Here is a 56,749-nt window from a genome sequence, read left to right on the forward strand (position 1 = left end):
ACATACGCTTATATTTTTTATCTTTTTAAATATAATACATACACAACTGATATGCACGAAAAAAAAGTGACTTCTTCGGTTCTATGAAGTCACTTTTCTCACATTATCGATTATGTTGCCTTACTTTTTTATTCAACAATTTTAAAATCGCTCGACGTGTTAAAATCCCCTCAAAATACCCATCTTCATTGACAGCGCAAATAAATGGATGATCAATAGTCATTTCTAATGCTTTTGCAAACGAATCTTCTAACTTAAGAACCGGAATATCTTTCTTCATTACTTGCTCTACTTTCATCTCTTCAAGTCTTTCAAACTCAATGCGTTCTAGCCCTAACATACCGTCTAAAATCATAGCAGTACTAATTAACCCGTGCAATTTGTACATCGGGTCCAAAACAGGTATCGCCGAATATCCAGATTTCACAAGTACGAGTAAAGCATGCTCTAAACCATTCCCTATTTGAACGTGTGCTACTTTTTCTGATGAAATCATTAAATCTTTTACAAAAATTTGTTGAAACTCGTCTTTTGGAATACTAATCATATTACATCCCCCATTTTCCCTTTTTCCTGCTTATAATCACCGGCTCTATTCACATTTTATGACAGCGTTTTCATATTATTATTTTGTCCTTACATTCTTTCAGTAAAAAACAAAATTACACAGCTATTTTAGCATATAACACAAAAAAAAGACTACCATTCCGGTAGCGCTTAATACCCTTTATTTTTTAATCTGTAAAATAACCTTGTGATTTTTTTATATTGCATCACGTCTGTCTTTTTTAAACCATTCTCGATATCTGTAAGTTCCACAGCTAAAATTTCACTCGCATAATTTTGCTGAAATAAAATATCTAGTAACAAACTTTCCTCTTCTTCCGTTAAAACAAAATCCCTTTTCATATACCCCTCTCCTTATACTCACATCGTTACCATTATTATATAAAATTTTCAGCCTATTTAATAGATGTAATATTCAGTTTTTAGTGGAAGAAATATATAAATTGTTTTTATTTCGTATATCGATTCGCATAACTAAACGCCGCATAAGCATCTGGCTTAATTTTTGCAGTTAATCCCATCGCTTGAATTTTCGCTGTCATATCTAGAATAAATTCTTTTGTTAAACCATCATTTCCGATATCTAAGTGAATCTCCATTATAAAACCAGCCCCATCTTGAGCATATGGATGCAATAAATCCCATATTGTTTGTATATGATTTGGAGTAAATAGGCATGCGATTTCTTGACTAAACTGCGTCTCTAAATATATTTTCTCACGTAAAGTTGCTGGCTTATCTTTTACTGATTGATGGTGTAAACACCCCCAGGCTCCTTTTCCAACGCGATGAATATGAATTGCTGTAATAAACCTCGTATCCTTTTGATGTGCTTGTGAGTCTGTCCCAATGGATAAACGATATAAATTTCGCGGATCCTTTTCAATGAAGTTACAAATACGGGTAAAGACCATATCAAAATTTAAATGCCTCTCTGAAACATTATAAAATTTATGTTCACCGGCCACATAGTCACGTCCTTTCAATTAGACAGACTTTTCGTATTCTCATTGTATGGGACAAAAACAAAAATTATAACTCCCTACCCTTTATTCGTTTCAATATTCCGAATTACATAATGGCAAACTTGGCACGTATAAATTACGTTTTGATTCGATTGAGCCGTTAGTACATGAATAATCTCAGCAGAATTGTGACAATTAGGACAAATCACAACTGGTAAACGTTCCATATAACACACCTCCTCACTATTTTCATCCCGCTATTTACTATCCGTCCTCAATTGGTGATGGATAATAAGCTGTATAGGACGAAGAAACCCTACTAATTACACTTTCACTTTATTACCATTGTAGGAAAAATGAAAAATCCTTATACATATATACTAAAAGTAATAGAACTAAAAAAGGTGTTGCCCTATGGCAACACCTTTTTTATATGTATCAAGAAATGATATCGTAAATCTCAATTGCAACCATGTCGATATTATCGAATTGATACACTTGAGGTTTTTCACCTTGTTGATACACTTCTAACTCATACATTTCACTTTTATCGAAAAATTTCACGCTACATTTGCGCTCACCGTTCACTTCAAAATAGCGTTGTGCTACTTCACCGCTTTCAGCTTGTTCTTGTAGACTAACAAGTCGAGTTAAAATTCCTTGGAGTAGAGACATGAAATCTCTCCTTTCTCTGATCTTCCTACCAATAGGTTTTACAGCTATACTCATTCTATCCGTCATAACAGAAAAAATGTTCCACACTCTAGGATAAAGGTTATTGGCCAGAAACTCAACTAAAAATTTGTCGAAATACGAAGGAAAAAACAGAAAGAACATCTTTTCCCTTCTTTATTGCGATTTTTATACTGGAAGAATATAATAAAAAACAGTAAAAAGGAGGAATTGCAATGAAAAAAATTGAGGTTTACACACAACCTGATTGTCCGCCATGTGTTATTGTGAAAGAATTTTTAAAGCATAATAACGTTGTATACGAAGAGTTTGACGTAAAAAAAGACGCCGCTGCTCGCAATCGTCTTTTATATGACTATGATTCTTATTCAACTCCGACGGTTGTAATTGATGGAGAAGTTGTTGCTGGTTTTCAAATTGAAAAATTACAACAACTTCTTAATATAGAATAGGAATAGGTAAAGACCTATTCCTATTTTTATCCCGATATATTTTGGAAGTATGCATCTGATTGTGGCAAGTTCATATTAAACGGGATATGCCCCTGATTAAAGTTTCACTTTATAATTGTTGTAACCTTTTTATTTCAGTTAAAAGTTCTTGACTTTCATGATATCCAGCCAATTTCCACTTCCCTTGATCTCTTTGCAATGTTACAATTTGATATTGTCCACTTTTCGCCCGCTCATAAACATATAAAATTTTATGCTCTTCATCATATGACATTTTCGTTTCTGAATTAAAAGAAAATGGCGCTTCTTTTGCTGGAAGTAAATATTCACCACTTTGTTTATCACTTCTACTATTTTCATCTGTAAATACTTGAAGGAAATTCTCTGTAAAATATGGTGATAACGTTTCTATCATCTTATTCATCGGCAAACGCTTCCCACGAATTGAAAATTGGCTTTCATAGCCTTTTTGTATCGTTACAAACACTTCTTTCCGATCGACTTTCACTTCCTCTTTTCCTAAAACAGTTGTAACACTATAACCAACTAGAAAGGCAACGCATACAAATAGAACTAACCATATTCCATATTTTCTCATTTTTTCACCTTCCTTTTAAGAAAACTTGTCTTTGTAGTATTCATTGTAACAATGATTATGCAAAGAAAGGGCTGGTTTCGTTCGTAAAATCTTTACAACGATAGACAGCATTTTCGGCACCATTTTCACTATTACCAATTTATGATAAAAACAAACAAAAAATGCACGAATCTCTTCGTGCATTAAAATAAAACATCTTCTTCATATAAATATTCATACGATAAATCTATAAATAAAAAGTTTTCATCATCAATCGGGAAAGAAAATGTTCGTACCATCTCACCGGTTTCAATATCAGCATATAAATCTGAAAGTCTTGCCTTATTCTCAAAACGCATTTTCATAATATTCTCTAGAAAATACGGGCGCCAACTCCAGTTCTTCATATAATACTCAGGCATCACAATCCATTCCCCATCTTTTTTCATAACGTTTCCTGATTGTTGGAAACCATCTTCGTTACAAATAAATATACGAAAACTACATTGTGATACACTTTGGCTAAATTGTAATAACCAATCATTTATATCTTCATTCTTTTTCTGTTTGGCTAAAACATCGCCAATTCGATCACGTAACATTTCTGTTAAATTATAAATCTTTTGTAGTTTTTTCTTCTCATGTTGAATAAATTGATGACACTCATTACCAAGTCGTTCTTTCAAAACGTTCGTTTCAATAAAATCAGGTAAGCATTCTTTCAAATAATTCCCTTGATAGTACCTACCACCGTTTTTCCATGCATATTGTAATTGATAAAAAGCATCTATTTCTTCATATAACAATGTCGCACCAATTCTTCTAGCAAGTAATGATAAAGAATATAAAATATCTTGATAAGATTGTAAAAGTGCAGTTTGCCTTAAATTTGTTAAATCTACTTTTAAAATATCAGGTGCTAACACGCTAATACGTTCTAAATTACTTGTACCTGTTCCGACTTTATTAATCGAAATTTGAATACCATATGTACGATAATACATAAGCAAATGATTAAATTGCTCTATATCTTCTTTACATTCATGTTCTGTAATCTCTAAAACAATGTTTTTCAAATTTAAACCTTGTTTTTCATACATCAATAAAAGTTGAAGCAAACTTTCATCATCATCGTTCATTAATACGTTAGCATTCCGATGTATAAATAATAATAGTTTTTGATCACTTTCTAAATAACGATTTAAAGCTTTTTCTACTATAATGTTATCCGCTTCTAGTTGAAACTCACTTGGAATAGAGTCATCATGAAAGAAAGAAGCTAAACTTTGTATGCCCTCTTCTGTTTGAATACGCCCTACTACTTCATATCCAATTACAGTATGTTCATCAGCACTAAAAATTGCTTGATAATAAGGAAGGACTTTATCCAAGTTACTCATTACATCTAATGCATCTATCAACGTGCTTCCCTCCCTTTACTTTTCAAAAATTATAACATGATATTTACGGAAAAATAATAAAAAATCCCTTCAGTTTTCCTGAAGGGATTAGAGGGGTAAAATGCTAAGGGGAATTAGCAATTCTACTATGAAGAAAAAAGAGGTCTTAAATATAACGTATATATGACCTCTTGTAAACACTTTTCTTTCATATGTCACAATTCCGTCACATTTAACCGTAAAAAAATGAATGAAACATTCATTTTTTATCCCTTTTAAAATGGATATTGATGCAAATGTTGTCCTCCATCCATTGTCATGCACGTTCCATTTATGTACGCAGCTTCATCTGAACATAAATAATAAGCTAGACCTGCAATTTCTTCTGGCGTACCCAGTCTTCCAAGCGGAACACTTTGTATCGTACGCTTAGCCATTTCTTCTGAAATCCATAATTTATCAGCACCGCCCGTACGTTCAATTGGTCCTGGCGCAATAGCGTTAACTCGGATTCCATATTTACGTCCCCACTCAACAGCGAGTGTTTTCGTCATTGCTAATACTCCAGCCTTCGCTGCAGCCGAATGAATAACTCCCGGACCTGCATCCCACGCATATGTTGCTACCATGTTAATGATATTTCCTTTTATACCTTTTTCAATCCAATATTTTCCGACAGCCTGGCTACAGTAAAATGTACCGTTTAACACAATATTAATAACCGAATTCCAGCCGTTCACGGATAAATCTTCTGCTGGACAAATAAAGTTTCCAGCTGCATTATTTATTAAAATATCAATTCGTCCAAACTTCTCATCAATCTGTTCAATCATTTTCTGAATATCATCCGTATTTCTTACATCCATTTGTACCGGTAATATTTGTCCTGGAAATTGTTCAATTTCCAATTTTGTTTCCTCTAGTTTTTCCTTTGTACGTCCTGTAATAACAACTCGTGCCCCTTCTTTTGCAAAACGAGTCGCCATTCCTTTTCCCATTCCGCTCGATCCACCTGTTACAATAACTACTTTTTCTTTCATATTATATCCCCTCCAAAAAATGAATACACATTCATTTTATCATTTTATTTAATAGAAATCTTTATATTTTTAAACTTTTCTGATATTTTAACGTAAAGAGATTTCTTTTCATTCGTTTTTTCGTAATCAATACTACTTTTTTATTATTTAAAATATATTTCAAATAAACTGAAAAGGAGGTTTGAGTAACCTGTAAATAGAACGAACATATATGATATAAGTCAAATAGGTATACTCATATTTTTATGAAGAAAATTACAAGAAGAGATTTTTTAAAAACTGGAATGCGAACTTGTCTATATTCATTTATAACGACTAGCATCGGATACTATTACGCTAAATATATTGAGCCTCATCTACTCTCTTTTACAGAACATACACTGAAATCACAACTCATACCAAAAAGTTTTCATGGTATGAAGATTCTTCAATTCAGCGATTTACATCTCGGATACTATTTCTCTCTCCACCATTTATCTAAAATCGTTTCTAAAATTAATGCTGTAAAACCCGACATTGTTCTTTTTACTGGCGATCTCATTGATAATTATCAAACATATACTGACACTCCTTTCGTTGCATCCATTTTAAAAAATATACAAGCTCCCTTCGGTAAATTTTCTATTTATGGTAACCATGATCACGGCGGATATGGAACGGAGTACTACGAACACATCATGCGTGAATCTGGATTTGAACTATTACTAAATAGCGAAAAGAAAATCCGTCTGCTGGATAATAGTGAGATTTCCATTTTCGGTCTTGATGATATACTATTAGGCAAACCAAAAATAAAGGAGACACTACAGCGCGCTCGGAAAAACACTTATAACATTGTTCTTGTTCACGAACCAGATATTGCACCGCAAATCGCTAACTATCCAGTTAACTTACAGCTTTCTGGTCATAGTCATGGCGGACAAGTACAAATTCCTTTTTTGGGCGCTATTATTACCCCAGCACTTGCTAAAAACTATGTAGAAGGTTTCTATACGATCCAAGATTTAGCTCTCTATGTCAACCGAGGCCTCGGAAGAACTCGTGTCCCCTTCCGATTTATGTCAAAACCTGAAATTACGATTTTCACGCTCCAACATTCGTAATCATTCGCCTATTTTCTTACATATCCTTTCTTGTACGCGCTCATCCACGTTTCATTTACCATATGATAAAAGTGAGTCCAATAAAGGAGGTTTGTTCATGTATCCATATTATCAACCAATCCCAGTCCGTTCAGCACCTATTGGTCCAGTAGGCGACTCACGCTTCTTTCCATTTTTTGGAGTTCCATTTCTAGCTGGCATTGCTGGTGGACTGCTTGGCGGGGCATTAGCTTTCGGTCCTAGACCATATTACCCACCATATCCACCACCTTTTCCACCGCCAGCACCTTACCCTTGTTATGGTGGACCTTGTCAACAGCCATACTATTATTAATGTACCGCAACAATTCTACCAATGTTATTCCCTCTCTTAACCGATTCATAATCCATTAACATGCTTACAATAAAAACTATTCTCTCTACGCATGCTTCTATTTTGAGAACATACAATAAGTAGAGAACAAAGTAAAAACCTCTTTTTAAAAAGAGGTTTTTACTTTGTTCTCATTATTCGGCATCTGTGTTTTGATACGCCATCTTAAATAACTTCACTTGGCTATCAATCTCTTCTGCCCCATTATTAATAACATAATAATAGTCACCGTCTTTATTTTGTTCACGTGTTTTCACATTATCAGCTAAAGTAAGCTGTAAAATCGCCTTAATTCGTGCCTTCATTTCAATATCTAATATCGGGAAAGATATTTCTACACGTTTCTCCATATTTCTTGTCATCCAGTCAGCTGAAGATAAATATATTTTCTCTTCTCCATTATGATGGAAATAATAAATACGGCTATGTTCTAAATATCTCCCGACAACACTAACTACCCGAATATTTTCACTTACATTTGGAATACCAGGTCGTAGGCAGCATGTTCCTCGAACGATGAGCTCTACCTTTACTCCAGCTTGTGATGCTTCATACATTTTTTTAATAAGTGGTTTATCAGTTAATGAATTCATTTTAGCAATGATATATCCATTTCCATATTGCCTATGATAACGAATTTCTTCATCTATTAAATCGATAAATTGCTCTCTTATATCAAATGGCGCAACCGATAAATGATGAAAATGCGGCTTTGTTGTATAACCACTCAAATAATTAAAGAAATTTGTTGCATCGACCCCAAAGTCTTTTCGTGATGTAATATAACCAAAATCAGTATATAGCTTTGCGGTTGCATCATTATAATTTCCGGTCCCAAGATGTACGAACCTTTCGATTTTTCCGTTTTTTCTTCTTACAACTAGCGTAATTTTACTATGTGTTTTCAAATGACTTACACCGTAAATAACATGACAACCCGCCTGTTCTAATTCTTTAGCCCAATGCACATTATTTTCTTCATCAAACCTTGCCTTTAACTCAACTAATACCGTCACTTGTTTCCCTTTTTCAGCTGCTACCTTTAGCGCCTGAATAATTGGAGAATCCCCACTTACTCGATATAATGTTTGTTTAATTGCAAGTACATTCGGATCGTCTGCCGCATCACGAACAAAATCAACTACTGGCTGAAACGATTCAAAGGGATGATGTAATAAAATATCATGCTCAATCGCTTTTTCAAATACATCTTCTGCATCCCCTAAGTCTTGAGGCCGTTGCGGAATAAGAGCCGGATATACTAGATGCTCATATAAAGGAGCTAGTTTTTTATATAAAGAAAATAGACATGTTAAATCTAACGGTCCATCCATTATATACACATCTTCATCCTTTACTTCCAACACCTCATATAATAATGCTAATACTCTTTCATCAATATGCTCTTTGCCAACTTCTAAACGTACAGCAGCTCCCCACTTACGCTTTTTTAATTCTTTTTCAATTACCTTTAATAAATCTCTCGCACCTTCTTCGTGAATTGTTAAATCCGCATTGCGTGTAATACGGAAACGAGTAACAGATGATACTTTATATCCTGTAAATAATTTATGCGTAAAACTACTAATTACGTCTTCTAATAAAATAAATTTATGCTTTTGTCCTTCACTCGGTAAAAATATGAAACGTTCCAGTAGTGAAGGAACTTGTACAATTCCTAACTTCGTGCGGTTTTCTTCTTCCACTTGTTTCTCATCATATAAAAGAGTAGCTAAATTTAAACTTTTATTTAATAACATCGGAAATGGACGATATGCATCGATAGCAACAGGTGTTAAGACTGGGAAAATTTGTTCATCAAAATACTCTTCTATAAATTCTCTCTGTTCTTTCGTCAAATCATGGAATGTTAAACGCTCAATCCCCTCTAACTCCAGCGCTGGCAACACATAATTTTTAAACGTACCATACTGTACGGTCATTAATTCATGTGCTTTTATCGCAATTTTATTTAGTTGCTTTTTTGGTGTTAAGCCGGCCTTATTTTCTGGTTGGTTAAAACCAGCACTCACTTGATCCTTCAATCCTGCCACGCGTACCATAAAGAATTCATCTAAATTTGAGCTAAAAATGCTAATAAACTTTAATCTTTCTAAGAGTGGATTCGTTTCATCTTGTGCTTCTTGTAGTACACGTTCATTAAATGCTAACCAACTTAACTCTCGATTGTTGTAATAAGCTGTATCATTTAAATTTACTATATTCCCCTTCGATAATTCCATTCTCTTCACACTTCCCCTTGAAACTTTTTTACTATAATTTAGTTACTTTCATTTTAGCAAATTACAATATTATAAAGTGTAAATTTTTTGTAAAGACATCCGTACAACTCAATGCTTTAATTTAAATAATAAGGTAATATTTGTTTTCAATACTCTTTCTAGCTGTTTCTTCTGCTTTTCAGCTTGCACTTTTTCCGCTAACGCCGATTGTTCACATACAATTTCAAATGTTAATCCTTCTTTACTTTCTGTTATAGATATTGATTCAACAAGCGATCTTTGTCTTATATTTAAAGCTGCTGAAAATTGTAAAACAGCCCCTAAAAGGCGAATTTTCTTTTGTTCATTTTTATCAAACCATCCTTCAAATGGTGACAAATGTTGTTTGAATAACATTTTTGATTTATAAGACGCAATAAGCGCTAATCTTACTCGCTCTTTGTGCATCATACCATCAATTGTTTTATTCGCTAATAAATAAAACGTATGTAAGCGGCTCGCTTCTTCGTCTATATATTTGCCTATATTAAATACTTTCGCTGCTTGATGGAATACTTCCCAGTCTTTTACTGACATAGAAATCAGCCCTGTTTGTTCAAGTTGTTGACAAATCAATCTTCCATGTTTAATAAGCTGCATTACAAATTCCATATCCATTTCATATTCATGTGATAATAAATACAAACTTTCTTCGACCACGTTCGGATAATATGAAATCCCCAAATCTTTTGTCAACTCTTCATAGAAAACACCTTCTCGTAATCCTTTTCTACTTAATACAAATGATGGCGCATCTATAACATTAACAAGCGTATGAAATACTTCGACTGCTGGAACAATTGTATCTGCTCGATCTTTTGCCAATCCTTCCAATTTTTGAAGTTCTATGAACGACAATGCTTCTAATTCTTCTTTCACATTTTTAATATCTTCTTCTTTCATCTTATATAAATGTACCCCTGCTATAGGATAACAAATTAAATTTTGATGAATTTTCACTAAGTTCCTCGCACTACCACCAATTGCAATAAGAGGCAACTTCTTATCAATTAACCATGGTAATGTTCGAAATTGATATTCTAAGTACGTTCGAATCTTTTCCAACTCTTCTTCAGTAGGTATGTCCTCTTTAATAAACTGCTTTAAAGAAAGTGCCCCAAAAGGAAAGCTATGATACTCTAAAATCTCTCTATTTCGAAAGTATGTAACTTCCGTACTTCCTCCACCAATATCTACTGTAATTCCTTCAGAGAACGAAGTTGAATTCATAACTGCTAAATAGCCGTAACGTGCTTCTTCATATTCTGATAATACTCTAAGAGTAAAGTCTGTTTGTCCTTCAACAAGTTTTTTAATTTCCTCTTGATTCTCAGCCTGCCTAATTGTTGCTGTTGCAACACAAAGTACATGGCGCAACTGATGGAATCGTGTACTTTCTTGAAATTGAAATAATGTTTGTAACAATACCTCTATTCCTTCTTCAATCAACACACCATCGACTAAGTAATTCCTTAACCTTGCAACCACTTTCGTATTTTCAATCTCTTTATAAAAACCTCCGTTTTGCTTTTCATAAATCACTAAACGCATTGTATTAGATCCAATATCTATAATGGCATATTGCTGTTTTAATATTTCTTTCAAACTTCTCACTCTTTCATTATCAAATTTCTAAAACACATTCTATTACTATTATACAAAATAGTTGTTTTTTGTAACAATATTGCTTTAATATTGAAAATATATACAATCACTTTTTGCATATAATAAAAATCGCTTTTACTTATGGTATAATAATGAAAAATTGAAAGGAGATTTAATATGAAACCTTCACAACCACAATCTCAATTACAAAACCAACATTCTATTAATCGACTAGCTCAATCTATTTTCGTTGTGAATCGTCATGCTAAAGCTGCAACTAATCCGAAGTATTTATACTGGTTAAAAAAAACAGCTTTAGAACGCTTAATTACTGAAAAAAAAGCTATTAAAGAAGGATTACATTTCTCTAGAAATCCACGTTTTAGCCAACAACAATCTGATGTTCTTATACGTTTAGGTGATTACTTTTTCCATATTCCTCCTACAAAAGAAGATTTTCGAATCCTACCACATCTCGGTCATCTTGAATCCTCCTATCGAAATCCGAAAACAACCTTATCTTTAACAGTAGCAAAAAAAACACTTCAAGATTATATTGGTCCTGAAGCGCTAAAACAAGAAAAGAAATTAAGTGAACCTGTCCCATGGTATAGTCGTACCTATACAAAAAAATAAAACAGTTTGGCCAATTGTAGGCCAAACTGTTTTATTTTTTCTCTTCTTTAATTTTAATATTTGCTTGTTTATAAAAAGCAATTTTTTCTGTATTATAAGACTTCGTAAATTCATTAAACTTGTCTTTTTCTGATTCAATATCTTTATAAGACTGATTTACTACTTTTACTTTTTCACTAATATCTTTTAATTTCGTACCTTTATCTTGTAACATTGTATATAATTCTTTTTCTTGTTTTAACGATTTATTATAGCTATCATACATTTTGTTAAATGAATCATGTCGTTTCTCATATGTGCTTTTCACTTTATCCGCTTGATCTTTCAATTTCTTATCTTCAATTTTCTTCACATATGTATCTGCCGATTTCACTTCTTCTTGTGCCTTATTTAAAGATTCTTTTTCTTTTTTAAGCACTTTTTCTCGTTCATCTGTATTTTTCACTGCTTGGTTTAGTTTTTCCTTAACAGTTTGATTATTATCTTTTCCTTCTTGAACAATCTGGTTATATAATTCTTGTCCCTCTTTCTCTAAAGTTTCAAGTTTTTTTGCATCTTCAAACATTGTTTTTTCTTGCTTTGCAGCATTTTCAAATGCAACATATAATTCCTCTTCTGGTTTCGGCCCGAAACAACCCGCTAGTAAAGTCATTGATAATGCAGTTACAATTGCTAATTTACTATATTTCAACATCTTTTTCCTCCTACTTATATACGATCATCGTGTAAAAAGCTATGAAATTATATAACCTTCTATAAACTCCACACTCGCACCTTTTTCACGAAAATCATTCATATTGTTTATAATGCTTGTACAAATTGTATTACTTGAAATTACATTTTCCGTTTTTGAACTAAATAGCAGTTCCATATCCATCTTTTACTTGGCACTTTTTAAAACCTATTGATATTATGTATTACACAAAAGTACAACGGAATTCATCACAACCATAATAATTTGAAGAACAACAGTAATCATTCACCTGATAAAAGATGTTCGTTGTTCTCACACGTCTATCATTCTATCATTCCCTTTCCCGCTTTCTATCAAATAATCTCTTCGTTCATTTTACACAGTATAAATGCTATCTTGCAACAACTTACAATTATTCTTGCCATTCCCTAAAAAGGAAAAGTGTAGAGTATACTTTCCTCTACACTTTTAAAATGAAACACATTGTGCAAAATGCATTGACACATCCATCATAATTATATGCCTATTTCATATATTTTTAAAGACTTTTATTACAAAAAAAGTTCTTTTTGTAATAAAAGTCAAAAAAATGTTACAATAAAAACTTCTTCATATCATATTTCTTCAAATCAAAATTTCACTTATTTTTTTACAAATTTCTATGCTGGTACAATTGATTTTGTGCCTTTCTTAACAATTCTTCAAACGTTTTTCCTTCTATAGGATAGCTAGCAGCCCCAAATAATAGAGTCATACTTAACAAACCATTTTCTATTTCACTTTCAATATTTTTCATTAATCGGTTTGTTATTGTCGACTTTTCATGTCCGTTATCAATCGCCACAATCACATAATTATTTTCATCCCACTTCGTAACGACATCGCCTTTACGAATTGTCTTTACAATCGTGCTCTCCAATTTTTGTACTAACACCTCCAATTTTTTTTCTTGCACTGTTTCTTTTAGCCCTTTCCATTCTTTCACAGAAAGAATGTACACTGTAATATTATGAGAATCTCGTTCTGATAAAGCAGCTACTTTCTCAAAAAAATCAACTACAAAATCATTACTTGCCATTCCTCCTACTTCCGTATCCATACGCCCACTCGCTTTTTTATCATACCAATGTCCAAAATAATAGCTGAGTATCATTTGCAATATATAAATAATAAAGACGGTATAAAATGATCGCGAATCCAGTTTTGTAATTACATCCTGAAGCGCAATCCATTCTGTAACTGCCACTGTATTCCCAAGTAATAATCCACTAATTTTCCCTTTATGTTTCATACTTCACCTCCCTTCTATACCAATATATGTTTCTATAACAATTATGTTTTTCTACAAAATAAAAAATGTACATATTGAGTGTACATTTCCGCTTAAGCTTGTCTACCATTTCTATTCTATTCTATTTCATATATATGCCATGCATCATTTTAGAAATATGGTGACCTACATGCTACAAAAGAAAAATCTATCAGATATTATACGTTTACTATCGGGGTTTCTGTAGTCGCTAAAATTACTATTTAATTCTTTCGGAGTAAACTTCATTACATACAATCAAATCGACGCTATTGTAAATATGGATCGAACAAAAAAGGGAATCAAAAAGGAACCTTTCATACAGGTTCCTTTTTATCATTGCCGTACAACAACTTCATTTGTTTGCAACGGACCATATGATACTCCGTTATATTGAAATGTATATGTAGCCTGAAATAGTGTGTTTTTGAGTTCTTTATCTTTATTTGCTTTTATTTTACAAATTAATTCTACCTTCTCATTTGGTAATAAATTATCGATTCTCCACCTTACAAGCTGGAACAGAAACTCGCTCATCCCCTTATCAACCTTTAATGAATTTGGAATATAGGCAAAATAATCTCGAATCATATGACTTACTACAACTCGTGAAATCATTTCCATTCCTTTATTTTCAACTTCAATTCGAATAATAAGTATGTCGTTTACATCATAGGTCAGTTCATATGAAAATTTTTCTTTATACATACTACGGATTTGTAATGTAACTGCTACGTTAGGACATTCATTTTCCTTTTTTGAGCCATCAATCCATAATACCGGTTGTAGCGGTATTGAACGCCTTCCTTGATCCGGAATTCGTTTCCATATTTTCATAATAATATTCACCCCATTTCAGATGCATCATATCCATACGACCTTATTCTGCCTCTCTACACAATATTAATAAAGCTCGTTACAAACGATATATAGTTATTACTCTTCCTTTTATCCTATTCGACAAAGTAAAGAAAAAACCATTTTTCATCTGTTAACAGCAGGTATTCTTACTGAAATATTTTTTTACAATTTCCTTCATTGACTTTTTACCAATACTAAGTATTACTCACTCTTTCGCTGTCCATACAACAGAATATTTTGACGGAAGAAAAAGTTTGCCTTTTAGTCAAACTTGACTATAATATTCTTTATGGCTTTGTCAGTGCACTTGTGTAAATTGATTTTTAAAAATATATTTATAATTTTTATGCGCTGCACTCAAAACTTAATATAGTTTACTTATTATTAAAGGAGGGTTATCTTTGGAATCTCAATTATCAAAAAAAGACTCCAGCAAGACAAAATTTGTTGTTGCGGGTTTACTACTTGGTATTTTAATGGCGGCAATGGATAATACAATCGTTGCAACAGCAATGGCAACAATCGTTGGAGACCTAGGAGGATTTGACAAGTTCGTTTGGGTCACGTCTGCATATATGGTAGCAACAATGGCAGGAATGCCTATCTTCGGAAAACTTTCTGATATGTACGGACGGAAACGCTTTTATATTGGTGGCCTTATTCTTTTCTTGTTCGGTTCTGCACTTTGTGGAACAGCATCTAGTATTGAGCAATTAAGTATTTATAGAGCAATTCAAGGAATTGGTGGCGGAGCTCTTATGCCTATCGCCTTCACTATTATGTACGACATATTCCCACCAGAAAAGCGCGGAAAAATGACAGGGCTATTCGGTGCTGTTTTCGGAACATCTAGTGTATTCGGCCCTTTATTAGGTGCTTATATTACAGACTATATAAGTTGGCACTGGGTCTTCTATATTAATATTCCATTAGGACTTATCTCCTTCTTCTTCATTACGAAATATTATAGTGAATCTCTAGAATTTAGAAAACAAAAAATTGATTGGGCTGGCGCTATTACACTTGTTATTAGTATCGTTTGCTTAATGTTCGCATTAGAACTTGGTGGTAAAGAATACGCATGGGATTCTACTGTGATTATCGGCTTATTTACAACAGTTGTTATTATGCTTATTATTTTCTTCTTCGTAGAACGAAAAGCAACCGAGCCTATCATTTCTTTCCATCTATTTAAAAAACCTTTATTCGCAGCTAGCCAAGGTGTTGCCTTTTTCTATGGTGCCGCTTTTATCATCTGTACAGTTTATATCCCAATCTTCGTTCAAGGTGTTCTCGGTGGTTCAGCCTCAAATGCTGGATTAATTTTAACACCTATGATGATTGGCTCTGTAATTGGAAGTCAAACGGGTGGACAGTTAGCTTCTCGAACAAGTTATCGTAACATTATGATGGCATCTGGCGTTTTCTTCGTTCTTGGCATTTATTTACTAAGCACTTTAACAATGGACACACCTCGCCTACTCGTAACACTATTTATGGTTCTCGCTGGACTTGGTGTTGGTTTCTCATTCTCAGTTTTAAGTATGTCTTCGATTCACAAATTAGAAATGAGAGACCGTGGTTCTGCTACATCAACAAACTCATTTTTCCGTTCACTCGGTATGACTCTTGGTGTAACAATTTTCGGTACAATTCAAAATCATATTTTTACAGATAAACTAAACACTCTCTTCCCACCTGAACTAGCAAAATTAGCTCCAAAGGGTGGAGACACAAGTTTCTTATTATCACCAGGTGCTACCGATAAAATACCAACTGAAATATTAACTGGTATTAAAGAAGCTCTAGCTACATCTATTGCCAGTACATTCTTCTGGGCACTGATCCCGGCTGTACTAAGTATTATTTGCATTTTACTTATGGGAAATGAGCGTCTTTTTACAGGACCAAAAACGAAACAAAAACAAAAGCAGGTAAGTTAGTATAGAAAAAAGAAACGGCATACCCTTTATGAAAAAGGGTATGCCGTTTATAATATATAAAGTAAATCTTTGATCAGTAAGGAACCATTCCTACTGGTTATTATCCCTCACCAATCGGGATCAAGTTTCTATATACAGGAGAAAGAAACAGTAAACAAAAACATAGACAAAAGTGTGCATATATAGCAAAAAAGTAATTATGAAACAATATAAACCAAAAGAATTTTCAGAAATGCTTAATGTCTCTGTTAAGACATTGCAAAGGTGGGACAATCAAGGTGTTTTAACTGCTTACCGAAACCCAAAAGGAAGATATTTTGTATCTGTACTTTGCGAATTGGAAGAAATGGCAACAAAGTTAGCACTCAATAAAATAGGTCTAGGGATTGATTTAGGAGTGAAGGATTTTGCTACACGTAGCGATGGTATCGTTCATGAAAACATCAACAAAACAATAAAAGTAAAAAAGATAGAAAAACGGTTAAAACGTGAACAACGCTCTTTAGCACGTAAATTTGAAAATCTAAAAAAAAGAGGTGAAAAATCTGTTACTAATAAAAGAGTGAATATAGATAAAAATGTTCTTAGAGTGCAAAAGTTGTATGCTCGATTAGCGAATATTCGAATAGAATATGTAAAGTCTATTGTAACGAATGTGGTGAAAACCAAACCAACGTTTATTACAGTGGAAGATTTGAATGTGAAAGGTATGATGAAGAATAAACATTTATCTAAAACAATTGCCAAGCAGTCTTTTTTTACTTTTAAAACGTGGCTTTTGACGAAATGTGAGGAATATGGAATTGAATTACGTCAAGTAGACCGGTTTTATCCATCGTCAAAGTTATGCTCATGTTGCAGTCAAAAGAAAGCGGATTTAAAGCTATCTGACCGAGTATATACATGTGAATGTGGCAATGTAATGGATAGAGATTTGAACGCAGCGATCAACCTTTTACAAGCAAAAGAATATACAATACTAACGTAAATAGTTTGTATATATGTACGGTGGGCTACATCGGAATTTACGCCTGTGGAGTGTCACAGCAAACTGTAGTAGCAAGTGATTAGCGAGGCAGGGCACGTAGAAGCAGGAATACTCTAAGAATATACATTTGTCTATATTTTTAGTAGCAGTTGAGACAGCATGAGCATGAAATTAGTCATTCTCGGCTTACTACTCGAAGGAGATAAACATCCATATGAAGTGCAGCACATCATGAAAGAAAGACAAATGGACTGTTACATTAAATATGCAAAAGGATCACTTTACTATGCCTTTGAGCAATTAGAAAAACAAGGGGCAATTCGTGTTACAACTATTGTTCGAGATACAAATAGACCAGATAAAACAATTTTTCATATAACAGACGAAGGTAAGCGGTTATTTCACACATTACTATTAAAACAATTCGAGGCAAAAAATCAAATATATAAACCAATTTATTCGGCACTCTCTTTCACTCATTTTGGTAATGATGAAGAGTTAGTTCCTATTTTAGAAAAAAAGAAAAATGACACCATTCAATATTTACATAATATGCAAACTATATATGATAGTAGCAAAGGACACATCCCACGTGCACAGCGATATATTTTGCAAAGCGTTATTGAACATATTACAGTCGAATTGCAATGGTTAAACACCCTTCTTGCAGATGCTGTTGCCGGGCGACTTTCAGAAATTGATATAGATACGGATTAAACTTTTAAAATAGAAACTGTAAAATGACAATATAGTTATTTTATTTCAAAGTCTAAAACAAGTATAACCCCATTCTAATTTAGGTTGGGGTTATGCTTGTTTAATTTTCTATATAAGATAAACCAATTATTTAATAACATAACTGGCATCTTATGTATGTATAGGTACCCATTTCTTTATAAATTTAATTGCACTTTATTTCAATTCTCCTCATGTTTCTTCACTCTAAAAAATCAGAAAAATACAAATAATTAAAATAAAAAACTTTAGAATTTTCTTATTTCAAAACAGTAGACAAAATTCCAAAAATTGTGTTAGAATTTGTTTCAATATCATATCGCTTGTTAAATTCCTTTCAAAAGGAAAATGGGTACACGAACAGTTTGTTTCGTGTTTAAAAGGGAAGCTTGGTGAAACTCCAACACGGTCCCGCCACTGTAAATGCTGAGATTTCTTTTTAATGCCACTGTGAAAACGGGAAGGTGAAAGAAATCATATGAAGCATAAGTCAGGAGACCTGCCTGTTTTAACAACACTGATAGATTCACGGATGATGATGAGGTGTTAAAACAAAAAGGAAGGCTTATTTTCTATGCCTATATGCTTTTTGTTATAGGTATTTCCTAGTAAACGGAAATGCTTACTTTCAATTAGGGAGGAATTTGAAATGGCAATTCAAACAAGTAACTTAGGTTATCCACGTATCGGACTACAACGAGAGTGGAAAAAAACATTGGAAGCTTTTTGGTCTAATAAAATTGATGAAGAACAATTTTTAACAACAATGAAAGAAATTCGTCTTCAACACGTTAAAGCACAGCAAGAAAAAGGGATTGAACTTATTCCAATTGGCGACTTTACATATTACGATCACGTTTTGGATACTGCTTATATGCTAGGATTTATCCCATCACGTTTTTCTCAGTTTACATCTTACCTTGATGTATATTTCGCAATGGCGCGTGGCTCTAAAGATCACGTAGCTTCCGAAATGACAAAATGGTTTAACACAAACTATCATTATATCGTTCCAGAATATGAAGAGGGATTACAAATCTCTTTAAAAGATAATCGTCCACTTCGCTTATACGAAGAGGCAAAACAAGAATTAGGAGTAGATGGAAAACCTGTTATTTTAGGACCATATACTTTCTTGAAATTAGCTAAAGGCTATACACAAGAGCAATTTGCTACTATTTTAAAACAGTTAGTTGCACCTTACGTACAACTGCTTTCAGAACTACATGCAGCTGGTGCACAAATCATTCAAGTTGATGAACCGATTTTCGCTTCTTTAACGAAAGAAGAAGTTCAACAAGCAAAAGAAATTTATGAAGCTATTCGTAAAGAAGTTCCAAATGCGAATCTTCTTTTACAAACATATTTTGATAGTGTAGAAGAAAACTATGAAGAAATCATTACATTCCCAGTATCAAATATTGGATTAGATTTCATTCATGGTAAAGAAGGTAATCTACATGCTATTTCAAAATATGGATTCCCAGCTGATAAAACTTTAGCTGTTGGTTGTATAGATGGCCGTAACATTTGGAGAGCCGATCTTGATGAAGTTCTTACGTTATTTACAACGTTACAAAAACAAGTCCAAACGAAAAACTTCATCGTTCAGCCTTCTTGTAGCTTATTGCATACGCCAATCGATAAAACAGAAGAAACTCACTTATCGACTGAGCTATTTGACGCGTTGGCATTTGCAAATCAAAAATTAGAAGAGTTAGTTCTTATTCATTCCGCTCTAACTCAAGGTACAGAAAGCATTCGTAATGAGCTGGAAACATATCGAAATGTACATCATACAATTCGTTCATCTGCTGCACGTAACCGAGAAGATGTCAAAGCAGCACGAACAGCACTAAAAGAAGAAGATTTTTCACGACCTCTTCCATTTGAAAAACGATATGAATTGCAACAAGTTGCTTTGAAGTTACCGTTGTTACCAACAACAACTATCGGTAGCTTCCCGCAAACAACTGAAGTTCGCCAAACGCGAAAAGAATGGCGTAACGGTGTTATTTCAAATGAACAATATGAACAATTTATTGAAAAAGAGACAGAAAAATGGATTCGTTACCAAGAAGAAATTGGTCTTGATGTTCTTGTACATGGTGAGTTTGAAAGAACTGACATGGTCGAATATTTTGGTGAACGCCTTGCTGGTTTCTCATTCACTAAAAACGGTTGGGTGCAATCATACGGTTCCCGCTGCGTAAAACCACCTGTTATTTATGGTGATGTAGCCTTTATTAACGGAATGACTATTAAGGAAACTGTTCATGCACAAAGCTTAACAGAGAAAGTTGTAAAAGGCATGTTAACTGGACCTGTTACGATTTTAAATTGGTCCTTCGTTCGAAATGACATTCCAAGAAAAGAAGTTTCATATCAAATTGCATTAGCTCTTCGTCATGAAATTGAACTACTTGAATCTTCCGGAATTCGAGTAATTCAAGTCGATGAGCCAGCACTTCGTGAAGGAATGCCACTAAAAGAAAAAGATTGGGACGCTTATATTACATGGGCAGTACAATCCTTCCTTTTAGCCACTTCATCTGTAGCAAATGAAACACAAATTCATACTCATATGTGTTACAGTAACTTCGAAGATATCGTTGATGTGATTCGCGCATTAGATGCAGATGTGATTTCTATCGAAACATCAAGAAGTCACGGTGAATTTATTGATACATTAAAACATACAACATATGAAAAAGGCATCGGTCTAGGTGTATATGATATTCATAGCCCACGTGTACCAAGTAAAGATGAAATGTATAAAATCGTAGAACAATCTTTAAAAGTATGCGATCCTAAATATTTCTGGATTAATCCTGATTGTGGTTTAAAAACGAGAAGAACAGAAGAAGTTATTCCAGCTTTAGAGCACATGGTGCAAGCGGCAAAAGACGCTCGTTCCTTGCTAAAAACAAACGCATAATAAAAATGGGGTATCCTTTTTGAGGATACCCCATTCTTTATTCTTTACTTTCAAAAAAGAATTCATATTGTATTTTATATAATTCATCATCCGTTGGTTCTTCAAGGGGTGTTGCCTGTAATACAACCGTATACTCTCCATTTGGAATAGGAATTTGAAATTTATTTGAAAGAATACTTGTTACAACGATACATTCATTTTCAACTGTAAAAGGAACTGTAACCGTTCTAATTACTTCTTCTTTCTCAATATGTTTCCCTGGGGTCACTTTTACTTCACAAGTATAATCAGAAAGTGCTTCAAAAATAACAGTTCCATCCGTCTTCGCATAACCTCTCTCAAAATCTTCATCCGTCCAGTCAACGTAAGGCTGATCACCGTCATAGTTCATCAACATTAATTGCGAATACGAAATTGTTAACTCCATCGTTTCCCTCCTCCTTCATTATGAAATATACAACTACTACTTTACGTCAAATTTTACACGCGTACCATCTGGGTATTTATCTAACTTATTTCCTACCCAAGAGCCTGCTCCGCGATTATCTGCTGGACTTATATATTCGATGTGCGCTCCTTTTCCGCCTTCTTTACACATCGCCATTGGCCATTCATCACGATCATACCCTTTTTTTGATGGGTATGGAGCTAACGATAATTTTCTTCTATCCGCAGCGCCACCACGGTCGATTGTACACACTTCTGAATGCCCTTCTTTTATAGCATCCGTAATATGTTTCCCTGTCTCTGGGTATCGATCTTTCGGAAATTCTAGAACTTGATCATACGCATTTGTTTTTTTAATACTTGTTTCCTCTGGAACAAGCACTTCATACACCGCTACTACAATAGAAAGAATTGCAATAATTGAAATGATAATACCTTTTAATTGCTTCATGTATACCTCCATGATTCTACCAGTTTCTTTTCCTCAGTTATTATAACAAACTTCTCCTGTATATGTTTTCAGACATTATTTTAGCTCTTCTTCGCCATTCCGCTAAAAACTCTCATTTTTCTTCATCTTTTCACTAATGCTGTAGAAAACTAATAACCTTCCGACATTCTTTTTCAAAGGAAGTCCTCATAAAAGATTGAAATGATATATACGATACTTTTTGGGGAGGAAATATTATGGAAGCTACCTATAAAACGAAAGATGTGACGAATAAAACAGGCATCCCAAAACATATAGTCCGCAAATATAGTCAACTGTTAGAAGAACATGGTTATATAATTTCCAAAACAGCTGATGCTCGTATTTATAAACTTGATGATTTAAAACTATTGAAATCTATACATGAAAGAGCTGCTACATTGCAGGAAGATATTTCAGAAACGATACCAATTATTTTAAAAGAAAAAGAGGCCCCACCTGTACCAGTTATACAAAATACGCAAGAAATACAACCGAAAGAAAAAGAAGATGGGCGCAACTTCGAGGAATTCATGTTAAAACTTGAAATGCTCGCTCAACTAAATGAAGCCATTATTCATCAAAATTCTACCCTTATTACCCAAAATCGTTTAAAAGATGAAAAGCTAGATGAGTTGATGCAACAAGTTTATGTAAAAGAAGGATCTCAGGAAAAAATGCTACAAGAGTTAGTGGATCATGCCGCTCAAACAGATGCTCTGCAAAAAGAAAAGATGGACTTATTAATGAATCATATGTATAAACGAGAATCTAAACAAGAAGAAAAAATGAATAAACTCGTAAATCAAATTTATAATAAAGATAGCAACCGTGATGCACAACTTATGCAAGTAATTCGCGAAATTCAAGAAACAAAAAGATTAGTCGCCGCTTCAAAAGAACAAAGCTTTTTCCAATCATTTAGAAGTTTATTTAGCCGAACAAAACAAGAAAAAACAACTGAATAGCATAATATATTTTTTCTAATATAAAATAAAAAGTTACCTTCTATCGGTAACTTTTATTCCTTATTTCTTACAGCTGGCAATATAATAATCGCTTCAGTTCCTTTCCCACTTTCACTTTTATATTCCAGCGTACCATTATGCGCTTGTAAAATACTAAATGTTACCATTAGTCCTAATCCTGTCCCTTTTTCTTTTAAAGAATAATACGGTTGTCCGAGCCTTGCTAATTGTTCTTTCGTCATTCCAACACCACTATCTTTAACTCTTATTACAATCGTTTCATCTTTTTGTATAGCCGTTACTTTTAAATATCCTTTATTTCCTTGAATTGCTTCAATACCATTTTTAACAACATTCATAATGGCTTGCTTCAATTTCGTTTTATCACCGATCGTATAAAGACTTTCAGAAATCTCAACTTGCAAATATACACCTTGCATCGCTGCAAATGATGACATAAGAGTCGTCATTTCTATTAATTGAGCTGATAAGCAAATATGTTCTTTTTTCTCAATTTGTGGCCTTGCTAAATTTAAATAATCTGAAATAATTTGTTCTGCCCGGTCCAATTCAGCTAATACGAGACGCATATAATCCTTGTTCTTCACATCTTCCGTACTTTCTAGCAATTGAATAAAACCACGAACAACAGTGAGCGGATTTCGAACCTCATGTGCAACACTTGCTGCTAACTCACTTACAATATTAAGTTTCTCTGACTTTTGCATCTCTGTACGTAGTATTGCATTTTCATTTAAATATTCTGTTAAGTACACCTGAAATACCATTGTCATAACCATAATAAGCGAAGCAAATATATATCCGCTATATAAGTGTGAAACATATGGTGTAAACCCCGTTTCTAACAGAACGTTAATCATACCAATCACTAAAGAAACAAGTACGTACAATGATGAAATCATAAATGCTAAAATTAGCTTCTTATCCCTTGAAAATAGAGACCATTTCTTTGATAAAAATAATGGAACTATCAATAGAAATATTACTTCTATGACTGGAAGAAGGTTTATGCCCTTTAGCGCCCATTCATAGATAACAAAAATAACGGCCGGGATTAAACCAACAATCCCACCATATAAAAAACCACTAACAATTGGGATTGGGTGAAAGTTATACCCGCAAACGTCCCCAAAACAAATAGAATATGTCATAGAGAGAACGAGTGTAATGCTAGATAAAAACATAATAAAGTAGCGGTTCGGCTTCGGAGGCATTTCTTGATAACGATTTAAACGAATCGCTTCGTATAAAAATAGTGGCAAAATAATGATTGCAATTTGGATCATTAAATCACGGATAAGCTCCATAGCCTCTCATCCCCTATATGTATTTTGATATGATTATATCATTTTACAGGTTTGTTTGTTTTAAAATTTTGATTTTTCTTAACATATTTGTTAATTCTTTGTTAACAACACATAATAATTGTTACAGATTTTCGAAATGAATGTAAACCCTGTACCAAATTTCTGCCCGACAGTATACAATGAATACGGATTACAAAGAAAATAAAAAATACTTCATAAGACGGACAACTATAGCAAAATACAGCATATAATCCATACTATCTATGTTTACAAATAAGTGATCATTATTTTAGTAGGAGGAAGATAAATATGGCGGGTACTACGCTTGTTTTAAAAGAAGAAAATTTGGTCGTTCTAGAAAACGTTGAAAAATCAGTGTATGAAGAGTTACAGCATAAAACAGGAGAAGAAAATTGCACATGCGCTGTGAATGAATCAGTTGTTCACCTTGGCAAAGTATCCTCTGTACTTTGGAATGAAGATGAAATAGATTGGGAATACGGATATTAAAAAGTCGCTTACAGCGGCTTTTTTTCTATTATTCCTCTCTTTCTACATACCATATACGCAAGCGAAATGATAGAAAATATGTTAAAATGAACTTAATTTTCAAACGGAAGAAAGGGAGATACAATGGAACAATTCATTAACCCTAGAGTAAAGGACATCCAAATTTCTGGAATCCGTCAATTCTCTAACATGATTCAAAACTATGATAATCTTATCTCTTTAACAATTGGACAACCTGATTTTCCTACACCTTCTCTCGTAAAAGAAGCGGCAAAACGGGCTATTACAGAAAATTATACAAGCTATACACATAACGCTGGTTTACTAGAGTTACGCAAGGCAGCTTGTAACTTTGTAAAAGATAACTATGATTTACATTATTCACCTGAAAACGAAACCATCGTTACAATCGGTGCTAGTGAAGCAATTGATGTTGCATTTCGAACGATTTTAGAGCCAGGAACAGAAGTCATTTTACCTGCCCCTATTTATCCAGGGTACGAACCGATTATTCGATTATGCGGCGCAACACCTATTTTTATCGATGTTCGTGAAACTGGCTTCCGTTTAACAGCCGAAGCACTGGAAAAGGCCATTACAGAAAAAACAAGATGCGTCGTACTGCCGTATCCTTCTAATCCAACTGGTGTAACTTTATCAAAAGAAGAACTACAGGATATTGTAGATGTTTTAAAAGATAAAAATATTTTCGTTCTTTCTGATGAAATTTATAGCGAACTTGTATATGAACAAACACATACATCGATCGCTCATTTCCCAGAAATGCGTGAAAAGACTATCGTCATTAACGGTTTATCAAAATCGCATTCTATGACTGGCTGGCGTATCGGTCTATTATTCGCACCAAACTATTTAGCTGGGCATATATTAAAAGTTCATCAATACAACGTAACGTGCGCTACTTCAATCGCTCAATATGCTGCAATTGAAGCTTTAACAGCTGCTAAAGATGCACCAAAAATGATGCGTCATCAATACAAAAAACGACGTGATTACGTATATAATAGACTCATTCAAATGGGCTTAACAGTTGAAAAGCCAACAGGTGCATTTTACTTATTCCCATATGTTGGCCATTTAACATCTTCATCATTTGATTTTGCACTTGATCTTGTGAAAGAAGCTGGACTTGCCGTCGTTCCTGGAACAGCATTCTCTGAATATGGTGAAGGCTACCTTCGCTTATCCTATGCATATAGTATTGAAACTTTAAAAGAAGGCTGTGACCGTTTAGAAGCCTTTCTACAACAAAAAGCTAAGAGTTAAACTCTTAGCTTTTTTTATGCATAATGATCGCAAGTTTGACGCTTCAGTAATTTATGCGGAATAATGATACACTTTGCAGTAGACTCCGCATTCTCTACTTTATCAACTAAAGCTTTTGCTGCCTCATATCCTAGCTGATATATATTCACGTCAACTGTTGAAAGCGGAGGACTCGCAATTTCTGATAATAAAGCATTATTAAAGCTTACAATTGAAACATCCTTCGGTACAACGAATCCTTTTTTAGAAAGTGCACTTAGCACACCAAGTCCAATCAAGTCATCCGTTGCCATAATTGCTGTCGGTGGTTGCTTTAGCCCCATTAATTCCTCCACGGCTTGTTGACCACTTTCTCTTGAAAAATCAAAATGTAAAATATACTCTTTCGGCAATACAATGTCTGCTAATTTTAAAGCATCACTCATACCAGCCAAACGATCTCTCGTCACAAGTAAATCTGATCCACCGCCGATGAACGCGATTTGTTTATGACCTAATGAAATCAAATATTCTGCTACTTCTCTTGCAGCTGTATAATTGTCATTATCTACATATGTAATTTCTTCTTTACGATCATATGGTTTCCCGATTAATACGAACGGGAAATTTTGTTTATGTAAATATTGAATAATCCGATCATTCTCTCTTGAATATAAAAGAATAATGCCACCAATTTGGCGCCCCTGCACCATCTTTACAACACCATTAAAAATTTCATCTTCCGTTTCACCTGTCGACATATAAAGCGCATACCCTTCCACATGTGCAAACGAACTAATCCCTCTTATAACTTCTGGGAAAAACGGATTTTGAAAAGCTTTACTTGCAGAACTTGGCATAACAAGGCCAAGTGTTTTTGTTGTTTGGTTAGCTAGGTTTCTTGCGTTTAAATTAGGATGATACCCTAGTTCACTCATTACTTTCCGAACACGACGCTTTGTTTTTTCACTTATACTTGGATTATCAGCAATTACACGAGAAACGGTAGATGGTGCTACATTCGCCTTCTTCGCCACATCTTTAATTGTAACTGTCATAAAAATCCCCTCCTTTCACTTCTCTGCCATTTTATATATTTTCATCTTGCACCCGTTGCAAGTAATAGGGGAAGTCATAAACTTTCATTGATTCTATCTTGTAAAACCTATCATATTCTCCCTCTCCATGTATTGTAAGGGATAGAGCTCTTTTTTCCTATACTATAATATACTATTTATTTCACTTCTTTTCATATGGGATGTCAAATCTCTTTTCATCTCCCTATAAAATGTTTTATAGGAAGATGAAAAGAAAAATGGGACATAATGTCCCATTTTTCATCCTTTCGTACCTCCAGCAGTTAAACCAGAGATAAAGTATTTTTGTAGTGATAGGAATAAAATTGAAATTGGGATTGCAATCAATACGGAACCCGCTGCGAACGTTGTAAATTCATTCCCAAATTTCTTCGCCACCATTTCATATAATCCAACTGCTAACGTATAATTTTCTGGTGTGCGCAAAATAATACTCGCTAAAATAAAATCTGTAAATGGGCCGATGAAAGTAAATAACGCTACAACCGCTACGATTGGCTTTGCAAGTGGCATAATGATTTGCCAAAAAATACGAAAATGTCCTGCTCCATCCATACGAGCTGACTCATCCAATTCTTTCGGGATCGTATCAAAATACCCTTTCATAAGCCATGTATTCATTGGAATTGCCCCGCCTACATAAATTAAAATTAATGCAAGGTGTGTATTAATTAATCCTGTTAACTGTGCTAATACGTATAAAGCGATTAACGCTGCAAAGTTTGGAATCATTTGCAAAATTAAAAATGTTAATAAACCATTTTTTCTTCCAACAAAACGGTATCTCGAAAATGCATAAGCAGTAAAACTAATTGCTAACACTGAAAAAATCATCGTTAAAACACTTACTTTTAATGTGTTTTTATACCATAGTAAATAATTACTATTCTCTAAATCTAATAACTTACGATAATGATCTAGCGTTGCATTTTGCGGAATAATACTTGATCCAGATAAACTATCACCCGGATTAAACGATGAGCCAATAATCCATAATAATGGATAGAAAATGATGGCACACATTACGAAAATAACGAGATAACTTAATGAGAGACGTAACATCTTTTGTCTTTTAATATTCATTTACATCATATCCTCTTCTTGGAATGATTTTGTTCTCTTAAATTGCCATAACGCAACTGTAATAACGATTAACGATAAGATCATTGTAAGAGCTGCTGCTTTTCCGTACTGCGCGGAAGTCATCGTTAACTTATAAATCCATGAAATTAAAATATCTGTTCCACCTGCGTCTTGTCCAGCTACAGCAGGACCTCCGCCGTTAAATAGATAGATGATACTAAAGTTATTAAAGTTAAACGTATATTGCGTAATTAATATTGGTGCTGTTGCATATAGAACAAGTGGCAATGTAATTTTACGAAACTGTTGCCAAGCTGTAGCTCCATCTACTGTAGCCGCTTCGTATAATTCTCCTGGAATCGATTGCAGTATACCTGTTGTCATTGCAAAGACGAACGGGAATCCAAGCCACGTTTGAATCATAATTAAAGCAATCTTCGCCCAAAATGGATCTGTCATCCAAGCAATCTTTTCAATTCCGAATAAAGCTAATACTTGATTGTTAATCGCTCCAAATGTTTCATTAAACATACCAGAGAAAACAAGAATAGATACGAATGCTGGGACCGCCCACGGTAAAATGAAGATTGTTCGAATAATCGCCTTCCCTTTAATACCAGGCTGATTTACGATAATCGCTAAGAAAATACCAAGTGCAACTTGTAATGTCGTTGCAACGAATGTCCAGATGACAGTCCAAGAAAATACACTTAAAAACGTTTCTCTCCACATCGGTAATGTAAAGATATCAATAAAGTTTTTAAATCCTACCCAATCTACTAATTTAGCTGGAGGAGAATGATATAAATCATAGTTCGTAAATCCAATTAAAATTACGAAAATGATTGGAAATACAACGACAAAGATAAGTAATAAAAACCCTGGTGAAACCATTAAATACGGAAAACCTTGGTCTAGTAAATTACGGTATTGCTCTTTTACAGAGTTTAACGGTGTTCCTATATCCCGTTTCTTTCCGTTTTGGTATGCATCATATAAATTAAATGCATATATTCCGAGTCCAAACACGATGACAATGAGTGCCAAGATTCCTTCTACTAATAGAAAGACAGAATGGTCACGTGGAACTTCTGTACCAAGCGTTACAATTCCCCATAATCCCATATTTAATAAATCAGCAAAGGCTACAATAAATGAACCTGTTAATACTAGAAAAATAAGACCTTTTACAAATTGTTTATTATACATTTGACCCACGCCTGGAATGATTGATAACATGGTTGCCATTTTCCTATGTTTTGAACCGTTTAAGCCGTTTGCTGGTTCCATAGATGTTTGCATGTTCCTTCCCCCTTTTTTCTTGGGAGAGAATTCGTGCCCCTCATATTAGAGGCACGAATTTCACCTTATTTTTTCTTACTATGATTTGCCTCAATATTACCTTTAATTTGCTTCACTGCATTATCAAGTGCTGCTTTTGGTGCCTCTTTATCCGTAACAACTAATTGAAGCGCATCTCCAGCTGGTTTCCATACTTCTTGCATTTCTGGAATGTTTGGCATTGGAATTCCATTTTCAGATTGTGTTGCAACTGCTTTTGCAGCTTCGTTATCTTTAATAATTGGATCTTCCATTACTGCTTTTACTGGAGGAATTTCTTTCGTCTTCTCAAATCGAATTTTTGCGTTTTCTTCATTCGTTACCCATTCAGTGAACTTTGTAGCTAAATCATTTTGTTTAGAGAAACTTGTTACATGCCATCCTTTAACCCCAACAAACGTTTTCATTGGTTGACCATTTGGTAATTTCGGCATTGGAGCAACGCCATAATCAATTCCGTTCTTTTCCATTGCTTGGAACGCCCAAGGGCCGTTCATGATAGATGCTGCTTTTCCTTCATTAAATAGCCCATCAGCAGCAGGTCCACCAGATTCACCGATAATACCTTTCGGGAATAACTTTTCTTTGTACCATTTTTGAAGATACTCAGCACCTTGTACTGCTCCGCTATTATTTAATCCAACATCACTTGCATTTGGCTTTCCATCTTTTTCACCAAACACATAACCACCCATACCTGCCATGAATGCATTAGCAAAGTAGAAGTTATCTCCTAATGCTAAAAATCCGTACTTGCCATCTTTCGTAAATTCTTTTGAGAAGTTAAACAGCTCGTCCATCGTTTCTGGCGCTTTTGGCATTAGTTTTTTATTGTAAATAAAGACTGGTGTCTCAATTGCTTTTGGTAAACCATATAATTTTCCGTTATATGTCTGTGCTTCTATTGATGAATCAGTAAATTTACTCTTTACAGCATCATCAGCTTTCACTTCAGAAAGTAAACCTTCTGTTACTGCATTTCCGATTTGATCATGTGGCAATGTTACAACATCTGGTCCCGTCCCCGCTGGTCCATCAAGGCGTAACTTCTTCACTTGATCTGTCATTTGCATTTCAACAACTTTTACTTTTACTTTATATTTTTCCTCAAAGCTTTTCACTGCTGGTTCTAAACCAACACCTTTTTTATCATCTTCCCAAACGAGTAAATCGTAATCTTTCTTTGCTTTACTTTCTTCTTTTTTCCCTGAATCTTTCGGTCCACATGCAGATAACATACCAATTGCTAATGCTGAAACCGTTAATAATGATAATGCTTTCTTCATCCCAAAAACCTCCCTGAATTGTATATGTACCTTACTAATTGAAAACGTTTGCATTGAATAGTTTAATAGAAGCGCAAACGATATCTCAATCTATGAAAACGTTTGCGCTATTTGTCTATCATTATACATTCTTTTATTCATTTTGCAAATATTAATTTTAAAAATATTATTACTACACTCTTTATAGATTGACTTTATATGAAATGAATACTACTCTTATAAGCAATATTAAAGCTATGCAAAAAGCAATCGTTTGCAACATATGCTTTATTATTATACTTAAGGGAACAATATGCATAGAGATAGTAAAGGGGGATTTTTTATATGCTTAAAGACGCCATCTATCATAGGCCAAAAGATAATTACGCATACGCTTACGATGAAAAAACGATTCATATCCGAATACGTACGAAAAGAGACGATGTTCAAAGCACCAATCTTATTTATGGTGATCCTTATGAATGGACAGACGGGAAGTGGATTTCTTCAAGTGCACCAATGAAAAAAACTGGTTCTACTGCATTATTTGATTATTGGTCCATTTCCATCGAGCCAAAATTTAAGCGCTTACGTTATGGATTTGAATTAAAAGCAGAGACAGAAACGCTTATTTATGCAGAACGCGGATTTTTTTCTAGCATTCCAAATGATGACGTTGGTAACTTTTTCTGTTTTCCATTTATTCATGCAAATGATGTATTCAAAGCACCTTCCTGGATTAAAGATACTGTTTGGTATCAAATTTTCCCAGAACGGTTCGCTAATGGAGATCATACGTTGAATCCAGAAAACACCCTTCCTTGGGGAAGCGCTGAACCAACTCCAACTAATTTTTTCGGCGGAGATTTTGCTGGTATTATGCAAAACCTCGATTACCTTGTTAAGCTTGGAATTTCGGGAATATATTTCACACCTATTTTCAAAGCACATTCAAACCATAAATATGACACAATTGACTACATGGAAATCGATCCGCAATTTGGCACAAAAGAAACATTCAAAGAACTCGTTGAGGCATGTCATACACACGGTATAAAAGTAATGCTCGATGCCGTATTCAATCACAGTGGATACTTTTTCGATAAATTTCAAGACGTACTAGAAAATGGTGAACAGTCAGCATATAAAGAATGGTTTCATATTCATGAGTTCCCAATTAGAACTGAGCCACTTCCGAATTATGATACTTTCGCGTTTACACCGTATATGCCGAAATTAAACACTGCACACCCGGATGTAAAAGAATACTTACTTGAAGTAGGGCGTTATTGGGTAAAAGAATTCAATATAGACGGTTGGCGCCTTGATGTAGCAAATGAAGTCGACCATAAATTTTGGAGAGAGTTCCGAAGTGAGATAAAAGCATTAAATTCTGAAGTATATATTTTAGGAGAAATTTGGCACGATGCACTTCCTTGGCTACAAGGAGATCAATTTGATGCTGTAATGAGCTACCCTGTTACAAACGCTCTACTGTCTTACTTTGCTAACAATTCCATTAAGGCAAATGAATTTATGAAACAAATTATAGAATCTCTACATTCCTACTCTATGAATGTAAATGAAGCAGCATTTCATTTATTAGACAGCCATGATACACCAAGAATATTGACAACATGTAACGGAGATAAAAATAAGTTAAAGTTACTTTATGTATTCCACCTTTCTTTCATCGGCTCTCCTTGTATTTATTATGGAGACGAAATTGGTATGGATGGCGGTATGGACCCCGATTGCCGCAAATGTATGGTTTGGGATACGAAAGAACAAGATCATCTATTATTTACACATGTACAAACATTAATTTCGTTACGAAAGCAATATAAAGCATTTGGAGGACATGGTACTTTCCAATTCATTGAAGCAAATGATGAACATAATTATATTTCTTATACAAAAACATATGAAGATGAAACTATCTTTTTCGTTTTAAATCCGACTAATAGTGATATTACAGCTTCACTGCCTCTCCATGTTACTGGAAAGAAAATCATTAATATTTATACAAACGAAGAATTTTCAGCGGAAGCAAGTGTATTACAAGTTACACTTCCTCCATATGGATTCTCCATATTAAAATGGTAACCAAAAAAATCCTTATACCAAAGTGGTATAAGGATTTTTCTTATTTCAATTTGAACACGATTGCTTCATACGGACGTAATGTCATGTTATCTATCGGTCCATTCTCTACGTCGTAATTGTGTATAAATAACTCTGCTTCACTATAACTAATGTCCTCAGGCAATTCAAATACACATTCTTCCGCAGTAAAGTTTGCAATAACAAGAAGTTTTTCTTCTCCATACGTTCTTACATATGCAAAAATAGATGGATTATTCTCCAATATTAAATCATATGATCCATACACAACTATTTCGTTATTTTTGCGTAACTCAATTAACTTTTTATAATAATAAAAAATTGAATCTTTATTTTGGATCGCTTGTTTCACATTGATTTCTTTATAGTTAGGGTTTACCGTAATCCAGGGCTCACCTGTTGTGAATCCAGCATGATCTTTATCATCCCACTGCATCGGTGTTCTAGCATTATCTCTGCCTTTTATATAAATAGACTGCATCACTTTATCTATATTTTCACCGCGCTCTATCACTTTTTCCTTATACATATTTAATGTTTCAATATCTCGATATTCATCAATCGATTCAAATCGAACATTTGTCATTCCGATTTCTTCGCCTTGATAAATATAAGGTGTTCCTTTCATCATATGAAGCACCGTCGCTAACATTTTCGCAGATTCAATGCGATACATTCCATCATTACCAAAACGAGATACAACACGAGGCTGATCATGGTTATTCCAATACAGACTATTCCAGCCTGTATGTTCTAATGCTTTTTGCCACTTCGTTAAATTCTCTTTTAAAGTAAGAAGTGAACATGGTTTTACATCCCATTTTCCGCCTTCTCCTGAGTCTAAATCCATATGTTCAAATTGGAATACCATCTGCAGTTCTTTTCGTTCTTCCCCGGTATACAATTTCGCTTCTTCTGTCGTTACACCAGGCATTTCACCAACCGTCATAATATCATAATGAGACAATACTTCTTCATTCATTTCATGTAAATATTTATGAATGTTTGGACCGTTCATAAAATACTTATGACCTGAAACATACCCCTCTTCTTCTGTTTCAACAGCTGGTAATCCCTCTTCTTTAGAAATAAAATTAATAACATCCATACGGAAGCCATCAATTCCTTTTTCTAACCAAAACTTCATCATTTCATAAACATCTTGTCTTACCTTTTCATTATCCCAATTTAAATCTGGCTGTTTTTTAGAAAACAGATGTAAATAATATTCATCTGTCATTTCATCATACTGCCATGCAGATCCGCTAAACGCTGCTCCCCAGTTATTCGGCTCTTTTCCTTCTTTTCCAGGGCGCCATATATAGTAATCTCTATATTTATTATCTTTTGATTTACGTGATTCAATAAACCAATTATGTTCATCAGAAGTATGATTAACAACTAAGTCCATCATAAGTTTCATATTACGTTCATGCATTTCATGTAATAGCTCATCCCAATCTTCCATTGTTCCGAACTCATTCATAATTTTACAATAATCACTTATATCATAACCATTATCATCATTTGGAGATTCATAGACTGGTGATAACCAAATTACATCAATCCCTAATTCTTTTAAGTAATCTAACTTTGAAATAATACCGCGAAGATCCCCGATGCCATCACCGTTGCTATCCATAAAGCTACGAGGATAAATTTGATATACTACACTTTCTTTCCACCACTGTTTTTCCATTATGCTACCCCATTTCATTCATAATTCGATTTTCTCTTTTTAAGGCGCAAACGTTTTCATTAATGAATGATAACAGATTCTATCTTAATTTAAAATAGCGCTTACAACTTTTATTCTTATTTTTCTAAGAAAACATATGAAAATCACTAATAACTATCCAATATATGAAAACGTTTTATTTTTTTGTTTATTTTTTGAATCTATTCGTTTATAATGAACTCAAAGAAAACGTTTGCATAATTATTTCTAGGGGGAAATACCATGGCAGAACTGAAATTAGAAAACATTTATAAAATATATGATAATAATGTAACAGCTGTAACAGACTTCAATTTACACATTCAAGATAAAGAATTTATCGTATTTGTCGGTCCTTCTGGATGCGGAAAATCTACAACATTACGAATGGTTGCTGGACTAGAAGATATTTCAAAAGGAGAGTTTTCAATTGATGGTAAGCTAATGAATGATGTCCCTCCAAAAGATCGCGATATCGCAATGGTCTTCCAAAACTATGCCCTATATCCACATATGAGTGTATATGATAATATGGCATTTGGATTAAAACTTAGAAAAATACCAAAAGATGAAATTGATCGTCGTGTAAAAGATGCAGCAAAAATTTTAGGACTGGAACAATATTTAGATAGAAAACCGAAAGCATTATCTGGTGGACAACGTCAACGTGTTGCGTTAGGGAGAGCAATCGTTCGAGACGCGAAAGTGTTCTTAATGGATGAGCCATTATCTAACTTAGACGCTAAATTACGTGTTGCAATGCGCTCAGAAATTTCTAAGTTACACCACCGCCTTGGTACGACAACAATTTATGTAACGCATGATCAAACTGAAGCGATGACAATGGCTTCTCGTCTTGTTGTTATGAAAGACGGAAAAATTCAACAAATCGGTACTCCAAAAGAAGTATATGAAACACCTGAAAACATTTTTGTTGGTGGATTTATCGGCTCTCCAGCGATGAATTTCTTCCGTGGTAAATTAACTGAAACCGATTTCGTTATAGACAATGCTGCAAAAATTAAAGTAACTGAAGGAAAAATGAAGATATTACGTGAACAAGGCTATGTAAATAAAGACATTGTTTTAGGTATTCGTCCTGAGGACATTCATGATGAACTATTATTTTTAGAAGCTTCACAATCTACTGCCTTCACAACAAAAATTGAAGTTGCTGAGTTATTAGGTGCTGAATCTATTTTATATATGAAACTTGGAAATCAAGATTTTGCAGCACGTGTTGATGCAAGACATACATTTTCACCTGGTGACCAAATTAAACTAGCATTTGATATGAATAAAGCGCATTTCTTTGATAGTCAAAACGAACAACGCATTCGTTAAAAAATAATTTTCATACAAAAAAACCGTCCACATATATTGAGGGCGGTTTTCACTATTATACGAGGGCTTCTACTGTATGAAATGATTGTCCTTTCGTGCTAATAATACCGAAAATCGGTAAGTCACTTAGCACCACTTCTTCTTGCTGTTTCATAAAAGATGACGTTAATTGTTTTATCTCTATCCATACGTCATTAATACAAAGTACATTGGAATCGTTCTCTTGTTGGCGTGAAAATATAGAATCTATTTTATATAAACCAGCATTTTGAAAAAGCATATCAATGCGACTGAATGCATTCAAAGTAATGCTGATTACGCGTTGCCAATCTCCTTGTTTTTCCATATTATAGGATACAAAAAGTGCTTCTCCGCCTAGATTCGTAATTTCCTCCACTGTTGCTTGTCCACTTTCTTGATCAATGTCCGTCACAATTACTTTTGCACCTTGTTTAGCCAACAAAAGAGCTGTATTACGTCCAATACCGATGCCACCGCCAGTTACGATAGCAACTTTTCCTGCAAGCTTCATTTTCATTACCCCTTCTATAAGTCTTACCGTCATTCAGTATACTCCTTTATGAGATTAGTCTGCAAGCAAGAAAAGTTGCTTATTCATTTGTAAACGGTTACTTTTTTACTCCTTCTTTTTTCTTACTATTACGCTGATCGAAAACTAAACCGATGAAAATTAAAATCCCCCAAAAGATTACGCTACCTCCAGTCACTTCAATTTCCCCCTTATTATATAAACATATTATTTTAATCATTATAACATTTTCTTAATTTTCAATCTATTAAATTCAAAAATGATATAGATTAACTTTTTCCCTATTATATATCCACTAAAATATATTTGTATAACAAAAAGAGACCTTTTTACATAAAAAGGTCTCTTTTTGTTATACAAGACTTATCACTTTCGTTTTTGTAATTAAATCCTGAAAACCACAATTATCTTTGCGGAATAACATCATATATACGTTACATAATATCGGAATTCCAAGCAGTAATATGTTCGGTAATAACAATACAAAAAATCGAATCGTTAATGTTTGTAATGTTAACTTTTCACTCTTCAATGAAATTAATTTTATTCTCGTTACCTTTTTACCAAGTGTTACACCGTTCCAAATAAAGGGTAGCAAAATAAAATATATCGCCATTAATATAAAAACTACTGCAAGATCATATCTATAATCGCCAAAACTAATATTAAAGCGATTAAAAATAGCACTATAATTTCCAGTCATAACAGCTACTACTGCACCATACATAACCGAGATTAAAAACATGTCAATTAGGGAAGCACCTATGCGGTTCATTACAAGCGCTGGACGATGCATCTTTAACTTCATTTTTATGTCGACTCCTTCATATCCTTCTTTACCCGTCTCATCGTACCACTTCTAAAAAACATTGTAAACTAGCGTTTCTCTTACTTTTCTTGTACAATGTGTTACAACAGCATTGTAAAGGAGGTTCCCATATTGAAAAAATGGATAATCCTATTCGTCGCATTCCTATTAGCCGGTTGTGCTGGAAATACAAATCATATAACATATACGATTAACGATGAATACGAACTCATACGTACTTCTGGAAATGCATTTGAACTTTTCCCCACGCAAGATGCTGTATATGCCACACAATACATTCCTGCAAAAATTACAGACATAGCCTGGGATGATAAATACATTATTGCAAAACAAACTGAGGAAAAGTCAGATCCTAATAATCCTGACGCAGCAATTGCAAATAAAAAAAGCGAGCATTATTGGATTATTGACGTAAAGCATAATAAACGTTTTGGTCCCTATAATGAAAAACAATTTCATGAACAAAAAGATGCGTTTAAAATTAAGGTACCTTTTCAAAGTGTAGATTCATACATAGAAGAACAGAAAAAACAGTCAGCATAATAGTTTGAGCGCTGACTGTTTTTTCTTGCATATATTTAAAAACAACTTACTCAGAAAGTGAGATGTTAAAAGTTTGTGGCTCTTTTACAACATCTTGCGTTTCTGTATTTGCTGCGATTACATTATCTGTTGTAAATTTAATATCCTTTACCTTTTCTTTTCCATCATCAAGTATTAGGCCGATAATACCATCTCTTGTTTCACCAGGCTTATAGTCTTCCCTTGATACATTTTTTGTACCAACGAGCGTATCTTCATCATATAAAAAGTTTTGCGTTGCTACTTTAAAATGTTGTTTATCATTAATCGCAACATCATTCATAGAGAAAAATTGTATATTTTTATTCCCGCTATTTTCCACCTTATATGTAATTTCAACGTAACGAATCGTATCACTAATCTCTGTACCACTTAGCGATGCATATAACTCCGCATCTTCTTGACTGACTTTATCTCCTAATCTACGCTTTACTTCTTCAGGAGTTAATGCCGTATATACTTTTAATGTATTTTTTGCATCTTTACTCATCTGCGATAAAGAGATTACTTTCACATCTTGTACGTGAATTTTCATTGGTGCTACTTCAAATGTTTGATTCACAGAATGAATTTGTTCTAATTTAAAAGTACCCCATCCTGTTTCTTTCACTTTTTGTCCTACTTTTTTCAGCTCACGCCCACCATATTCTTTTGTTTCAGGAATAGATTCTTTCTTCTTCGGTTCAGCTTTCTTTTCTTCTTGATGGAAGCAACCACTTAACATAAGAAGAAAACTACATAAAACAAAAATACTTTTCCATGCTTTCATCATATAATTTCTCCTAACACTATCATTCATTAATATTAATTAGTCCTTTGCTTTGTAAACTATAGAAACAATGAGAAGTCCACAAAACGAACTTGTCAGTCCAGATACTATTATACCCCCTATTTGGAAAATATGAAAATAGGGATCTACGAACGCGTGCACGATAAATATAATAGTTGCCACAACAATTGCCGAAATCCAATATTTTATTTTTTCCGAAGCTAAAATAAGGTCTTTACCCATTTCATTTCTACACTTCCATAAAACGTATACTAATAACAGAAAACCAATACATGTACTTCCATGTTGCATATATTTATAAACAGAGATACCGTACCATTCTCTTTGCAATAATGGTATTTTCATAACAAAATAGCCTGTCTTATGAGTGAATGCATCCCAAACAACATGCGTTAACATACCGAATAATGCTGAATAACAAAATACAAAGAAATCTTTCCTTGTGTAAAGCCCCCACCTCTCATCTACTGCATATGTATAGTAGCCAGCAAATGGTTTAGGTAAATGTGTTATAAACGGCTTTTTTAAAATGTAGTGATATATGTATGCTAATAAAAATACGAGTGGTAAATTAAAATATAAGAATCCAAGCCACGTATGCCCAATTACACCATACGGTCTAAAGTGTAGGAAATATTCAAAGTCAGGCGCCATACTACCTAATATAAGAGCCGTTACTGAAATATGTTGAGAATACTTTTTTGCAAAAGGAAGAACTGCTGCTGGATGTGCAAATGTAAACGGCATGTTTTAACTCCTTTTTATAATTACAATAGATTACATACTATCATAACGACATGAATAATCTCCATGCAATATTTATTTTCACATTGGAATATGATAGTTTAAATGATATAATCCACATAAAATATTTAGAAAATAAGGAGGGATTCACGTGTCATTAACACTTGTCTTTTTTCTTGTTCTGTTTACCTTGTTTTTAAGTACATACATTGGCTTCTATCTATGGAAGCACTACAAAATTATAAAATATATACCTGCTCTCGTTGGTTTTATAAGCATTCTTTTTATTTTCATATGGAAGAGAATGACTTTCGGCTGGGAAGGTCTTGGCTTTGGCGCACTTCAATATACAATACTATTTGCAAGTTGTCTTCCCCTTGTATTTGCTGCTTTTTTAGAATCAAAATCCGTTATGAATTGAGGTTTCTATATTGATTGACGTACCCTTTTTACAAAATGTCACATTAAAAAAAGAAAATATCCCTAGTTTCTCCGCATATCCTTACTGTTTACCCGCTATTCGAACATTACAATCACTAGCTTTCCATCCAAATGTAACATTCATTATTGGAGAAAACGGAACGGGGAAGTCAACATTACTCGAAGCGATTGCAATTGCTTTAGGATTTAATGCAGAAGGTGGAACGAAAAACTTCCGTTTTAGTACAAACGATTCACATTCATCTTTACATGAACATCTTCGAATTTCCAAAAGTTTCAATACACCAAACGATGGTTTCTTTCTTCGTGCTGAATCATTTTATAACGTTGCTTCTTATATTGATGAAATAGATGCTATAAAATCTTATGGCGGTGTTTCACTTCACGAGCAATCCCATGGTGAATCATTCTTCTCCTTATTTATGAATCGTTTTTCAGGACAAGGCTTATACATTTTAGATGAGCCCGAGGCCGCTCTATCACCAATGAGACAACTTTCTATGCTCATTCGAATGCATGAACTAGCGGAACAAGGTTCACAATTTGTTATCGCAACGCATTCTCCTATTTTAATGGCTTATCCCGAATCCACTATATATTCTTTAACACAAGAAGGGATTCATGAATCCACATTAGAAGAAACTGAGCATTACCAAACGACGAAACTTTTCTTTGAAAATCGTGATCGATTATTTCATCATTTATTTGAATCATAAAAAAAGAAGCAGCGATTGCTGCTTCTTTTTTATAGTGCTTCTATAAATAATGCTACCCCAATACCGCCGCCGACGCATAGAGAGGCAATTCCTTTTTCTAATCCGCGTCTTTTCAATTCATGAATTAAGCTTACAGTGATACGAGCTCCTGTACAACCGATTGGATGTCCAAGTCCTACACCACTACCGTTTACATTCACCTTTTCACGATCTAAACCTAATTCTTTCTCTACAGCTAAGTATTGTGCAGCGAAAGCTTCGTTAATTTCCAGCAAATCTGCATCTTCTAATGACCAATCTACTTTTTCTAACCCTTTACGAATTGCTGGTGCTGGTCCAATACCCATAATTTTTGGATCTACTCCAGCTACTGAATATCCAACAATTCTAGCTAACGGTTGTAAGCCTTTTTCTTTCGCTTTTTCTTCGCTCATTAATACTAGAACCGCACTTCCGTCATTCAGGCCAGATGCATTCCCTGCCGTTACAGATCCGTCTTTACGGAAAGCTGGTTTTAATCCTGCTAATTTTTCTGCTGTAATGTCAGCACGTGGATGTTCATCCTTTGAAAATACTACTTCTTTTCTACGTTCTTTTATTGTAATAGGAACAATTTGATCGTCAAAGTATCCAGACTCGATTGCCTTCAATGCCAATGTATGACTACGAAGCGCAACTTCATCTTGTTCCTCTCTTGTAATTTCATATTGTTCAACTAAATTTTCCGCTGTTTCCCCCATCATAATATGATGAATTGGATCTTCTAATACTTCCCACACCGTATCACGAATTTCTCCGTGTTGTAGGCGTTGTCCCCAGCGGTGTTGTTTTAATGCATAAGGGCTTGAACTCATTGCTTCTACTCCACCTGCAACGACAACTTCACTTACACCTAATTGAATTTGCATTGCAGCCGACATAATTGCTTGCATACCTGAAGAACATTGGCGTTGGATTGTATAGCCCGTAACTGTGTCAGGAAATCCTGCCGCTAATGCAGCCGTTCTTGCCGTATTTGCTTCATCAGTTCTTTGAATACAATGACCTAAAATCACTTCATCAACTTCGTGTGGTTCTACCCCGCCTCGTTTTACAGCTTCCTGAAGTACAGGAACAGCTAATTCTACTGGCGTTACATTTTTTAGCGCTCCCCCAAAAGTTCCAATTGGCGAACGAACTGCAGCTGTAATAACAACATTATGCATTTTGCACTTGCCCCTCTCTTATGTACCCTAGTCAGTTTTTAGGTGAAATTCCATAAGATGTATGTCTACAACTATCATACTATAAACATACTAAAAAATCAAAATATTTAATATAATAAAAATAGAAGGAATTAACCTTCTATTCTGTTAATGCGTATAGGAATTTTTGTAAAATCTTCTCTGTTGTTTTATTCAAATTCGGTAACTTATCTACCGGAAAATATTGAAGCTGTAATCCTTCATAGTCAAGCCTTAATTCCCCGCTCACATGATGCCCCTGATACAGATGAATGACATTAAAAATTTCATCTCCATTTGGATATTGGAAGTACACTTCTTTTCCCGAAAGAACCCCGATAAATTGCATAATTTTCGCATTTAGTCCCGTCTCTTCAAATAGTTCTCTACGAGCAGTTTCTTCTGTCGTTTCTCCTAGCTCCATCGCTCCACCAGGTACACCCCAATCATATGTATCTGAACGATATTGAAGCAATACTTCTTGATTATCATTTAAGATAATAATTGCTGATCCTACTAGAATAAGCGGCCTTGTACCAACGACTTTGCGTAACTCTTCAATATACCCCAATATGTAAACTCTCCTTTCCTCACCCTCCCTTATCATAACAAAATTTTTCTCCTTTTGTTGATGTAATTTTAAAGAAAAAAAGGAAGCTTTCGCTCCCTTTTTTCACCTTTATTTCTTAAAACTTTCATATTTTACAGCTTCAAAAGCTTCTTCTATTTCATCATTACGATAATGGACATATGTAAAACGCCCTAATTCTACTAATCTTGCTATTTCTTGTAACGCTTTATGTTGCTCATATGTTTCCTCAAGCTTAATATGTACATAAAATTTTATTAAAGGATGTTCATATAAAGGTTCTCCCACCTCTACATATACATCTTCCACCCCTTGTACAACTCTTACATAACTTGCAAATTGATACAGTGCTTCTCTGTCTGAAACGATTTTTAATGTATACATATATTCTCCCCCTTTCCTTTACTATATCAAAAAGACAGCCAAACCATGTTATAGAACTATGAAATTTTTTCGACTTGTAATAAACAAGGCGTTTATCCATACATAGGATCTTTTCCCAACATATATTATAGAAAGAATTTTTTCAGTTGAGGTGTTCCTTATGGATCCATACGTCAATATATGTATTTGCATTACGCCAGGCGCCGACATTTCTGATGACCGTATTGCAAAAGATTTAGCAGTTGCAGAATCAATTTGGCACCCCATTACATTTCAAATTCAAGAAGTAATTGTTTTAAATGAACTTTTTCGTTTTTCTGACCGTGAAATTAGTTATAAAGATTCTATTCAAAGTCAGGAAAAATTAGCATCCTTTTTTCAAACTTGTGTAAATGAAGCTCCTGAATGCGACCTTTACATTTGTTATATTGGCAGTGATTATTTCAAAGAAACAGCAGTAATTGCCTGTGCCTACTCTTTAGCAAAACAACAGCAACTTACAGGGTATATCGTTTTAACAAACTCGGCTGCTCCTATGAAAAATATATATACGCTCGCTCATGAAATTGGTCATATTTTATTTACAAGACGTGTTCACGGAAAACTTACTCACGCAGATCCTCATTCCCCAACTGGCTCGGAGCACCATCCTTCTCCAACAAATCTTATGTATCCGATCGTCCCTCGCCCTGAAAATGTCCATATTCAGTCTCTATTAACGAACGAACAAAAAGCTCTCTCTTTACAAAGCTCTTTATTGCAAAGAAAAAAACAGTAACGCCCTTGTTACTGTTTAAAACAATAGATTCCAATCAATAAACCACATTCCGGCTGCAACGGATGCAAATATACAACTAAACATAAATACAATTACTCTAAAAATCTCTATATAATATTTCTTTGGAAATATTTTTTTGCATATCCAGAGCAGCCACTTTCCTATTAAACCGAAGAACAAAATATATCACAATATTATAATATAAAATACAAATATGATTATCCTTTGTATTTCTAGAGCTTCTTCTTAGAAATACACTCTTACTATTTGTTCAACCATAAATATCATAAAAATTGGGATTCCTAAAACAAGTAAACCAATCCAACCAAGAGACCGAACATTCACAATCGTTGTTATCAATAGCATAACTCCTCCAATTAAATATCTTCCTAATTGAGGGAGTTCATATAAAGGAAAACTGTACCAACCCTTTAAGAACATTATTAATATTGGTAAATAAGTGAGTATTACTGCTCCAAATAGCAGTAAGCCTTTTTTCAACATACTCCTTTGAAAACTAGCACCTCTTAAAAATAAACCCCCTCCCATAATCATTAACAGTAAGATAACCGGATATCCGATTAATCCTATTAAAGAAATGGTATAAGGTTCATTTAAATTTCGAAATAAAAGATCTGGAATAGTCCAATAGCATAATATACTCATAACAGCTGTAGCTAGCCATCCTAAATTCCGTTTATAATCAACTTGCATTTCTTTTACAAGTTGATTTGCATATTCCTTTGGTGAATCACCAAATATATCCTCTACATTCTTGCCTCTTTTTTCACCTTCAGTTAAATGCAATTCTGCATCTTCTAAAAAGGATTCAATATCTTTTTCACTTATCCCCTTTGCCGTTAAATAAGTACCTGTATTTGCAAGGAAATCTCGTGACTCTTGAGAAAGCATCGCATTCCCTCCTTCCAAATTACTAGTTTACACTTTTTCTCTCCTCATTTTTGAAAGACCATCGCATTAATACATATAAACTTCCATACAGAAGTAAAGATTCTAACATTCCCATGTATGGACTTTTTTCTCCCAATCCTTTAAATACAAACATAATGAATAGCGGGACAATAACAGTTAATATCCCAATCCAGCCAAGTATGTATGCTTCTCCAATTAACAGTACTAACAAGATAACTCCAGCTAGTATATAACTTTGTATAGTCGTTAATTGTAATACAGGTGTCCCATACCATTTATTCATAAACATTAATAATACTAGTAATAAAATCGGTAGCAATGCTGCTACATAAATAATGCTAAATTCTTTTATTTTACTCTTAAATGATGACATTTTAAAAGCAAATATAATTCCTACAATCGTAATCATTAAAACAATTGGGTATCCAATTAATTGTACATTCGTTAATGTAAATTCATGATTTGGGCTTTCAAATAAAATATTTGTAAGTAACCAATACCCGCCAATACCAATTATCATTCCTAAAATACTCTTTATACTCCCGCCTTTATCTTTCTCCATCTCTTTCGCTAATTCTTCCGCATACTCTTTTGGCGAATCACCAAATATATCACTTACCGTTTTCCCTTCTTTCTCACCTTCAATTAAATGAAGTTCTGCATCTTCTAAAAAAGCGTCAACATCTTCTTCTTTCATTCCTTTCGTTATTAAATACACTTTCGTATCAATTAAAAATTTTTCTCCTTCTTTAGAAATCTGCATGATAATCCCTCCCTTATTTAATCGCTTCTCTTCTATTCGTCTTCATCATAATTTCAAGGAAAATTAAAATAAACAAACTTCCGTATAAACATATAATTTGAAATAACATTGGAACAAGGTCTTCTGATGTAAATGTTTTAAACACTAACATAATAGAAAGCGGGATGATTAAATATAAGTTTTTAAACCATCCATTAAAATATATATTTATTGCTACTGTAATGATGAAAATACTACCAGCTAATATATAACTTTGCATTTGGGTGAATATAAACATTTTTGTAGGATAAATCACATCTAATATCGTTACAGCCCCTATTAGAAACATTGGTGCGATTATGACTAACGACCACATAGCAAACCATGTTTTTGTAAAACTTGTTACGAAAGTCATTTTGCGAAGTAGAAAATTAGGACCTATCACAACTAAAATTAATGACAAACTATATCCAACGCACTGAATAAGTGACATCTGTAATAGTCCGTTATTTACTATTAGAACAGAAGCAATAATCCAAAACGATACGATATTCATTACTGTAAAACCAATTTGCTTCCACGTTTCCTGTCTATCTCTTTCCATCACTTTTACAAGTTCATTTGCGTATTCTTTCGGTGAGCTTCCGAAAATTTCTTCTACGCTTTTTCCATTACTCTCACCTTCTATTAAATGAAGTTCTGCGTCTTCAATAAAGCTTTCAATATCGCTTTCTTTCACACTCTTTGCAGTCAAAAACAACCTCATATCTAATAAAAACTTTCGTGCTTCATTTGATAGCATTATTTTCTTCTCCCCTTCCCTTCAAGTAGACGTTCCACACTACTTTGCATCGCTTCCCAGCGATCCATAAATTCATCCAGTGCATCTTCGCCATCTTCTGTTAACGTGTAATACTTCCGTTTTGGACCAGATGGGGATTCCTTCATTACACTTTTTATGAATCCTTCTTTTTGCATTCGTATTAATAACGGATAAATACTTCCCTCACTCGCCATTGTAAAGCCATACTTTGCTAGCTTCTCACTCATTTCATAACCGTATATTTCACCTTCAGAAATAATAGCAAGTAAGCATCCTTCTAAAATCCCTTTCAGCATTTGACTTGTCGACATAATTCAAATCCTCCTACTATCTTATTTTACAAGATAGATAAGCGTAAGTATCTTGCTTTACAAAATAGTATAGCAGAGACTATTTTGCAAAACAAGATAGCTAACAATATTTTTCCAAATCTTTGCAGGATTTTTCTTATCCACTCTCTAAATAGAGCAATATGAGAACTTTATTACGAAGGGATGTTTTTCATCATGGTTACAAATCGAGTTGTTTTTTTAACAGGTGCTGCAAGTGGTATTGGATATGAAATGGGAAACGCTTTTGCAAAAGAAGGGGCAAAAGTTGTTATTACCGATCGTCTTGAAGAACGTGCAAAAGAAGCTGCTGAACAACTACAAAAAGAGGGCTTTCAAGCTATCGGCTTAAAATGTGATGTTACATCCGAAGAAGAAATAGAAGCATCCATTTCTCAAACTGTTACTCATTTCGGTTCATTAGACATATTAATTAATAATGCAGGCATGCAACACGTTTCACCAATTGAAGATTTTCCAACCGAAAAATTCGAGCTACTAATTAAAATTATGCAAATCGCTCCTTTTATCGCCGTTAAGCATGCCTTTCCCATTATGAAAAAGCAAAAATATGGCCGAATTATTAATGTAGCTTCCATTAATGGCCTCGTTGGATTCGCTGGAAAAGCTGCTTATAATAGCGCAAAACATGGTGTAATTGGATTAACAAAAGTTGCCGCTTTAGAAGGGGCTACTCACGGAATTACTGTTAATGCGCTTTGTCCCGGTTATGTCGATACCCCTCTCGTACGGAATCAATTACAAGACTTGGCCACTACACGAAATGTACCACTTGAAAATGTTCTAGAGGATGTCATTTATCCACTTGTCCCACAAAAACGCTTATTACAAGTACAAGAGATTGCTGATTATGCGATGTTTTTAGCGAGCGAAAAAGCTAAAGGTATAACTGGACAAGCTGTCGTTATCGATGGTGGTTATACTGCTCAATAAAAAATAAAGTTTGCTCACGAAGAGCAAACTTTATTTTTTATCGCGAGGATCATCATACTGTAGTAATTGCCGTGGCAACTTCTCTATTGCAACAATTACCCCATCTAATTTACTTTCAATTCGATGAAGTAAATATAATGTTACAACAATTGGAAACCCTACATTACCTATCATCTTGATCCACTCTTCCATCTTTTTCTCCTCCTTTCATTATATAAATAAGAAAAAAGAACACATTTAGGCATAGAAAAACAAGCTATTATGTATTAGCTTGTTTTTTCGAACAATGATGCAATTTCTCGCTTATAATCTCCACGTATAATACCTTGCTCAGTAATAATACCTGTAATTAATTCATTCGGTGTTACATCAAATGCAGGATTATAAACAGTAGTTCCAACTGGCGTTACCTGTTTCCCAAAAATTTTCGTAACTTCTGTTTCATCTCTTTCTTCAATAACAATTTCTGCACCTGTTTGTTTCATAATATCAAATGTAGATAGTGGAGCTGCAACGTAGAACGGGATATCGAAATACTTTGCTAATATAGCTAAATTCATCGTTCCGATTTTATTTGCTGTATCCCCATTTGCGACAATTCGGTCCGCTCCTACAATAATTGCGTTGATTTCTTTCGTTTGAATAGCATGAGCTGCCGTATTATCTGTAATAAGTGTTACATCAATACCTGCCTGTTTTAATTCCCAAGTCGTTAAGCGACCGCCTTGTAAAACCGGTCTCGTTTCACATGCATATGCATGTAAATGTACACCTTTTTCTTTCCCAATATAAAACGGTGCTAATGCAGTACCATATTTAGCAGTTGCAATACTGCCAGCGTTACAAATTGTTAAAATGTTATCACCGTCTTTAAAGCATGTTAATGCATGTTCTCCAATACTCCGGCATACCGCTTCATCTTCTTGCTGAATACGAAGCGCTTCTTCTTCTAATATTTTTTGCGCTTCTTTTATTGTAGTAATTTCTTGAATAGATTCTCTCATACGATCGATTGCCCAAAATAAATTGACTGCTGTCGGGCGTGACGTCCCTAAATAATTACAATCTCTATTAAACTTCTTTTGAAATTCTTCAATATGTAAAGTAGTATATTTTTTTGATGCAAGCGCCAAGCCAAATGCAGCTACAATTCCAATTGCAGGTGCTCCTCGTACTTCTAGCATGACAATACTTTTCCATACCTCTTCAATCGTCGTTAATGTTTTGTATTCTGTGCTATGCGGCAACTTTGTTTGATTTAATACTGCAATGGCATCACCTTTCCAACTGACAGACCTCGGAATCGTAACAACTGTACTCATGCTTTTACCCCTCCAGAAACTGTCTGTTGGAATAATGCTCGGAACAGTTGAATATCAGCGTTTTTAGATTCATATTTTATTAGTTCTCTACCTAAGGATAACGCTTGTTTCTTAGCTTGAATTCTCGTTTCTTTATTTGCTATTTCATCTAAATCAGCTACATGTGCTAAGCCAATTGTTCTTCGGATAAGCTCACATCCAGCAAATCCGACCACATCCGTAAAAATATTTTGCAAAATAATCGGCAACCATTGTTTCTCTTTCGTATATGCTTCTACACCTTCTCCAATCCATAACTTCGTAAAAGTGTCTACGAAATAGCTCCATGTTTTCTCAATATGGAAAAATAGCACACTTCTCTGTTCTTCCTCTCTAGATAGAGCATTTAATAATAGATTTGCAATAAATTGCCCGATGTCAAATCCAAATGGACCGTACGTTGCAAATTCTGGGTCAATCACTTTCGTTTCAGAAGGTGATGAAAAAATACTTCCAGTATGTAAATCTCCATGAATGAGTGCCTCTTTTCTCGTTAAAAATTTATATTTATATTGCGCTACTTTTAGTTTTAAAGTTTTATCACTCCATAGTTCATCTACAGCCAATTGTAACTCCGGTTCATAATCATTCGTATCGTAATGACCAAACGGGTCTGTAAATACTAAATCTTCTGTTATTTTACAAAGATCTGGGTTTACAAATGTACCTTCTAGTACCCTTTTTTCTTCTGACTGTAAACCAAAATCTGAAGTATAAAATAAAACATTCGCTAGAAAACGACCGATATGCTGGGATAGAAGTGGATACTCTTCTCCATCTATTAATCCTTTTCTTGTAATAGTTAATCTTGATAAGTCTTCTATGACTGTTACTGCTAACTCTTCATCATGACTGTACACTACCGGCACATATTCAGGTACATACTTCGCGAAAATTTGTAATGCTTTACTTTCAATCGTTGCTCTTTTTATAGACAATGGCCAGCTCTCACCAACTACTTTCGCATATGGTAGTGCTTGTTTTATTATAATAGACTTCTCTCCATCATCTAATTTGAACACGTAATTTAAATTTCCATCTCCAATTTCATGACAAACTACATTTGCTTTCTTTTCAAAATAGCCATGTTCTTTCGCATATTGTACAGCGGTTACTTCTGTTAATGAATAATATCCCATCGTCTTCTCCCCCTTTTTTTAATTCAGAGGTTTTTCTAACACAGAAAAACCTCTTTCCACTAAGAAAGAGGTTTGAAGTTTATCTTCTCCCCTCTTATCTGCCAGAAAGTTTTACTTTCTGCTGGAATTAGCACCGTGCCTTTTGGCGTCATAAACGCCCCATTTCACAATGGTATTACGGTCGGTTGCTGGGCTTCATCGGGCCAAATCCCTCCACCTGCTCTTGATAAGAGTTGTATAATTTTTTAGAATTTTTAACTTTATGTTGAAGACTATACCAAGAATAAAAATCACTTGTCAACATTTTATTTGTATAATTCTGGACGTCGATCCGCAAAAACTGGAATTCCTTTGCGTACTTCTTTAATTTTCTCGAGTGTAAGCTCTCCAAATAGAATTGATTCTTCTTCATTTGCTTCTACAACAACTTCGCCCCAAGGATCGACAATTAAAGAATGGCCAGCAAACTCATTATTTGGATCCTTCCCTGCCCTATTACATGCTACAACATAACACTGATTTTCAACTGCTCTTGCTTGTAATAGTAAACGCCAATGCGCTAAACGAACTAATGGCCATTCAGCTACAACAAATAAAACTTTTGCACCTTTAGCAGTATGAACGCGCATCCACTCCGGAAAACGAATATCATAGCAAATGGTGCCGGCGCACTCTACATCATCTAACTTAAATTCACCAGTACGATTTCCAGCGATTAAATATTTATGTTCATCCATAAGCTGAAATAAATGCACTTTACTATATTCATTGACTAGTTCTCCTTTATTCGTTACAACATACATTGTATTTGTAACACCTTGTTCCGTTTGCCTTGCTATAGAACCACCAACAATATGTACACCATATTGTTTCGACCATTCTATCAACTTTTCTTTCGTTTCCAATCCATCCCTATCTGCAATTTCAGAGAGTCTCGTTAAATCATAACCTGTTGTCCATAGTTCTGGTAAAACAATAACATCTGGTCTTTCTTTCATCGCTTCACTTATTTTATTTTTAGCATTCTCAATATTTTTTTCTACATCTCCAAAGACAATATCCATTTGAATACATGCGACTTTCATTTTTTCAGCCCCATTCTTATTTTTTTCTTTACAAAATACTGGAAAGATTATATCATTTGTCACTAGAATTGTAACAACTTTCAAAAGAGGTGGAAAGTATGAAATCATTTCAACCTTCTGAGATAGTAACATCATTGCCAACACAATTTTTCGCTTCACTTGTTGCAAAAGTTAACAAAGTTGTAGCAGCTGGTCACGATGTTATTAATCTAGGTCAAGGTAATCCAGATCAACCAACACCGCAGCATATCGTAAAAGCTTTGCAAGATGCTGCAGAAAAGACCATTCATCATAAATATCCGCCATTTCGCGGACATGAAAGCTTAAAAGAAGCCGTGGCAACATTCTATCAACGTGAATATGATGTAGTAGTAAATCCGAAAACTGAAGTTGCTATATTGTTTGGTGGAAAGGCTGGATTAGTAGAATTACCAGTTTGCTTTACAAACCCTGGTGATACAATTCTCGTTCCCGATCCAGGCTATCCAGATTATTTATCAGGAGTTGCTTTAGCGAAAGCACAATTTGAAACAATGCCGCTTATTGCAGAAAATAAGTTTTTACCAGATTATACAAAAATTGACGACTCTATTGCCGAGCGTGCAAAATTAATGTTTTTAAACTATCCAAATAATCCGACCGGTGCTACTGCATCAAAAGATTTCTTTGATGAAACCATTCATTTTGCTAATAAACATAATATATTAGTCGTTCATGATTTTGCTTACGGTGCGATTGGATTCGATGGTCAAAAACCTGTTAGTTTCTTACAAGCAGATGGTGCCAAAGATACAGGAATCGAAATTTACACATTATCGAAAACTTTCAATATGGCTGGCTGGCGCATCGCTTTTGCGGTAGGGAATGAAAGTGTCATTGAAACAATTAACTTATTACAAGATCATATGTATGTTAGTATTTTTGGTGCCATTCAAGATGCTGCCCGCGAAGCACTATTAAGTTCACAGTCTTGCGTCATAGACCTTGTAAATAGTTACGAATCTCGAAGAAACGCTCTTATTTCAGCTTGTCACTCAATTGGTTGGAATGTAGACATTCCAACAGGGTCATTTTTTGCATGGCTTCCTGTTCCAAAAGGATATACTTCTGAGCAATTTTCTAATATTTTACTAGAAAAAGCACATGTCGCAGTTGCTCCTGGTGTTGGATTTGGTGAGCATGGTGAAGGGTACGTCCGCGTTGGTCTCTTGCATACAGAAGATAGATTACGAGAAGCCATTAATCGAATCGATAAATTAAATTTTTTCAAAAAGTAATTGACAACATGAAAAATATCTGACAAAATTCAGTTATCTTAAAAATTTAAACATTTCTAAATACTTCTTATCAAGAGCAGGTGGAGGGACGAGCCCGACGAAACCCGGCAACCGATCTACAATTGTAGACACGGTGCTAATTCTCGCAGCATTACGCTGACAGATAAGGAGCTGGTTGTAAAAAAACCTCTCCTTAGCTGAGAGGTTTTTTTATTTAACTAGGAGGTTATAACAATGAGCGGAATTATAGCGACATATTTAATCCATGATGATTCACATAACTTAGAAAAAAAAGCTGAACAAATTGCACTCGGTTTAACAATTGGCTCTTGGACTCATTTGCCGCATTTATTGCAAGAACAATTAAAACAACATAAAGGCAACGTCATTCATGTTGAGGAATTAGCTGAACATGAACATACCAATTCTTATTTACGTAAAAAAGTAACACGCGGGATTATTAAAATTGAATATCCGTTATTAAATTTCAGTCCAGATTTACCAGCTATTTTAACAACTACATTCGGAAAGCTATCCCTTGATGGCGAAGTAAAATTAATTGACTTAACTTTTTCAGACGAGTTAAAAAAACATTTTCCTGGTCCAAAATTCGGGATAGATGGTATTCGAAATCTTTTACAAGTACATGATCGTCCCCTTTTAATGAGTATTTTTAAAGGAATGATTGGACGAAATATTGGGTATTTAAAAACGCAATTACGCGATCAAGCAATTGGTGGTGTAGATATCGTAAAAGATGATGAAATATTATTTGAAAATGCATTAACACCACTTACGAAACGCATCATATCTGGAAAAGAAGTTTTACAATCCGTATATGAAACGTACGGACATAAAACGTTATATGCCGTAAATTTAACAGGACGAACTTTTGATTTAAAAGAAAATGCGAAACGTGCAGTGCAAGCTGGAGCCGATATTCTATTATTTAACGTATTCTCTTACGGACTAGATGTACTACAATCACTTGCAGAAGATGATGAAATCCCAGTTCCTATTATGGCACATCCCGCTGTAAGTGGTGCTTATTCAGCATCCAAGTTATATGGAGTTTCATCACCATTATTACTTGGAAAGCTACTCCGTTATGCTGGGGCTGACTTTTCATTATTCCCATCTCCATACGGAAGTGTTGCGCTAGAAAAAGAGGAGGCTCTTGCTATCTCAAAATATTTAACTGAAGACGATGTATTTTTCAAGAAGAGCTTTTCTGTTCCGTCTGCTGGTATTCATCCTGGTTTCGTTCCCTTTATTGTACGAGATTTCGGTAAAGATGTTGTTATTAATGCTGGTGGCGGAATACATGGACATCCAAATGGGGCGCAGGGCGGCGGTAAAGCTTTCCGTGCTGCAATTGATGCTACTTTGCAAAATAAACCACTCCATGAAGTAGATGACATAAATTTGCATAGCGCACTACAAATATGGGGAAATCCCTCTCATGAGGTGAAATTATGAGTATTCAAGTATTTTGTGATTTCGATGGCACGATTACAAATAATGATAACATTATGTCCATTATGGAAAAATTCGCACCACCAGAAGCTGAAGAAGTAAAGAATAAAATTTTATCACAAGAGCTATCTATTCAAGAAGGTGTTTCTCAATTATTTCAATTCATACCTACTAATCTGCACGATGAAATTATTCAATTTTTAATAGAGACTGCTGAAATTCGTAACGGTTTTCATGAATTTATACAATTTGTAAATGAAAACAATATTTCCTTTTATGTTATATCAGGTGGAATGGATTTCTTCGTCTATCCACTCTTACAAGGACTCATTCCAAAAGAGCAAATTTACTGTAATGAAACAGATTTTTCAAATGAATACATTACGGTGAATTGGCCTCATCCTTGTGATCGTCTTTGTCAAAATCATTGCGGATTATGTAAATCATCACTCATCCGTAAATTGAGTGATACGAATGACTTCCATATTGTAATTGGAGATTCAATTACCGATTTACAAGCTGCGAAACAAGCGGATAAAGTGTTCGCTCGTGATTTCCTTATTACAAAATGCGAAGAAAATCATATTTCTTATACAGCATTTGAAACGTTTCACGATGTTCAAACTGAATTAAAACATTTGTTGGAGGTGAAATTATGAAACAACTTTTTCGTCAATGGTATGACTTAAGCGAGATAAAAAAAGAATTAACAACACGAAATTGGTTTCCAGCAACGAGTGGTAATATTTCTATAAAGGTTAGTCATGAACCACTCACTTTTCTCATTACAGCAAGCGGTAAAGATAAAACAAAAACGACTCCAGATGACTTTCTACTAGTAGATCATCTAGGGGTTCCCGTATTAGAGACTGAATTACGCCCTTCAGCAGAAACAATCTTGCATACACATATTTATAACAATACGAATGCTGGGTGTGTCCTTCATGTTCATACAACTGATAACAATGTTATCACAAATTTATATAGTGATGCAGTCACACTTCAAAATCAAGAAATTATTAAAGCTCTCGATATTTGGGAAGAAGATGCAACAATTCACATTCCTATTATCGAAAACCATGCTCATATCCCAAAGCTTGGAGAAAACTTCCGCAAGCATATACAGGGAGATTCGGGGGCAGTATTAATCCGTAACCATGGTATTACCGTATGGGGCCGAGATAGCTTTGATGCAAAGAAAAGATTAGAAGCTTATGAGTTTTTATTCCAATTTCATATAAAACTATTATCAATTCAAGGAGGCGTTTCTAATGGCGCAAATTCGTATTCATGAAATAAATACTCGCATTGAAAATGAAGTGGAAGTATCAAAATTTCTACAAGAGGAAGGCGTTTTATATGAGAAATGGAATATTTCCAAACTTCCTACTCATTTAAAAGAAAATTACTCATTAACAGATGAAAACAAAGCTGAAATATTAGCTGTGTTTTCAAAAGAAATTGCTGATGTTTCAGCACGCCGAGGTTATAAAGCACATGATGTAATTTCACTTTCAAATAGCACACCTAACCTTGACGAATTATTAATTAATTTTCAAAAAGAACACCATCATACTGATGATGAAGTTCGCTTTATTGTTAGTGGTCATGGCATCTTTGCCATTGAAGGAAAAGATGGGACATTCTTTGACGTTGAACTTGAGCCAGGCGATCTCATATCTGTTCCTGAAAATGCAAGACATTATTTTACCTTGCAAGATGATCGTCAAGTTGTAGCTATTCGTATTTTTGTTACAACTGAAGGTTGGGTTCCAATCTATTAAGGTAGTTAGTTGAATAAAAGGTCTTGGACCCCCTTTTCCAACCTTTTATTCACTCTACATATATACATCCTCCTATGGAACAGGCTTATTTCATTTTGAAATAAGCCTGATTTTTTATGGTTCTAACCGTATTATTCCTTCTTTTCAGTACAATCTCTCCCTTCAATTTTTCAAGTATATTTATTAATACTTTTTGAACATTTATTGAACTTTTTTTGAATTTTTTCTGAAAATTCTGTTTTATATATGATATACTACAATTAACTAAGAAGGAAAAAATATCGCAAACAGAGGGGGATAATCATGAGTTTACTTATCGCACTTATACTAGGGGTTACGTGTGGAGCACTTCCTATTATTCTAGGAGCTATTATGGAAGAATTAGAAGTTGGTGTTTTAGGTTTTGTTGCATCTTGTGTAAGCGCTTTATTTTTTGGGTTGTTCGGTGCTATTCCTGTTTCAATTCTGTGTGCATTTTATATAATACGCCATGCTCGTACAAAACAATTTGGTCCTAATCACATCGCGCAAGTTATTCCATTCCCAATGGAACGATGCCGCCGGGCTTCTAGCTTATAATTACAAAATTAAAAATAAAAGTCCTCAAATGAGGACTTTTATTTTTTTTCTTCTAGAAATTGAAACAATTCTTGTAGGTGCAAAGCGTCTTCACTATAGCTAACAGATACATGATATATACCATCAATCTCCGCTTCCATGTAAAGGTCAACTCCATCTCGATCATATTTCAATGCCAAATAAAATTCCATTTCTTCTAGCATCTTTTTTGAAGTTCGAATAACGTAATGCCCTTTCTCATCTCTTCCATATTCGAAATTCGGTTCAAAATCATATTTTTGTTTAAAAGCTTCTTTTTGTTTTTCATTAATTTGTATACATGTTGCTCTTTGTACAGTATCAATCATCTCATCAAATTTTTGAAGATCCATCTCATTTACCCCCTTACATATTTTTTGTATAACACTTGTGTTCCGCTATTTTCTTCCCCATCTTTTATTAGCTCTTCATACAATTCCTTCGCCAAACTTAAACCTGGTACTGGTAATTGTAATCTTTCAGCCTCATCTAACGCGATCTTC

General features: G+C 34.3%; 64 protein-coding genes, 2 pseudogenes and 3 riboswitches (1 of these 69 cut by a window edge). Of the genes and pseudogenes, 25 read left to right on the forward strand and 41 right to left on the reverse strand.

Annotation, left to right across the window (positions count from 1 at the left end; genetic code table 11):
- Positions 1-103: 103 nt before the first annotated feature.
- From cbpB to BAQ46_RS07560, 5 genes are all read right to left on the reverse strand, one after another.
- Entirely contained in the window at positions 104-547 is a 444-nt protein-coding gene (cbpB, locus tag BAQ46_RS07540) for a cyclic-di-AMP-binding protein CbpB (RefSeq protein WP_000623568.1), read from the reverse strand.
- Positions 548-717: 170 nt separating this feature from the next.
- The gene (gene abbA / locus BAQ46_RS07545; RefSeq protein WP_000817428.1) at positions 718-909 is read right to left on the reverse strand and encodes an antirepressor AbbA; all 192 of its coding nucleotides are present in this window, start codon (positions 907-909) and stop codon (positions 718-720) included.
- 107 nt (positions 910-1,016) lie between these two features.
- Complete coding sequence (locus tag BAQ46_RS07550; protein ID WP_000896650.1) at positions 1,017-1,535, reverse strand: ribonuclease H-like YkuK family protein; 519 nt, start codon at positions 1,533-1,535, stop codon at positions 1,017-1,019.
- 74 nt (positions 1,536-1,609) lie between these two features.
- The gene (locus tag BAQ46_RS30610; protein WP_000440537.1) at positions 1,610-1,759 is read right to left on the reverse strand and encodes a hypothetical protein; all 150 of its coding nucleotides are present in this window, start codon (positions 1,757-1,759) and stop codon (positions 1,610-1,612) included.
- Positions 1,760-1,970: 211 nt separating this feature from the next.
- A complete protein-coding gene (locus tag BAQ46_RS07560) occupies positions 1,971-2,207 on the reverse strand; it encodes a YkuJ family protein (RefSeq protein ID WP_000055151.1) in 237 nt (78 codons plus the stop codon).
- A 233-nt stretch (positions 2,208-2,440) separates the two neighbouring features.
- Between BAQ46_RS07560 and BAQ46_RS07565 the strand changes: the two genes are divergently transcribed.
- Positions 2,441-2,677: a glutaredoxin family protein gene (locus tag BAQ46_RS07565; RefSeq protein ID WP_000717880.1), complete on the forward strand. Its 237-nt coding sequence runs from the start codon at positions 2,441-2,443 to the stop codon at positions 2,675-2,677.
- Positions 2,678-2,786: 109 nt separating this feature from the next.
- Here the strand turns inward: BAQ46_RS07565 and BAQ46_RS07570 are convergent, their stop codons facing one another.
- From BAQ46_RS07570 to fadH, 4 genes are all read right to left on the reverse strand, one after another.
- On the reverse strand, positions 2,787-3,275 hold the full coding sequence (locus tag BAQ46_RS07570) for a DUF3993 domain-containing protein (RefSeq protein WP_001233820.1): 489 nt from the start codon (positions 3,273-3,275) through the stop codon (positions 2,787-2,789).
- Positions 3,276-3,290: 15 nt separating this feature from the next.
- Positions 3,291-3,458, reverse strand: a complete 168-nt coding sequence (locus BAQ46_RS30615; RefSeq protein WP_001998150.1) for a hypothetical protein — start codon at positions 3,456-3,458, stop codon at positions 3,291-3,293.
- A complete protein-coding gene (locus tag BAQ46_RS07575; protein ID WP_000564304.1) occupies positions 3,458-4,675 on the reverse strand; it encodes an EAL domain-containing protein in 1,218 nt (405 codons plus the stop codon). The genes BAQ46_RS30615 and BAQ46_RS07575 overlap by 1 nt, the downstream gene beginning before the upstream one ends.
- Before the next feature lie 254 nt (positions 4,676-4,929).
- Entirely contained in the window at positions 4,930-5,694 is a 765-nt protein-coding gene (fadH, locus tag BAQ46_RS07580) for a 2,4-dienoyl-CoA reductase (RefSeq protein WP_000660918.1), read from the reverse strand.
- 245 nt (positions 5,695-5,939) lie between these two features.
- On the opposite strand from fadH, the gene BAQ46_RS07585 reads away from it, so the two are divergent.
- Together BAQ46_RS07585 and BAQ46_RS07590 are read left to right on the forward strand one after the other, a co-directional pair.
- On the forward strand, positions 5,940-6,797 hold the full coding sequence (locus BAQ46_RS07585) for a metallophosphoesterase (protein WP_000724508.1): 858 nt from the start codon (positions 5,940-5,942) through the stop codon (positions 6,795-6,797).
- A 97-nt stretch (positions 6,798-6,894) separates the two neighbouring features.
- Positions 6,895-7,131 carry a hypothetical protein gene (locus tag BAQ46_RS07590; RefSeq protein WP_000283743.1) on the forward strand — a complete coding sequence of 79 codons (237 nt, stop codon included), beginning with the start codon at positions 6,895-6,897 and terminating at the stop codon, positions 7,129-7,131.
- A 173-nt stretch (positions 7,132-7,304) separates the two neighbouring features.
- Here BAQ46_RS07590 and BAQ46_RS07600 read toward each other — a convergent pair whose 3' ends face one another.
- Positions 7,305-9,413 carry a polyphosphate kinase gene (locus BAQ46_RS07600; protein ID WP_000423563.1) on the reverse strand — a complete coding sequence of 703 codons (2,109 nt, stop codon included), beginning with the start codon at positions 9,411-9,413 and terminating at the stop codon, positions 7,305-7,307.
- 108 nt (positions 9,414-9,521) lie between these two features.
- Positions 9,522-11,057 (reverse strand): exopolyphosphatase, encoded by a 1,536-nt coding sequence (ppx, locus tag BAQ46_RS07605; RefSeq protein ID WP_071741814.1) that lies wholly within the window; start codon positions 11,055-11,057, stop codon positions 9,522-9,524.
- Positions 11,058-11,234: 177 nt separating this feature from the next.
- On the opposite strand from ppx, the gene BAQ46_RS07610 reads away from it, so the two are divergent.
- Positions 11,235-11,693, forward strand: a complete 459-nt coding sequence (locus BAQ46_RS07610) for a YkyB family protein (protein WP_000804868.1) — start codon at positions 11,235-11,237, stop codon at positions 11,691-11,693.
- Between the two features lie 31 nt (positions 11,694-11,724).
- On the opposite strand, the gene BAQ46_RS07615 is transcribed toward BAQ46_RS07610, so the two are convergent.
- Positions 11,725-12,387, reverse strand: coding sequence for a YkyA family protein (locus BAQ46_RS07615; protein WP_061132253.1), 663 nt, complete (start codon positions 12,385-12,387; stop codon positions 11,725-11,727).
- Positions 12,388-13,036: 649 nt separating this feature from the next.
- Positions 13,037-13,678, reverse strand: a complete 642-nt coding sequence (locus BAQ46_RS07625; RefSeq protein WP_071741815.1) for a diguanylate cyclase domain-containing protein — start codon at positions 13,676-13,678, stop codon at positions 13,037-13,039.
- Positions 13,679-13,847: 169 nt separating this feature from the next.
- On the opposite strand from BAQ46_RS07625, the pseudogene BAQ46_RS07630 reads away from it, so the two are divergent.
- A pseudogene (locus BAQ46_RS07630) lies at positions 13,848-14,093 on the forward strand (hypothetical protein).
- Here the strand turns inward: BAQ46_RS07630 and BAQ46_RS07635 are convergent.
- Positions 14,033-14,533: a hypothetical protein gene (locus BAQ46_RS07635; protein ID WP_000708168.1), complete on the reverse strand. Its 501-nt coding sequence runs from the start codon at positions 14,531-14,533 to the stop codon at positions 14,033-14,035. The pseudogene BAQ46_RS07630 and the gene BAQ46_RS07635 overlap by 61 nt on opposite strands.
- A 425-nt stretch (positions 14,534-14,958) precedes the next feature.
- Between BAQ46_RS07635 and BAQ46_RS07640 the strand changes: the two genes are divergently transcribed.
- The 4 genes from BAQ46_RS07640 (at position 14,959) to metE (ending at position 21,161) form a co-directional block, all read left to right on the forward strand.
- Positions 14,959-16,500 carry an MDR family MFS transporter gene (locus tag BAQ46_RS07640; RefSeq protein ID WP_061132251.1) on the forward strand — a complete coding sequence of 514 codons (1,542 nt, stop codon included), beginning with the start codon at positions 14,959-14,961 and terminating at the stop codon, positions 16,498-16,500.
- A gap of 199 nt (positions 16,501-16,699) precedes the next feature.
- Positions 16,700-17,488: an RNA-guided endonuclease TnpB family protein gene (locus BAQ46_RS07645; RefSeq protein ID WP_084638313.1), complete on the forward strand. Its 789-nt coding sequence runs from the start codon at positions 16,700-16,702 to the stop codon at positions 17,486-17,488.
- Between the two features lie 159 nt (positions 17,489-17,647).
- Positions 17,648-18,205 (forward strand): PadR family transcriptional regulator, encoded by a 558-nt coding sequence (locus BAQ46_RS07650; protein WP_002193785.1) that lies wholly within the window; start codon positions 17,648-17,650, stop codon positions 18,203-18,205.
- A 351-nt stretch (positions 18,206-18,556) separates the two neighbouring features.
- A riboswitch (cobalamin riboswitch) is annotated at positions 18,557-18,744 on the forward strand.
- A gap of 128 nt (positions 18,745-18,872) precedes the next feature.
- Positions 18,873-21,161 (forward strand): 5-methyltetrahydropteroyltriglutamate--homocysteine S-methyltransferase, encoded by a 2,289-nt coding sequence (metE, locus tag BAQ46_RS07655; protein WP_071741816.1) that lies wholly within the window; start codon positions 18,873-18,875, stop codon positions 21,159-21,161.
- 37 nt (positions 21,162-21,198) lie between these two features.
- Here metE and comJ read toward each other — a convergent pair whose 3' ends face one another.
- Both comJ and nucA read right to left on the reverse strand, forming a co-directional pair.
- Positions 21,199-21,588, reverse strand: a complete 390-nt coding sequence (gene comJ, locus BAQ46_RS07660; protein WP_000424017.1) for a competence protein ComJ — start codon at positions 21,586-21,588, stop codon at positions 21,199-21,201.
- Positions 21,589-21,624: 36 nt separating this feature from the next.
- Positions 21,625-22,059: a DNA-entry nuclease gene (gene nucA, locus BAQ46_RS07665; protein ID WP_000811499.1), complete on the reverse strand. Its 435-nt coding sequence runs from the start codon at positions 22,057-22,059 to the stop codon at positions 21,625-21,627.
- A gap of 236 nt (positions 22,060-22,295) precedes the next feature.
- Here nucA and BAQ46_RS07670 point away from each other — a divergent pair, with 236 nt between their 5' ends.
- Positions 22,296-23,045, forward strand: a complete 750-nt coding sequence (locus BAQ46_RS07670) for a DUF3967 domain-containing protein (RefSeq protein ID WP_000388462.1) — start codon at positions 22,296-22,298, stop codon at positions 23,043-23,045.
- 53 nt (positions 23,046-23,098) lie between these two features.
- Here BAQ46_RS07670 and kinB read toward each other — a convergent pair whose 3' ends face one another.
- On the reverse strand, positions 23,099-24,373 hold the full coding sequence (kinB, locus tag BAQ46_RS07675; RefSeq protein WP_000420384.1) for a sporulation sensor histidine kinase KinB: 1,275 nt from the start codon (positions 24,371-24,373) through the stop codon (positions 23,099-23,101).
- Positions 24,374-24,682: 309 nt separating this feature from the next.
- Between kinB and BAQ46_RS07680 the strand changes: the two genes are divergently transcribed.
- Both BAQ46_RS07680 and BAQ46_RS07685 read left to right on the forward strand, forming a co-directional pair.
- A complete protein-coding gene (locus tag BAQ46_RS07680) occupies positions 24,683-24,883 on the forward strand; it encodes a hypothetical protein (protein WP_000929285.1) in 201 nt (66 codons plus the stop codon).
- 123 nt (positions 24,884-25,006) lie between these two features.
- A complete protein-coding gene (locus BAQ46_RS07685) occupies positions 25,007-26,170 on the forward strand; it encodes an aminotransferase A (protein WP_000434564.1) in 1,164 nt (387 codons plus the stop codon).
- A 14-nt stretch (positions 26,171-26,184) separates the two neighbouring features.
- Here BAQ46_RS07685 and malR read toward each other — a convergent pair whose 3' ends face one another.
- The 4 genes from malR to BAQ46_RS07705 all read right to left on the reverse strand — a co-directional run bounded on the left by malR (position 26,185) and on the right by BAQ46_RS07705 (position 30,956).
- Positions 26,185-27,207 carry a maltose operon transcriptional repressor MalR gene (gene malR, locus BAQ46_RS07690; protein WP_000219043.1) on the reverse strand — a complete coding sequence of 341 codons (1,023 nt, stop codon included), beginning with the start codon at positions 27,205-27,207 and terminating at the stop codon, positions 26,185-26,187.
- 279 nt (positions 27,208-27,486) lie between these two features.
- Positions 27,487-28,329, reverse strand: a complete 843-nt coding sequence (gene malD / locus BAQ46_RS07695; protein WP_071741817.1) for a maltosaccharide ABC transporter permease MalD — start codon at positions 28,327-28,329, stop codon at positions 27,487-27,489.
- Positions 28,330-29,631, reverse strand: coding sequence for a maltosaccharide ABC transporter permease MalC (gene malC / locus BAQ46_RS07700; RefSeq protein WP_001194989.1), 1,302 nt, complete (start codon positions 29,629-29,631; stop codon positions 28,330-28,332).
- A 65-nt stretch (positions 29,632-29,696) separates the two neighbouring features.
- On the reverse strand, positions 29,697-30,956 hold the full coding sequence (locus BAQ46_RS07705) for an extracellular solute-binding protein (protein WP_061132249.1): 1,260 nt from the start codon (positions 30,954-30,956) through the stop codon (positions 29,697-29,699).
- A 324-nt stretch (positions 30,957-31,280) separates the two neighbouring features.
- On the opposite strand from BAQ46_RS07705, the gene BAQ46_RS07710 reads away from it, so the two are divergent.
- Positions 31,281-33,041, forward strand: coding sequence for an alpha-glycosidase (locus BAQ46_RS07710; protein ID WP_000910090.1), 1,761 nt, complete (start codon positions 31,281-31,283; stop codon positions 33,039-33,041).
- Between the two features lie 40 nt (positions 33,042-33,081).
- Here the strand turns inward: BAQ46_RS07710 and malL are convergent, their stop codons facing one another.
- Positions 33,082-34,758 (reverse strand): oligo-1,6-glucosidase, encoded by a 1,677-nt coding sequence (gene malL, locus BAQ46_RS07715; RefSeq protein ID WP_000415194.1) that lies wholly within the window; start codon positions 34,756-34,758, stop codon positions 33,082-33,084.
- A 261-nt stretch (positions 34,759-35,019) separates the two neighbouring features.
- On the opposite strand from malL, the gene BAQ46_RS07720 reads away from it, so the two are divergent.
- A complete protein-coding gene (locus BAQ46_RS07720) occupies positions 35,020-36,120 on the forward strand; it encodes an ABC transporter ATP-binding protein (protein WP_000818923.1) in 1,101 nt (366 codons plus the stop codon).
- Positions 36,121-36,175: 55 nt separating this feature from the next.
- On the opposite strand, the gene BAQ46_RS07725 is transcribed toward BAQ46_RS07720, so the two are convergent.
- The 3 genes from BAQ46_RS07725 to BAQ46_RS07735 all read right to left on the reverse strand — a co-directional run bounded on the left by BAQ46_RS07725 (position 36,176) and on the right by BAQ46_RS07735 (position 37,478).
- On the reverse strand, positions 36,176-36,685 hold the full coding sequence (locus tag BAQ46_RS07725; RefSeq protein WP_000218426.1) for an SDR family NAD(P)-dependent oxidoreductase: 510 nt from the start codon (positions 36,683-36,685) through the stop codon (positions 36,176-36,178).
- A 64-nt stretch (positions 36,686-36,749) separates the two neighbouring features.
- Positions 36,750-36,848, reverse strand: coding sequence for a hypothetical protein (locus BAQ46_RS07730; protein ID WP_000145657.1), 99 nt, complete (start codon positions 36,846-36,848; stop codon positions 36,750-36,752).
- A 174-nt stretch (positions 36,849-37,022) separates the two neighbouring features.
- Positions 37,023-37,478, reverse strand: coding sequence for an RDD family protein (locus BAQ46_RS07735; RefSeq protein WP_000769088.1), 456 nt, complete (start codon positions 37,476-37,478; stop codon positions 37,023-37,025).
- Between the two features lie 132 nt (positions 37,479-37,610).
- Here BAQ46_RS07735 and BAQ46_RS07740 point away from each other — a divergent pair, with 132 nt between their 5' ends.
- Positions 37,611-38,042: a DUF3997 domain-containing protein gene (locus BAQ46_RS07740; RefSeq protein WP_000758783.1), complete on the forward strand. Its 432-nt coding sequence runs from the start codon at positions 37,611-37,613 to the stop codon at positions 38,040-38,042.
- A 46-nt stretch (positions 38,043-38,088) separates the two neighbouring features.
- Here the strand turns inward: BAQ46_RS07740 and BAQ46_RS07745 are convergent, their stop codons facing one another.
- Entirely contained in the window at positions 38,089-38,853 is a 765-nt protein-coding gene (locus BAQ46_RS07745; protein ID WP_000973892.1) for a hypothetical protein, read from the reverse strand.
- 36 nt (positions 38,854-38,889) lie between these two features.
- A complete protein-coding gene (locus tag BAQ46_RS07750) occupies positions 38,890-39,618 on the reverse strand; it encodes a DUF4184 family protein (RefSeq protein ID WP_071741818.1) in 729 nt (242 codons plus the stop codon).
- Between the two features lie 148 nt (positions 39,619-39,766).
- Between BAQ46_RS07750 and BAQ46_RS07755 the strand changes: the two genes are divergently transcribed.
- Together BAQ46_RS07755 and BAQ46_RS07760 are read left to right on the forward strand one after the other, a co-directional pair.
- Entirely contained in the window at positions 39,767-40,036 is a 270-nt protein-coding gene (locus BAQ46_RS07755) for a hypothetical protein (protein ID WP_000059968.1), read from the forward strand.
- 10 nt (positions 40,037-40,046) lie between these two features.
- Positions 40,047-40,772, forward strand: a complete 726-nt coding sequence (locus BAQ46_RS07760; RefSeq protein WP_061132246.1) for an AAA family ATPase — start codon at positions 40,047-40,049, stop codon at positions 40,770-40,772.
- A gap of 29 nt (positions 40,773-40,801) precedes the next feature.
- On the opposite strand, the gene BAQ46_RS07765 is transcribed toward BAQ46_RS07760, so the two are convergent.
- The 3 genes from BAQ46_RS07765 to BAQ46_RS07775 form a co-directional block, all read right to left on the reverse strand.
- The gene (locus BAQ46_RS07765; RefSeq protein WP_000552083.1) at positions 40,802-41,977 is read right to left on the reverse strand and encodes an acetyl-CoA C-acetyltransferase; all 1,176 of its coding nucleotides are present in this window, start codon (positions 41,975-41,977) and stop codon (positions 40,802-40,804) included.
- 139 nt (positions 41,978-42,116) lie between these two features.
- Entirely contained in the window at positions 42,117-42,566 is a 450-nt protein-coding gene (locus BAQ46_RS07770; RefSeq protein ID WP_071741819.1) for an NUDIX hydrolase, read from the reverse strand.
- A gap of 108 nt (positions 42,567-42,674) precedes the next feature.
- Positions 42,675-42,968, reverse strand: a complete 294-nt coding sequence (locus tag BAQ46_RS07775) for a DUF3928 family protein (protein WP_071741820.1) — start codon at positions 42,966-42,968, stop codon at positions 42,675-42,677.
- Positions 42,969-43,128: 160 nt separating this feature from the next.
- Here BAQ46_RS07775 and BAQ46_RS07780 point away from each other — a divergent pair, with 160 nt between their 5' ends.
- The gene (locus BAQ46_RS07780) at positions 43,129-43,746 is read left to right on the forward strand and encodes an ImmA/IrrE family metallo-endopeptidase (RefSeq protein WP_000371612.1); all 618 of its coding nucleotides are present in this window, start codon (positions 43,129-43,131) and stop codon (positions 43,744-43,746) included.
- A gap of 15 nt (positions 43,747-43,761) precedes the next feature.
- Here BAQ46_RS07780 and BAQ46_RS31345 read toward each other — a convergent pair.
- The 5 genes and pseudogenes from BAQ46_RS31345 to BAQ46_RS07805 all read right to left on the reverse strand — a co-directional run.
- Positions 43,762-43,932, reverse strand: a pseudogene (locus BAQ46_RS31345) (DNA-binding protein); the annotation flags it as partial.
- A 60-nt stretch (positions 43,933-43,992) separates the two neighbouring features.
- The gene (locus tag BAQ46_RS07790; protein WP_071741821.1) at positions 43,993-44,658 is read right to left on the reverse strand and encodes a DUF1129 domain-containing protein; all 666 of its coding nucleotides are present in this window, start codon (positions 44,656-44,658) and stop codon (positions 43,993-43,995) included.
- Between the two features lie 22 nt (positions 44,659-44,680).
- A complete protein-coding gene (locus tag BAQ46_RS07795) occupies positions 44,681-45,442 on the reverse strand; it encodes a DUF1129 domain-containing protein (RefSeq protein ID WP_061132244.1) in 762 nt (253 codons plus the stop codon).
- 13 nt (positions 45,443-45,455) lie between these two features.
- Positions 45,456-46,223, reverse strand: coding sequence for a DUF1129 domain-containing protein (locus BAQ46_RS07800; protein WP_000950449.1), 768 nt, complete (start codon positions 46,221-46,223; stop codon positions 45,456-45,458).
- Positions 46,223-46,555, reverse strand: a complete 333-nt coding sequence (locus BAQ46_RS07805; RefSeq protein WP_000107963.1) for a PadR family transcriptional regulator — start codon at positions 46,553-46,555, stop codon at positions 46,223-46,225. The genes BAQ46_RS07800 and BAQ46_RS07805 overlap by 1 nt, the downstream gene beginning before the upstream one ends.
- Positions 46,556-46,750: 195 nt before the next feature.
- Between BAQ46_RS07805 and BAQ46_RS07810 the strand changes: the two genes are divergently transcribed.
- Positions 46,751-47,527, forward strand: a complete 777-nt coding sequence (locus BAQ46_RS07810; protein ID WP_000258438.1) for a 3-hydroxybutyrate dehydrogenase — start codon at positions 46,751-46,753, stop codon at positions 47,525-47,527.
- Positions 47,528-47,557: 30 nt separating this feature from the next.
- On the opposite strand, the gene BAQ46_RS07815 is transcribed toward BAQ46_RS07810, so the two are convergent.
- The 4 genes from BAQ46_RS07815 to BAQ46_RS07830 form a co-directional block, all read right to left on the reverse strand.
- On the reverse strand, positions 47,558-47,719 hold the full coding sequence (locus tag BAQ46_RS07815; RefSeq protein ID WP_000393331.1) for a YvrJ family protein: 162 nt from the start codon (positions 47,717-47,719) through the stop codon (positions 47,558-47,560).
- Positions 47,720-47,793: 74 nt separating this feature from the next.
- Positions 47,794-48,849 carry an S-methyl-5-thioribose-1-phosphate isomerase gene (gene mtnA / locus BAQ46_RS07820; RefSeq protein WP_071741822.1) on the reverse strand — a complete coding sequence of 352 codons (1,056 nt, stop codon included), beginning with the start codon at positions 48,847-48,849 and terminating at the stop codon, positions 47,794-47,796.
- Positions 48,846-50,027, reverse strand: coding sequence for an S-methyl-5-thioribose kinase (gene mtnK / locus BAQ46_RS07825; protein WP_061132243.1), 1,182 nt, complete (start codon positions 50,025-50,027; stop codon positions 48,846-48,848). The genes mtnA and mtnK overlap by 4 nt, the downstream gene beginning before the upstream one ends.
- Positions 50,028-50,118: 91 nt before the next feature.
- Positions 50,119-50,260, reverse strand: a riboswitch (SAM riboswitch).
- A gap of 72 nt (positions 50,261-50,332) precedes the next feature.
- Positions 50,333-51,196 carry a carbon-nitrogen family hydrolase gene (locus BAQ46_RS07830; protein WP_033671968.1) on the reverse strand — a complete coding sequence of 288 codons (864 nt, stop codon included), beginning with the start codon at positions 51,194-51,196 and terminating at the stop codon, positions 50,333-50,335.
- Between the two features lie 14 nt (positions 51,197-51,210).
- Here BAQ46_RS07830 and BAQ46_RS07835 point away from each other — a divergent pair, with 14 nt between their 5' ends.
- The 6 genes from BAQ46_RS07835 to BAQ46_RS07860 all read left to right on the forward strand — a co-directional run bounded on the left by BAQ46_RS07835 (position 51,211) and on the right by BAQ46_RS07860 (position 56,228).
- Positions 51,211-52,389, forward strand: coding sequence for a pyridoxal phosphate-dependent aminotransferase (locus tag BAQ46_RS07835; RefSeq protein WP_000834736.1), 1,179 nt, complete (start codon positions 51,211-51,213; stop codon positions 52,387-52,389).
- 64 nt (positions 52,390-52,453) lie between these two features.
- Positions 52,454-52,559: riboswitch (SAM riboswitch) on the forward strand.
- A gap of 64 nt (positions 52,560-52,623) precedes the next feature.
- Positions 52,624-53,868 (forward strand): 2,3-diketo-5-methylthiopentyl-1-phosphate enolase, encoded by a 1,245-nt coding sequence (mtnW, locus tag BAQ46_RS07840; protein ID WP_000014190.1) that lies wholly within the window; start codon positions 52,624-52,626, stop codon positions 53,866-53,868.
- Entirely contained in the window at positions 53,865-54,524 is a 660-nt protein-coding gene (gene mtnX, locus BAQ46_RS07845; protein ID WP_000027458.1) for a 2-hydroxy-3-keto-5-methylthiopentenyl-1-phosphate phosphatase, read from the forward strand. The genes mtnW and mtnX overlap by 4 nt, the downstream gene beginning before the upstream one ends.
- Positions 54,521-55,159, forward strand: a complete 639-nt coding sequence (locus BAQ46_RS07850) for a methylthioribulose 1-phosphate dehydratase (RefSeq protein WP_061132241.1) — start codon at positions 54,521-54,523, stop codon at positions 55,157-55,159. Before mtnX ends, BAQ46_RS07850 begins: the two co-directional genes overlap by 4 nt.
- The gene (locus tag BAQ46_RS07855; protein WP_000057306.1) at positions 55,137-55,649 is read left to right on the forward strand and encodes a 1,2-dihydroxy-3-keto-5-methylthiopentene dioxygenase; all 513 of its coding nucleotides are present in this window, start codon (positions 55,137-55,139) and stop codon (positions 55,647-55,649) included. Before BAQ46_RS07850 ends, BAQ46_RS07855 begins: the two co-directional genes overlap by 23 nt.
- A 303-nt stretch (positions 55,650-55,952) precedes the next feature.
- The gene (locus tag BAQ46_RS07860; RefSeq protein ID WP_000054669.1) at positions 55,953-56,228 is read left to right on the forward strand and encodes a hypothetical protein; all 276 of its coding nucleotides are present in this window, start codon (positions 55,953-55,955) and stop codon (positions 56,226-56,228) included.
- Between the two features lie 38 nt (positions 56,229-56,266).
- Here the strand turns inward: BAQ46_RS07860 and BAQ46_RS07865 are convergent, their stop codons facing one another.
- A complete protein-coding gene (locus BAQ46_RS07865) occupies positions 56,267-56,599 on the reverse strand; it encodes a DUF3909 family protein (RefSeq protein WP_000365613.1) in 333 nt (110 codons plus the stop codon).
- Between the two features lie 5 nt (positions 56,600-56,604).
- Positions 56,605-56,749 carry the final stretch of an NAD(P)-dependent oxidoreductase gene (locus tag BAQ46_RS07870; RefSeq protein WP_000681095.1) on the reverse strand. It continues 734 nt past the right edge of the window, so only the last 145 of its 879 coding nucleotides appear in the window; its start codon lies beyond the right edge, outside the window — the gene reads right to left on this strand; the stop codon is at positions 56,605-56,607.

This window comes from Bacillus paranthracis (genome assembly GCF_001883995.1).
Classification (GTDB): Bacteria; Bacillota; Bacilli; order Bacillales; family Bacillaceae_G; genus Bacillus_A; species Bacillus_A paranthracis.

Excerpts from the sequence above, each read along its gene's own strand:
- cbpB (WP_000623568.1), bottom strand. The coding sequence starts at position 547 with ATGATTAGTATTCCAAAAGACGAGTTTCAACAAATTTTTGTAAAAGAT.
- abbA (WP_000817428.1), bottom strand. The coding sequence starts at position 909 with ATGAAAAGGGATTTTGTTTTAACGGAAGAAGAGGAAAGTTTGTTACTA.
- BAQ46_RS30610 (WP_000440537.1), bottom strand. The coding sequence starts at position 1,759 with ATGGAACGTTTACCAGTTGTGATTTGTCCTAATTGTCACAATTCTGCT.
- BAQ46_RS07560 (WP_000055151.1), bottom strand. The coding sequence starts at position 2,207 with ATGTCTCTACTCCAAGGAATTTTAACTCGACTTGTTAGTCTACAAGAA.
- BAQ46_RS07565 (WP_000717880.1), top strand. The coding sequence starts at position 2,441 with ATGAAAAAAATTGAGGTTTACACACAACCTGATTGTCCGCCATGTGTT.
- BAQ46_RS07570 (WP_001233820.1), bottom strand. The coding sequence starts at position 3,275 with ATGAGAAAATATGGAATATGGTTAGTTCTATTTGTATGCGTTGCCTTT.
- BAQ46_RS30615 (WP_001998150.1), bottom strand. The coding sequence starts at position 3,458 with ATGCACGAAGAGATTCGTGCATTTTTTGTTTGTTTTTATCATAAATTG.
- fadH (WP_000660918.1), bottom strand. The coding sequence starts at position 5,694 with ATGAAAGAAAAAGTAGTTATTGTAACAGGTGGATCGAGCGGAATGGGA.
- BAQ46_RS07585 (WP_000724508.1), top strand. The coding sequence starts at position 5,940 with ATGAAGAAAATTACAAGAAGAGATTTTTTAAAAACTGGAATGCGAACT.
- BAQ46_RS07590 (WP_000283743.1), top strand. The coding sequence starts at position 6,895 with ATGTATCCATATTATCAACCAATCCCAGTCCGTTCAGCACCTATTGGT.
- BAQ46_RS07600 (WP_000423563.1), bottom strand. The coding sequence starts at position 9,413 with ATGGAATTATCGAAGGGGAATATAGTAAATTTAAATGATACAGCTTAT.
- BAQ46_RS07610 (WP_000804868.1), top strand. The coding sequence starts at position 11,235 with ATGAAACCTTCACAACCACAATCTCAATTACAAAACCAACATTCTATT.
- BAQ46_RS07615 (WP_061132253.1), bottom strand. The coding sequence starts at position 12,387 with ATGTTGAAATATAGTAAATTAGCAATTGTAACTGCATTATCAATGACT.
- BAQ46_RS07625 (WP_071741815.1), bottom strand. The coding sequence starts at position 13,678 with ATGAAACATAAAGGGAAAATTAGTGGATTATTACTTGGGAATACAGTG.
- BAQ46_RS07635 (WP_000708168.1), bottom strand. The coding sequence starts at position 14,533 with ATGAAAATATGGAAACGAATTCCGGATCAAGGAAGGCGTTCAATACCG.
- BAQ46_RS07645 (WP_084638313.1), top strand. The coding sequence starts at position 16,700 with ATGAAACAATATAAACCAAAAGAATTTTCAGAAATGCTTAATGTCTCT.
- BAQ46_RS07650 (WP_002193785.1), top strand. The coding sequence starts at position 17,648 with ATGAGCATGAAATTAGTCATTCTCGGCTTACTACTCGAAGGAGATAAA.
- metE (WP_071741816.1), top strand. The coding sequence starts at position 18,873 with ATGGCAATTCAAACAAGTAACTTAGGTTATCCACGTATCGGACTACAA.
- comJ (WP_000424017.1), bottom strand. The coding sequence starts at position 21,588 with ATGGAGTTAACAATTTCGTATTCGCAATTAATGTTGATGAACTATGAC.
- nucA (WP_000811499.1), bottom strand. The coding sequence starts at position 22,059 with ATGAAGCAATTAAAAGGTATTATCATTTCAATTATTGCAATTCTTTCT.
- BAQ46_RS07670 (WP_000388462.1), top strand. The coding sequence starts at position 22,296 with ATGGAAGCTACCTATAAAACGAAAGATGTGACGAATAAAACAGGCATC.
- kinB (WP_000420384.1), bottom strand. The coding sequence starts at position 24,373 with ATGGAGCTTATCCGTGATTTAATGATCCAAATTGCAATCATTATTTTG.
- BAQ46_RS07680 (WP_000929285.1), top strand. The coding sequence starts at position 24,683 with ATGGCGGGTACTACGCTTGTTTTAAAAGAAGAAAATTTGGTCGTTCTA.
- BAQ46_RS07685 (WP_000434564.1), top strand. The coding sequence starts at position 25,007 with ATGGAACAATTCATTAACCCTAGAGTAAAGGACATCCAAATTTCTGGA.
- malR (WP_000219043.1), bottom strand. The coding sequence starts at position 27,207 with ATGACAGTTACAATTAAAGATGTGGCGAAGAAGGCGAATGTAGCACCA.
- malD (WP_071741817.1), bottom strand. The coding sequence starts at position 28,329 with ATGAATATTAAAAGACAAAAGATGTTACGTCTCTCATTAAGTTATCTC.
- malC (WP_001194989.1), bottom strand. The coding sequence starts at position 29,631 with ATGCAAACATCTATGGAACCAGCAAACGGCTTAAACGGTTCAAAACAT.
- BAQ46_RS07705 (WP_061132249.1), bottom strand. The coding sequence starts at position 30,956 with ATGAAGAAAGCATTATCATTATTAACGGTTTCAGCATTAGCAATTGGT.
- BAQ46_RS07710 (WP_000910090.1), top strand. The coding sequence starts at position 31,281 with ATGCTTAAAGACGCCATCTATCATAGGCCAAAAGATAATTACGCATAC.
- malL (WP_000415194.1), bottom strand. The coding sequence starts at position 34,758 with ATGGAAAAACAGTGGTGGAAAGAAAGTGTAGTATATCAAATTTATCCT.
- BAQ46_RS07720 (WP_000818923.1), top strand. The coding sequence starts at position 35,020 with ATGGCAGAACTGAAATTAGAAAACATTTATAAAATATATGATAATAAT.
- BAQ46_RS07725 (WP_000218426.1), bottom strand. The coding sequence starts at position 36,685 with ATGACGGTAAGACTTATAGAAGGGGTAATGAAAATGAAGCTTGCAGGA.
- BAQ46_RS07735 (WP_000769088.1), bottom strand. The coding sequence starts at position 37,478 with ATGAAGTTAAAGATGCATCGTCCAGCGCTTGTAATGAACCGCATAGGT.
- BAQ46_RS07745 (WP_000973892.1), bottom strand. The coding sequence starts at position 38,853 with ATGATGAAAGCATGGAAAAGTATTTTTGTTTTATGTAGTTTTCTTCTT.
- BAQ46_RS07750 (WP_071741818.1), bottom strand. The coding sequence starts at position 39,618 with ATGCCGTTTACATTTGCACATCCAGCAGCAGTTCTTCCTTTTGCAAAA.
- BAQ46_RS07765 (WP_000552083.1), bottom strand. The coding sequence starts at position 41,977 with ATGCATAATGTTGTTATTACAGCTGCAGTTCGTTCGCCAATTGGAACT.
- BAQ46_RS07775 (WP_071741820.1), bottom strand. The coding sequence starts at position 42,968 with ATGTATACATTAAAAATCGTTTCAGACAGAGAAGCACTGTATCAATTT.
- BAQ46_RS07780 (WP_000371612.1), top strand. The coding sequence starts at position 43,129 with ATGGATCCATACGTCAATATATGTATTTGCATTACGCCAGGCGCCGAC.
- BAQ46_RS07790 (WP_071741821.1), bottom strand. The coding sequence starts at position 44,658 with ATGCTTTCTCAAGAGTCACGAGATTTCCTTGCAAATACAGGTACTTAT.
- BAQ46_RS07795 (WP_061132244.1), bottom strand. The coding sequence starts at position 45,442 with ATGCAGATTTCTAAAGAAGGAGAAAAATTTTTAATTGATACGAAAGTG.
- BAQ46_RS07800 (WP_000950449.1), bottom strand. The coding sequence starts at position 46,223 with ATGCTATCAAATGAAGCACGAAAGTTTTTATTAGATATGAGGTTGTTT.
- BAQ46_RS07805 (WP_000107963.1), bottom strand. The coding sequence starts at position 46,555 with ATGTCGACAAGTCAAATGCTGAAAGGGATTTTAGAAGGATGCTTACTT.
- BAQ46_RS07810 (WP_000258438.1), top strand. The coding sequence starts at position 46,751 with ATGGTTACAAATCGAGTTGTTTTTTTAACAGGTGCTGCAAGTGGTATT.
- BAQ46_RS07815 (WP_000393331.1), bottom strand. The coding sequence starts at position 47,719 with ATGGAAGAGTGGATCAAGATGATAGGTAATGTAGGGTTTCCAATTGTT.
- mtnA (WP_071741822.1), bottom strand. The coding sequence starts at position 48,849 with ATGAGTACAGTTGTTACGATTCCGAGGTCTGTCAGTTGGAAAGGTGAT.
- mtnK (WP_061132243.1), bottom strand. The coding sequence starts at position 50,027 with ATGGGATATTATTCATTAACAGAAGTAACCGCTGTACAATATGCGAAA.
- BAQ46_RS07835 (WP_000834736.1), top strand. The coding sequence starts at position 51,211 with ATGAAATCATTTCAACCTTCTGAGATAGTAACATCATTGCCAACACAA.
- mtnW (WP_000014190.1), top strand. The coding sequence starts at position 52,624 with ATGAGCGGAATTATAGCGACATATTTAATCCATGATGATTCACATAAC.
- mtnX (WP_000027458.1), top strand. The coding sequence starts at position 53,865 with ATGAGTATTCAAGTATTTTGTGATTTCGATGGCACGATTACAAATAAT.
- BAQ46_RS07850 (WP_061132241.1), top strand. The coding sequence starts at position 54,521 with ATGAAACAACTTTTTCGTCAATGGTATGACTTAAGCGAGATAAAAAAA.
- BAQ46_RS07855 (WP_000057306.1), top strand. The coding sequence starts at position 55,137 with ATGGCGCAAATTCGTATTCATGAAATAAATACTCGCATTGAAAATGAA.
- BAQ46_RS07860 (WP_000054669.1), top strand. The coding sequence starts at position 55,953 with ATGAGTTTACTTATCGCACTTATACTAGGGGTTACGTGTGGAGCACTT.
- BAQ46_RS07865 (WP_000365613.1), bottom strand. The coding sequence starts at position 56,599 with ATGGATCTTCAAAAATTTGATGAGATGATTGATACTGTACAAAGAGCA.